Here is a 55,512-nt window from a genome sequence, read left to right as displayed (position 1 = left end):
CGCCTGGCTGCGCCGCGGCGCGCCGGCGCGCACCTCGAAGCCGAAGTTCCGCATCGAGGCGGCGAACCAGCTCATCGAGAACGAGCCGCCCGCGCGCAACGCGATCGAGCTCAACCGGCTCGCGGTGTCGCGCCTCGGCAAGGACGTCGTCGACCTGCTCGACGTGTCCGTCGTCTATCCGGTGGCGGATGCCGCGCCCGAGGCGCCCGACACGAAGACCGTGCTGCACGACGTCGAGTGGCGCATCGCGCCGGGGGAGCGCACCGGCATCCTCGGCGTGAACGGCGCGGGCAAGTCGACGCTGCTCGGACTCGTCACCGGTGCGGTCGAGCCGACGACCGGACGGGTGAAGCGCGGGAAGACCGTGAAGATCGCGACGCTGAGCCAGGAGCTCGCCGAGCTCGCGGAGTGGAGCGAGCAGCGCGTGAGCGCCGTCGTCGCGGAGCAGCGCACCGCCTACAAGATCGGCGAGGGCTCGAAGGCGGTCGAACTCACGCCGGGCCAGCTGCTCGAGCGGCTCGGGTTCACGAACGCGCAGCTCTCGACGCCCGTGAAGAACCTGTCGGGCGGCCAGAAGCGACGACTGCAGCTGCTGCTGATCCTGCTCGCCGAGCCGAACGTGCTCATCCTCGACGAGCCCACGAACGACCTCGACACCGACATGCTCGCGGCGATCGAGGACCTGCTCGACTCCTGGCCGGGCACGCTGCTCGTCGTGAGCCACGACCGGTACCTCATCGAGCGCGTCACCGATCGGCAGTTCGCGATCCTCGACGGCCACCTGCGCGACCTCCCGCGCGGCGTCGACCAGTACCTCGAGCTGCGGCGGCAGGCGCAGCTCGCCCCATCCGGTGGTCCCTCCGCTGGTCGAGTAGCCACCGAAGGCGGCGTATCGAGACCCGTCGGGAACTCCGGCCTCGATACGCGGCCGGCTTCGCCGGGCGCTCCTCGACCACCGGTCACCGCAACACCCGCGCTCGCCGGCGCCGAGCGCCGCGCGGCCGAGAAGGAGCTGTCCTCGATCGACCGCCGGCTCGAGAAGCTGCAGTCGCAGATCGCGGAGCAGCACGAGCGCCTCGCCCGCCACGACCAGAGCGACTACGTGGGACTGGGGACGCTCGGCGACGAGCTCGCGGGGCTCGAGGCATCCGTGGCGGAGCTCGAGACGCGCTGGCTCGAGGTGTCGGAGGCGCTCGAGGGCTGAGCTCGAGCCCGCCAAGAACGTCGCCCGCTAGCACGACGCGGACGAACGGTGTTCGGTTGTGTCGCAGCATCCGTCGTAACACAGCTTCACATCCGCAGGAACTGTGACCGATCGTGACCCCGCTGGCGTGAGGCCGAAGATCCTTCGCCTAACGTGGAGGTGCGCGCGCGTTCGCGGCATCGAAGCCCCCACCGTTCACCGACCGTGGCGGAGCCATGCCTGCTCCACTGCACACCAGCACCCTGGACGCGCGCGCCCATGCGAAAGGGAGTCCACCGGAATGTCACGCACCAGCACCAAGATCCTCGGCGCCCTCGCGGCCCTGCCCCTCATCGCCGGCCTCGCCGCCTGCGCCACGCCCGCGGCCGGGGAGACGGCCGACGACGTCGTGAAGATCGGCGTCGTCGGGAAGGGCGACCCGCAGTGGGCCGCCTTCGAGGAGGCCGCCGCCGACGAGGGCATCCAGATCGAGATCGTCGACTTCGCCGACTACGCGCAGCCGAACCCCGCCCTCACCGAGGGCGAGCTCGACCTGAACCAGTTCCAGCACATCGTGTACCTGGCCGACTACAACGTGTCGGCGGGCGAGGACCTCGCCCCGATCGGCTCGACGGCCATCTACCCCCTGGGGCTGTACTCGCTGAAGTACGACTCCGTGAAGGACATCCCCGCCGGCGAGACGGTCGCCGTGCCGAACGACGCGTCGAACCAGGCCCGCGCGCTGCTCGTGCTGCAGTCGGCCGGCCTCATCGAGCTGAAGAGCGGCGGCACGATCTTCTCCGACCTCGCCGACATCGACGAGGCGAAGTCGAAGGTCGAGGTCACCGCGCTCGAGGCGTCGCTCACCCCGACGTCCCTGCCCGACGTCGCCGCGGCGATCATCAACAACGACTTCGTCGAGGACACCGGTCTCACGTTCGACGACGCGATCGCGAAGGACGACCCGAGCGACCCGAACGCGCTGCCGTACGTCAACATCTTCGCGGCGCGCGCCGAGGACAAGGACAACGAGACCTACCTGAAGCTCGTCGACATCTTCCAGACCGACCCCGACGTGCAGCGCGCGCTCGTCGACGCGTCGGGCGGCACGGGCGTGCCGATCGTCACCCCGGTGAAGGACCTCGAGGACTCGCTCGCCAAGGTCGAGGCCGACACGAAGTCCGCCAAGGGCTGACGCCGCACACGATCCACGATCGATCGCCACGAGCGGGCGGTGGGCGCCGATCCGGCCCACCGCCCGTCGCGGCGTGCGGAAGGAGCATCCATGGCCCTCGTGAGCCTCACCAACGTGACCAAGAGCTACCCCTCGCCCGAGCGCGGCGGCGCCCCGGTGGTCGCCGTCGACGACGTCTCGCTCGACATCGAGCCCGGTGACGTCTACGGCATCATCGGCTACTCGGGCGCAGGCAAGTCCACGCTCGTGCGCCTCGTCAACGCCCTCGAGCCCGCGACGTCGGGCTCGATCACGGTCGACGGGCGCGACCTGACGACGATGCCCGAGCGCGAGCTCCGCGGCATCCGACTCGGCATCGGCATGATCTTCCAGCAGTTCAACCTGTTCGGGTCGAAGACGGTGCAGCAGAACGTCGCCTACCCGCTCAAGGTCGCGGGTGCGTCGAGGTCCGAGGTCGACGCCAGGGTCGCCGAACTGCTCGACTTCGTCGGCCTCGCCGACAAGGCGCGCAACTATCCCGACCAGCTCTCGGGCGGGCAGAAGCAGCGCGTCGGCATCGCGCGTGCCCTCGCCACGTCCCCGCGGCTGCTCCTCGCCGACGAGGCCACGAGCGCGCTCGACCCCGAGACGACGCACGAGGTGCTGCAGCTCCTCAAGCGGGTGAATCGCGAGTTCGGCGTGACGATCATCGTCATCACGCACGAGATGGACGTCATCCAGTCGATCGCGACGAAGGTCGCGGTCATGGACGGCGGCCGGGTGATCGAGCACGGCGACGTGTTCGACGTGTTCTCCGACCCGCAGAACCCGTCGTCGGCGCGGTTCGTGTCGACGGTCGTGAAGGGCATCCCGTCGCCGGCCGAGCTCGCCGTGCTGCGCGAGCGGCACGAGGGTCGCATCGTGACGATCTCGTTCCGCGACGGCGACGCGTCGCAGGCGGCGGTGTTCCTCGAGCTCGGCGCCGCGGGCCTCGAGTTCGAGCTCGTCTACGGCGGCATCAACGACATCCAGGGGCGCGCGTTCGGGCATCTCACGCTCGCGATCCGAGGCGCGGATGCCGCGATCGACGCCGCGCTCGCGAGTATCGGCTCGCGCGTCGACGTGACGGAGGCAGCCTGATGGATCGCCTGATCGAGCTTCAGGGCGAGTTCTGGGTCGCCGCCGTCGAGACCCTCTACATGGTGGGGCTCACGCTGCTGTTCGGCGGCATCGCGGGACTCCTGCTCGGCGTCGCCCTCTACACGACCCGCCCCGGCAGCCTGCTGTCGAACCGCGTCGTCTACAACGTGGTCAACGTCGTCATCAACTTCTTCCGGCCGATCCCGTTCATCATCTTCATCGCCGCGGTGCAGCCGCTCTCGCGGGTCGTGGTGGGCACCGGCATCGGCAACAACGCGCTCATCTTCGCGCTCTCGCTCGCCGCGTCGTTCGCGATCGCGCGCATCGTGGAGCAGAACCTGCTCACGGTGTCGCCGGGCGTGATCGAGGCGGCGCGCTCGATGGGAGCGGGCCCGATCCGCATCCTCGTGACCGTCGTGATCCCCGAGGCGCTCGGGCCGCTCATCCTCGGCTACACGTTCGTGCTCGTCGCGATCGTGGACATGACCGCGGTGGCCGGCCTCATCGGCGGCGGGGGACTCGGCACGTTCGCGCAGGTGTACGGTTACCGCCAGTTCGAGCCGGTGATCACGTGGGCCGCGGTGCTGCTCATCGTGGTGTTCGTGCAGGGCGTGCAGTTCCTCGGCAACTGGTTGGCGCGCAAGGTGCTGCGGCGGTGAGGAGTCGTCCTCCACACCTCGTGACGCGAGTGCTGGCTCCACCGAACCGCGCCTGAGCGCAGCCTCGGCCGGCGACCGTGGAACCTTCGGGGCATGACTCGACTCGACACGACCACCGACCGGACGCACCCGCCCATTCCCACCGACGAGGACATCCGGCAGCGCGTCGGCGACCTGCTGGACCGTGCGGTCCGCCGCCAGTGGTGGACCCTGTACCTCGACGACCAGGACGTGCAGCGGCCGGTGCTCATGCCCATGGCCGGTTACCCCGTGGATCCGCACGAACCGTGCGGCGCCGAGGGCACCATGGCCGAAGCCCTGGCGAATCGGCTCGCGAGCATCGTGGGTGAGATCGGCGCGGCGAAGGTCGTCTTCGTCTGGGAGCGCCCGGGGAGCGACGAGCTCACGTCCGGCGACCGGGAGTGGGCCGGCGCGCTCGGTGCAGCCTGTCGCGCGGCCGGCGTCGAGGTGCGGGCGCAGCTGATCCTGCACGACGGCGGCGTTCGGTGGATCGCTCTGGAGGACGTCTGAGCTCAGGAGCGTGCGGGAGTTCAGAACGGCGGGGTCTTGGGAGGCCTCCCACCCCGAGAACGGGCCGGGTCGACCGGATCGGGGCGCTCCGTTCGGGTCGGATCGGGCGCAGCTCGCGCCGGGATCCGGACCGACGGCCCGGTGACGTACTGACGACCGGCCGGGGAGCGCCACTCGAGTGTTCCGTGTTCGAGATGTCGCACCGACCAGGAGGACTCGTGCTTCAGGTGGTGGTGATACGGGCAGAGGTGCGCGAGGTTGTCGAAGCTCGTGCTGCCGAGGTCGGCCCAGCCTTCGGTGTGGTCGAGCTCGCATCGAGCGGCGCGACGGTTGCAGCCTGGGAACCGACAGGTCTCGTCGCGAACCCGCAGCCAACGGGCGAGGTCGGCGGGCGGGCGGTACGTGGTGCGGTCGACGTCGAGCACCGTGCCCGAAACCGGGTGGGTGAGGATGCGGGTGAAGGAGGGCGCCTGCGCTGCGAGGCGGCGGGCCATCTCAGGGTCGATCGGGCCGTAGCCCTCGAGGTCGGCGGGCGCGTCGTCGAGGCCGAGGAGCGTGAGCACCGGCACGGTCACGTGCACCGTCGGTCGAACCGTCGCCGCGGCGACGTGGAACGCCTCGCCGATCGGCGGGACGCCATGCAGCAGGAGGTCGCGTGCGACATCCGCACGGAGTTGATCGGGGGTGCGAGCATCGGCCACGGCCGACACCTCGCCTGTCTCGCCGGTCACATCGGCGGCCACCCGGTCGAGCCGGTTACGGATCAGCAACGCGTCGCTCGCCGGGAGGTGCAGGTGCAGCCAGGCCATGCCGTCGCGCGCGGGCTCGAGCTCGATGCGGCGTTCGGCGAGCGCATGTGCATGGCGTTCCTCGAGCGACTCCGCCTGCAGCGTCTCGCGCAGGCGTCGGGCGGCGCGACGGAGGCTCGCAGCCGTCATCGTCGCAGCGCGCTCGACGAGCTCGAGGTCGAGGCGAGCTCGCACCGAGCCATCTGCGACATCCCCGGTCTCGTCGATGACCACGCGCGCGTGCGACTCATCGATGTCGCCCAGGCGAAGGGCCGCGAGGGTCACGGGAAGCTGGTTCGCGAGCGTCCACGACTCCGACACGAGTCGCGTCATAGTGCGCTCCGGAATTCGCAGCGCCGTTGCGAGCTCGGCGATCACGGCACGTCGGGCGACCTCGCGCCGACGCTCGGGCGAGAGGGATGGCGCGGTGAAGGCATCGGCGCTGCGCATCGCGTAGTCGACGGCGAGATTGATCACGTCGACGCGCATCGCCGCCTGCATCGCTTCCAGCCGGCGTGCCTGGACCGCGGCGTCGACCAACCCGGCGAGGCCGTCTTGGGCGATCGCGAATGGCGACCGATTGGACGACTCGGAGCCCGTTTGCGGCGGGGCGGCGATCGCGATCGGCATGCTTCGATTCTACTGAAATTCGAACGTACGTTCGAGTGCTTGTGGAGAACTCGTGGTCGCGGCCGCATCGATCGCAGCGCGAACACTGCGCGAAGAACCGCGAAAAGGGTGCGTTTCCGAGGCCGCTCACGTGCGGAGGAGCTCAGTGCGAGCGAGCACGGTCGTCGACCGCCGGTGAGACGAGGAAGGTGGTGAGGGGTGGAAGGTCGGTGAGATGCGGAAGTCGGTGAGCTGCGGAAATCAGTGAGATGCGGACGCATTCTCCACCTCACGGGGGAGGCGGACCGCCGCCCGTCTCCCGCATGCTCTGGCGTATGAGCGAATCCATCTTCACGCCGGGAGCCGATGTGGTCACGGCCCGCGGACGCGGCACGGTCGTCGATGTCCGGGCCACACCCTCGGGCAAGTTCGTCTTCGGCGTCGAGGATGTCGACGGCGAAGTGACCTACTTCACCGAGAAGGCCGTCCGGCTCGCGTGACGCCAGCGCTCAGTCGAACCCGAGGCTGAGCTTGCGCAGCAGGCCCGCGAGCCGCTTCTGCTCCGCGGCCGGCAGGCTCTCGAGCAGCTCGGACTCGGCGTCGACGAGCCGCGTGATCGCGGCGTCGACGCGGGTGAGGCCGGCGGGGCTCATCTCGACGAGGATGCCGCGTCCGTCGTTCGGGTCGGTCTGGCGGGACACCAGCCCACGTTCCACGAGCCGGTCGATGCGGTTCGTCATCGTCCCGCTCGAGACGAGGGTCTGTTGCAGCAGCTGCTTCGGCGAGAGCCGGTAGGGCGTGCCCGCGCGCCGCAGGGCCGAGAGCACGTCGAACTCGGATGCCTCGAGCTCCGACCGCGCGAACGCCTGCCGCCGCGCCCGGTCGAGGTGCTTCGAGAGCCGCGCCACGCGCGAGAGCACCTGCAACGGCGCGAAGTCGAGGTCGGGACGCTCGCGCTCCCAGTCGCCCACGATCCGGTCGACCTCGTCAGCATCGGTCATCCCGCCATCATCCCACCGCCGGCGATGCGGCCGACGCCGAGCGGCGGCGTCCACGGCAGTCCACGGCGAGCGGATGCCGCAGGGCCGCGCCCGCGCGCCATGGCAGACTTGTGGGCGGCGCAGGGCCCGACTCCCGCGCAGTCCGCCATGGTGTAACGGCAGCACGACAGCCTTTGGAGCTGTGAGGACCAGGTTCGAATCCTGGTGGCGGAGCATGGACCAGCAACTCGCCATCATCGTGCTCGCCGCCGGCCAGGGCACCCGCATGAAATCCGCCACCCCGAAGCTCCTGCACCCGCTCGCAGGGTCGCCGATCGTAGCCCACGTGCTGCGTACGGCGCAGGCGCTCGACGCCGCGCACGTCATCGCCGTCGTGCGCCACGAGCGCGACGAGGTCGCCGCCGCCGTCGAGGCGACGCTGCCCGGCACGGTCGTCGTCGACCAGGACGAGATCCCCGGCACCGGACGTGCCGTCGAGCAGGCCGTCGCGGTCCTGCCCGACGACTTCGCGGGGGAGGTGCTCGTGCTCAACGGCGACGTGCCGCTCCTCGACGCCGACACGCTCGCCGCCTTCCTCGAGCGTCACCGCGGCCATGCCGCGCAGGCATCCGTGCTCTCGGCGTTCTACGACGACCCCACGGGGTACGGCCGCGTCGTGCGCGACGACCACGGCGCGTTCGACCGCATCGTGGAGCAGAAGGACGCCAGCGACGACGAGCGGGCGATCGACGAGATCAACGCCGGCATCTACGCGTTCGGCGCGGGCGCGCTGCGCGACCAGCTCGCGAACCTCACGACCGACAACGCGCAGGGCGAGAAGTACCTCACCGACGTGATCCAGCTGCTGCGTTCGGCGGGCTCCGAGGTCGAGGCGGTGCCGGTGTCCGAGCCGTGGCTCGTCGCGGGCATCAACGACCGCGCGCAGCTGTCCGAGACCGCGGCGCGCCTCAACGCGCTCATCGTGCGCGGCTGGCAGCTCGCCGGCGTCACGATCGAGGACCCGGCCACCACGTGGATCGACCTCGACGTGAAGCTCGAGCCCGACGTGACGATCCGCCCCGGCACGCAGCTCAAGGGCGCCACGGTCGTCGCGACCGGGTCCGTGATCGGCCCCGACACGACGCTCGTCGACTGCGAGGTCGGGCGGGGCGCCGAGGTGAAGCGCACGGATGCCACGTTGTCGGTCATCGGCGACGGGGCATCCGTCGGCCCCTTCTCGTTCCTGCGGCCCGGCACCGTGCTCGGCGCCGACGGCAAGATCGGCGCGTTCGTCGAGACGAAGAACGCGACCATCGGCGAGGGCAGCAAGGTGCCGCACCTGTCCTACGTCGGCGACGCCACGATCGGCGTGCACTCGAACATCGGCGCGGGCTCGATCTTCGCCAACTACGACGGCGTGCGGAAGCACCACTCCGAGGTGGGCTCGCACGTGCGCACCGGCTCGCACGGCGTCTTCGTCGCGCCCGTTAGGATTGCCGATGGGGCCTACACGGGCGCCGGCACGGTCGTCCGGAAGGACATCCCGGCCGGGGCGCTGGCCGTGAACGTGGCCCCGCAACGCAACATCGAGGGATGGGTCAGGAAGCATCGGCCCGGCACCGCGGCGGCACAGGCCGCCGAGGCCGCCGACGAGGCATCCGGCCCCGCTTCGGACGACGCAGCCACCGACTGACGCACGGCCCACGCGGGTGGAGAGGACACACACCACATGTCGGGAATCGAGACCACCGGATCGAAGCGCCTCGTGCTCGTCTCCGGACGGGCCCACCCCGAGCTCGCGGAGCAGATCGCGGAGGAGCTCGGCACCGAGCTCATGCCCACCGATGCGCGCACCTTCGCCAACGGGGAGATCTACGCCCGGTTCGACGAGAGCGTGCGCGGCACCGACGCCTTCGTGATCCAGTCGCACACGTCGCCCATCAACGAGTGGCTGATGGAGCAGCTCATCATGATCGACGCACTGAAGCGCGCGTCGGCCAAGCGCATCACGGTCGTCTCGCCGTTCTATCCCTACGCCCGGCAGGACAAGAAGGGCCGCGGCCGCGAGCCCATCTCGGCGCGACTCGTCGCCGACCTCTACAAGGCCGCCGGCGCCGACCGCATCATGTCGATCGACCTGCACGCGGCGCAGATCCAGGGCTTCTTCGACGGTCCCGTCGACCACCTCTTCGCGATGCCCGTGCTGCTGGAGCACTTCAAGGCGCGGCTCGACCCCTCGACCCTCACGGTCGTCTCGCCCGATATGGGCCGCGTGCGCGTCGCCGACATCTGGAGCGACAAGCTCGGCGTGCCCCTCGCGATCATCCACAAGCGCCGCGACCCGCTGGTGCCCAACCAGGTGTCGGTGCACGAGATCGTCGGAACCGTCGAGGGCCGCGTGTGCCTCCTCGTCGACGACCTCATCGACACAGGTCGCACGATCGTGAAGGCCGCGGAGGCGCTGAAGGCGAACGGCGCGATCGGCGTCGTCGTCGCCGCGACGCATGCGGTCTTCTCGAACCCCGCGGTGGAGATCCTGCAAAACGAGTCGATCGATGCCGTCGTCGTCACCGACACGCTCCCCATCCCGCCCGAGAAGCGCTGGGACCGCCTCACGGTGCTCCCCATCGCACCGCTGCTCGCCCGGGCGATCCACGAGGTGTTCGAGGATGGCTCGGTGACGAGCATGTTCGACGGCGCGGCCTAGGACGACGACGATGGCCATCTCGACTCCGCGTCCCTGGCTGGCCAGCTACGCCAACGGCGTGCCCGACGACATCGATCCGTTCGAGGGGTCCCTCTACGACCTCGTGCGCGGCTCGGTGGAGCAGTACGGCGGCAACGTCGCGCTCGAGTTCTTCGGCGCCACGACGACCTACTCCCAGCTCGGCGACCAGATCGAGCGCGCGGCCGAGGGCCTGCGGCTGATGGGCGTGCAGAAGGGCGACCCGGTCGCGATCGTGCTGCCGAACTGCCCGCAGCACGTCGTCGCCTTCTACGCGGTGCTGCGCCTCGGCGGAATCGTCGTGGAGCACAACCCGCTCTACACGCCGCGGGAGCTGCGCCACCAGTTCGAGGACCACGGCGCGCGCGTCGTGATCGCCTGGGACAAGGTGGTCGCCACGATCCAGGACTTCCCGCCCGATGTCGCGGTGCAGTCGATCGTCTCGGTCGACGTGACGCGGGCGATGCCATTCCTCACGCGGGCGATGCTGCGGCTGCCCATCGCGAAGGCGCGGGAGTCGCGGGCGGCGCTCACCACGAAGGTGCGCGGCACTACGCCGTGGCAGGAGCTCGTGGCATCCGCCCCCGTCGACGCCCACATCATCGGGCCCGAGGCCGCGGACATCGCGCTCATCCAGTACACGAGCGGCACGACCGGCTACCCCAAGGGCGCGGTGCTCACGCACGCGAATCTCGGCTCGAACGCCGCGCAGGCGCGCGCGTGGGTGCCGCAGGTCGAGCGCGGCACGTCGGTCGTCTACGCCGTGCTGCCGATGTTCCACGCCTACGGCCTCACGCTGTGCCTGACGTTCGCGATGAGCATGGGCTCGCGGCTCGTCCTGTTCCCGCGGTTCGACGCCGACCTCGTGCTGAAGGTCGTGAAGAAGCATCCGCCCACGTTCCTCCCCGCCGTGCCGCCGATCTATGACCGGCTCACGAAGGCCGCGGCGGCCGAGGCCGTGTCCCTCGAGGGCATCCAGATCGCCATCTCGGGCGCCATGCCGTTGTCGGCCGACGTCGTCGAGCCGTGGGAGGCCGCGACGGGCGGCTACCTCGTCGAGGGCTACGGGCTCTCGGAGACCTCGCCAGTGCTCATGGCCAACCCCGTCGCGCCCAACCGCAAGGCGGGCACGGTGGGGCTGCCGCTGCCGTCGACCGAGGTACGCGTCGTCGACCCCGACGAGCCCACCCGCGACCGCGAGCCGGGCGCCGAGGGCGAGCTCATCGTGCGCGGACCGCAGGTGTTCTCGGGGTACTGGCGCAAGCCCGAGGAGTCCGAGGCCGTCTTCGTGCCCGCCGACGACGGCGGCGCGGACTGGTTCCGCACGGGCGACATCGTGGCGATCGACGACGAGGGCTTCGTGCGCGTGGTCGACCGCATCAAGGAGCTCATCATCACGGGCGGCTTCAACGTCGCGCCGAGCGAGGTCGAGGAGGCGGTGCGCGCCCACCCCGACGTCGAGGACTGCGCCGTGGTCGGCCTGCCCGACGAGCACTCGGGCGAGCAGGTGGTCGCGGTCGTCGTGCTGAAGGACGGCGCGACGTTCGACGCCGCCGCGATCCGGGAGTTCGCGCGCGCCGGGCTGACGCCCTACAAGGTGCCCAAGCGCGTCGTGCAGGCCGACGACCTGCCGCGCTCGCTCATCGGCAAGGTCCTGCGCCGCCAGGTGCGCAACGGGCTGCTCGAGGGCTGAGCGCGGTGGCGTTCCTCTCGGGCGACTCGGCGCGCGCGCTCGCGCGGCTCGTCGAGCTCGAGTCGGCTGCGTCGGGTGAAACGGATGCCGCGTCGCTCGAGCGGCTCCGGGGCATCCGTGTGCTCGCGGCCGCCCTCGAGGCCGACCCGGCGGCGCTCACGGCTGTGCGCGAGGCGCTCGACGGTGGCGCGACGTGGGACGAGGTCGCGGAGGCGGCGGGCCTCAGCGCCTCGGCCGCGAAGTACCGCTGGGCGGGCGACGACGACACCATCGCCGAACGGCAGGAGTCGAGCCGCCGTCGCAAACGCGACCGGCCGTCGAGCGCGCCGACCGACCTGCCGGGGCTCTCGGTGTCGGATGCCGCGAAGCGCCTCGGCCTCACGCCGCAGGCGATCTACCAGCGGGTGAGCCGCGGGCTGCTCGAGGCGACGACCATCGAGCTGCCCGACGGGCGGAAGTACAAGCGCGTGTTCCTCGCCGAGGACCGTGACGGCGACGGCGACCGCCGTGACGGCGACCGCGACGATCGCGACGGCGGCCGCGCGGCCGACTGAGCCTACGTCCGCACGCCGGGGATGGCGGGCTGCGGCCCCGACGGCATGACGCCGAGGTTGGCGACGAGCCGGCTGCCCCCGTCGTCGCGGATCTCGTAGCAGAGCCAGCCCGGGCCGCCCGGGCCGAAGAACTCGAACGAGACGCGCCCGCCCGCGGCATCCGTGTCGTAGGCGGCGACGACGACGGCGCACGTGCGCTCGGCCGACGAGTGCGCCACCGCGACCGACGAGAGCACGAGCGGCAGCACCATCGCGCCCAAGGCCACGATGACGGCGACGCGCAGCACCTTGCGCCGCCGCTCGCCCGGCATCGGGGTCTCGTCGAACGGGTCGGGCTCGAGCTCGGGATGGCGTTCGCTCATGGCCGGCCCTCCACGAGGATGGACGCCACGCCGGCCGCGCTCGCGACCAGCGTGATGAGCGCGACGCCGACGAGGACGCCGCGCGGCGGCGTGATCGTGAGCAGCTCGCCCATGAGCTGCCGCCGGCGCACGACGCCGACGACGACCGCGGCGCCGGCCGCCGCGAACAGGAGCACGCCGACCGCCAGCAGCGCGGGCTCGCCCGCCACGAGGCCCGCGCGCAGCGCGAGCAGCGCGTTCACGGCGATCGCCAGCGACGTGCGCACCCACGAGAGCGACGTGCGCTCGGGCTGCAGGCCGGGATCGCCGGTGGCGGGGATGCGGTAGGCGGTCACGGGAGCACCGTTCAGGACACCAGGAGGAGGAAGGTCAGGACGGCTGCGGTGAGCAGGCACGCCCCGGCGAGCGCCGGCAGGACCCAGCTGTAGGGGAGCGGGCGGCGGCGGCGGATCGCGATCTCGTTCGCGCGCCACCGCGTGTAGGACACGACGCTGAGCACGGACGCGATGAGGCCGAGCGCCACCGACACCGAGACGAGCACGACGCGCGGCTCGAGCGTCGCGGCGAACTGGTGCAGCAGCACGCCGCCCGCGAGGAGCGCGAGAGCCGTGCGGATCCACGCGAGGAACGTGCGCTCGTTCGCGAGCGTGAAGCGGTAGTCGGGGTCGTCGCCCTCGTGCTGCCACGCCGGTCCGCGCATCGACGCCCTCCTCGCCTCGGGCATCAAGCCTAATGCGAGGAGGGCGTCGTGGACCCTCGGCCGGGTGCGACCGGGCTCGGGCGCTAGTGCGACGAGGGCGTCGTCTCGATCTCCGAGCGGTCGCCCGACCAGAGCGTGTGGAACACGCCCGGCTTGTCGATGCGCTGGTAGGTGTGCGCGCCGAAGAAGTCGCGCTGGGCCTGGATGAGCGCTGCGGGGAGGCGCTTCGCGCGCAGGGCGTCGTAGTAGGCGAGCGACGACGAGAACGCGGGCGTCGGGATGCCCGCGTGCGCGGCGGTCGCGACGACGCGACGCCAGCTCTCCTGCGCGCTCGTGACGGCGTCGCGGAAGTACGGCGCCACGACGAGCGCGACGAGCGACGGGTCGTCGGCGTAGGCCTCGGCGATGCGGTTCAGGAAGCGGGCGCGGATGATGCAGCCGGCGCGCCAGATCTTCGCGATGTCGCCCTTGTGGATGTCCCAGCCGAACTGCTCGGCGCCCGCGACGATCTCGTCGAAGCCCTGCGAGTAGGCGATGATCTTCGACGCATAGAGCGCCTTGCGCACGTCCTCGATGAAGGTCTCGGGGTCGTCGACGGTCCACTCGGTCGAGGGGCCCGGCAGGTCGACGGCGGCGTCGCGCTGGGCGCGCTTCGACGAGAGGCTGCGCGCGAACACGGCCTCGGCGATGCCCGACTCGGGCACGCCGAGCTCGAGCGCGTTCTGCACGGTCCACGCGCCGGTGCCCTTGGCGCCGGCCGAGTCGAGGATCACGTCGACGAGCGGCTTGCCCGTCTCGGCGTCGACCTGGCGCAGCACCTCGGCCGTGATCTCGATGAGGTAGCTCTCGAGCTCGCCCGTGTTCCACTCGGCGAAGACGTCGGCGATCTCGGCCGGGGTCTTGCCGGTGCCGGTGCGGATGAGGTCGTAGGCCTCGGCGATGAGCTGCATGTCGGCGTACTCGATGCCGTTGTGCACCATCTTCACGAAGTGGCCGGCGCCGTCGGTGCCGACGTGCGTGACGCAGGGCTCGCCGTCGGGTGCGACCGCGGCGATGCTCCGCAGGATCGGCCCGAGCGTCTGGTAAGCCTGCGCGGTGCCGCCGGGCATGAGCGACGGGCCGTGCAGCGCGCCCTCCTCGCCGCCCGAGACGCCCATGCCGACGAAGTGGATGCCGGTCGGCGCGATCTCGGCCTCGCGGCGGATCGTGTCGTGGAAGTTCGCGTTGCCGCCGTCGACGATGATGTCGCCCGGCTCGAAGCGCTTCACGAGCTCGGAGATGACCGCGTCGGTGCCCGCGCCGGCCTGGACCATGATGATCGCCGTGCGCGGCGTGGCGAGGGAGGCGACGAACTCGTCGTAGCCCTCGGAGGCGACGAAGTCGGCCTCGGGGTGCTCGGAGGTGAGCGTGCGGGTGCGCTCGGGGGAGCGGTTGAACACCGCCACGGTGTTGCCCGCACGGCTGGCCAGGTTGCGGGCGAGGTTCGACCCCATCACCGCGAGTCCGACGACGCCGATATTTGCTGATCCGTTTGCAGGCACGAAAGCTCTCCTCGTGAGTTCGGGGGGTCGCCCTCCAGCGTACTGTGAGCGGGGCTCACCGTTGCGCGCTGTTGCGGTGAGGGCGGTGCGGCGGATGCCCCGTCGCCGCCGTTGGGCTACCCTGCCACGCATGACCGCCCCGCCCTCGCCGCCCCGCCTCGTCGTCATGGGCCCGAGCGGCGTCGGCAAGTCCCTGGTGGGCGCCGCGCTCGCGGAGCGCCTCGCGGCGCGGTTCCCGGGCCTCGCGTTCGTCGACGCCGACGACCTGCATCCGGCCGCCAACGTCGAGAAGATGCGCGCGGGCGTGCCGCTCGACGACGCCGACCGGTCGCCGTGGCTCCAGGTCGTGGGGGAGGCGCTCGCCGCCGGGGACGCGGGCCGGGTCATCGCGTGCTCGGCCCTGCGACGGCGCTACCGCGACGTCATCCGCGAGGCCTGCCCCGATGCGACGTTCGTCGAGCTCGTCGTGCCGACGGGCGAGCTCGCCGGGCGGCTCGGATCGCGCCCCGGTCACTTCATGCCGGCGTCGCTGCTCGCCTCCCAGCTCGAGGCCCTCGAGCCGATCGAGGCCGACGAGGCCGGCGCCCGCGTCGAGAACGTCGGAACGGTCGACGAGGTGGTTTCACGGGCGATCGCGGCCATCGGGCAGGGCTGGTAGACTCACCCCTTGGTCTCCCGCGTCAGCGGCGCGGGCGATCGACATACTTCGGCGAGGGAGGCCCGGTCGTCCGCGAGAGCGGCAGGCGGGGCATCCGTGATCGACGCGGTGGAACCAGGCTTCACGGCTGTTTCCTCACGCATCAGCGCATGTCACATGCCGCGCGTTCGAGTCGAGACGACAGACACCCCCATCTGGGCCCGCGAGCCCGCAAGGAGAACCACCATGGATGAAGACAACAAGGTCGAAGCCGGCACCCGCGACACCTTCGGCAAGGGTGCGGCGCGCAAGCTCCGCGCCACCGGCCAGATCCCGGCCGTGCTCTACGGGCACGGCACCGCGCCGCAGCACCTCACCCTCCCCGGCCACCAGGTCGGCCTGCTGATCCGCAAGGCGAACGCCGTGCTCGACCTGCAGATCGCCGGCAAGAGCCAGCTCGCCCTCGTCAAGGACGTGCAGAAGGACCCGGTGCACCAGGTCATCGAGCACCTCGACCTCATCGTCGTGAAGCGCGGCGAGAAGGTCCAGGTCGAGGTGCCCGTGCACCTCGAGGGCGAGCCGTTCGCCGGCACCATCGCCGACCTCGACGCCAAGACCCTGCTGCTCGAGGTCGAGGCGACCCACATCCCCGAGCGGATCATCGTCGAGATCGAGGGCCTCGAGGAGGGCACCCAGATCCTGGCCGGCGCCGTCGAGCTCCCGAAGGGCGCGACCCTCGTGAGCGACGCCGAGACGCTCGTCGTCAACGTCCACGTCCCGCAGAAGGTCGACCTGGGCGAAGAGGCTGAGGCCGCCGAGGCCGCCGAGGGCGAGGAGGCCGAGGGCGAGGAGGCCGCCGAGGAGGCTGCCGCCGAGTCCGCCGAGTAGTCGCTCGGCGCCCATCGCGCACGGGGCCTGCGGCGCCGCATCCGGGTACGCTCGGACTGCGGGCCGCAGGCCCCGCCCCGTTTCCCCCGAACCCCGCGCCGTCGAGAGGAGCCGCCCATGGGCCTCCTCGATCGGCTGCGCTCCCGCCGGAAGGACGACCCCGTGGCCGACAACACCTGGCTCGTGGTCGGGCTCGGCAACCCCGGCGCGCAGTACGCCGCGACCCGGCACAACGTCGGCCAGATGGTCGCCGACGAGCTCGCCTCGCGCATCGGCGCGACGTTCAAGTCGCACAAGACGCCGTCGCGCGTCGCCGAGGGGTTCCTCAGCCCCGGCGGCCCCAAGCTCGTCATCGCGAAGCCCAACGGCTACATGAACACCTCGGGCGGCCCCGTCTCGGCCCTCGTCAAGTACTACTCGCTGCCCGTCGACCGCGTCGTCATCGTGCACGACGAGCTCGACATCCCGTTCGACACCGTGCGCCTCAAGCAGGGCGGCGGGCACGGCGGCCACAACGGCGTGCGCGACGTGACGAAGGCGCTCGACGGCGGCGGCTTCACCCGCGTGCGGGTCGGCATCGGCCGCCCGCCGGGGCGGCAGGACTCCGCTGACTTCGTGCTGAAGGAGTTCTCGGGCGCCGAGCGGCAGGCCGTGCCGAACCTGGTGTCGGATGCCGCGGACGCCGTCGAGGCGATCGTCGAGCACGGCCTCGTGGCCGCGCAGCAGCGGTTCCACTCGCCCGCGTAGCGGCGGGCGGGCGCGGCGGCCTCCGCGGGCTCGACGGCTCAGATCAGGCCGCGGAGGAACTCCTCGGGCGTCTGCCCTGCGGCGCGTGCGCGCTCGACGAGCCGCGTATGCTCCTCGCTCGTGAGCTCGAGCGACAGCGTGAGCCAGTCGGCGGCCGGGTCGTCGAAGTCGAAGAGCGTCGCGTCCTCGGCGGCGCGGTCCTCGAGCGCGGTCGCGGCGGGGGCGGCGGGTGGTGCTGCCGGTGCTGCCGGTGGTGCCGGCGTCGCGGATGCCGCGGGCGCCGCGGCATCCGTCACCGGCTCGCATTCGCCCGTCCACCCCGGACCGCTCGGCACCTCGCGCCCCTGCTGGTAGGCGAGCGCGACGGCGCGGGCGCGCTCGTCGGCCGCCTCGTTGGCCGGATGCCCCGCGTGCCCGCGCACCCATTCGAACCGGAAGCGCCGGCCCTGGGTCGCGGCGTCGAGCTCCTGCAGGAGCTCGAGGTTCAGCACGGGCTTGCCGTCCGCCTTGCGCCAGCCCTTGCGCTTCCAGCCGGCCATCCACTTCGTGACCGCGTTGATCACGTACTGGCTGTCGCACTGCACGAGCAGCTCGTCGTCGAGGTGCGCCGTCGCGCGGAACAGCTCGAGCACGGCGGTGAGCTCGCCCTGGTTGTTGGTGCCTCGCGGCCAGCCGCCGGCGGCCCAGCACTCGTCGTCGACGTACCAGGCCCATCCGGCGGGGCCGGGGTTTCCGAGGGCGGAGCCGTCGGCTGCGGCGATGATCATGCAGGGTTTCCTTCCGTCCGGCGCTCATGCTAGCGGGAAGCTCGCTCCCTGAGCCCGTCGAAGGGAGTGACCCGTGTCACGGACCGGGCTCCCTTCGACGGGCTCAGGGAGCGGGGCCAGCCCCAGCGTCGGAGGCCGGGCGTAGACTCCTACGGTGATCCTGCAGGGCTTGAACACGGCGCTTTCGCGCGCCTCCTCGATCGACGGCGCACTCGCCGAAGCCCTGCGGAACGCGGACTTCTCGGCGCCGTCCGGACTCGACGCGCCGCTGCTCGCGGGCCTGCTCGCCCGGCGCGCAGAGGCGGGGCTGCCGCCCGCCCTCCTCGTCGTCACGGCGACCAGTCGCGAGGGCGAGTCGGTGCGCTCGTCGATCGCGCCGTACCTCGACGACGCCGAGATCCTCGAGTTCCCCGCGTGGGAGACGCTGCCGCACGAGCGGCTGAGCCCGTCGGCCGAGACGGTCGGGCGCCGGCTGCACGCCCTGCGCCGCATGCACGACTGGGCCGAGGAGGGCGCGCGGCATCCGCTCGTCATCGTCGCCTCGGTGCGCGCCGCGCTGCAGCCGCTCGCCGACAACCTCGCCGGGCTGGCGCCGATCGAGCTCGTCGCGGGCGGCCGCGGCTACGACCTCGCCGACCTCGCGGCGCGGCTCGTCGACCTCGCCTACGCGCGCGTCGACATGGTCGCCCGGCGCGGCGAGTTCGCGGTGCGCGGCGGCATCCTCGACGTGTTCCCGCCCACCGCCGACCACCCCGTGCGCGTCGAGTTCTTCGGCGACGAGGTCGAGGAGCTGCGGGCGTTCTCGGTGGCCGACCAGCGGTCGCTGCCCGAGCCGGTCGAGCGCGTGGCGCTCGCGCCGAGCCGCGAGCTGCTGCTCACGCCGTCCGTGCGCCAGCGCGCCCGCGAGATGGTGCACGAGTTCCCGAGCCTCGCCGGCCTGCTCGAGAAGATCGCCGAGGGCATCCCGGTCGAGGGCATGGAGTCGCTCGCGCCCGCCTTGCTCGAGCGGCTCGTGCCGCTCGCCCACTACCTGCCCGCGGGCGCGGCGGTCGCCGTGCTGCAGCCCGAACGGGTGACCGGGCGTGCGGTGAGCCTCGCCGAGACGAACCGCGAGTTCCTCGGCGCGGCGTGGAGCGCGGCCACGGTGGGCGCCGAGGCGCCGATCGACCTCGCCGCGGGCGACTTCCTCACGGTGCGCGAGTTCCGCGAGGCGACGCTGCGGCCCCTGAGCCCGTCGAAGGGCGCGCCCGGCGAGCCCGATCCGCGCCGGGCGTGGTGGACGTTCTCGGGCTTCGACCTCGGCGACGCCGCGGCGGTCGTCGCGGCATCCGGCGACGAGGAGGCCGCCGCGGCCGCGGCACAGGCCGCCTCCGACTACGTGCGCGTGGCCGCGAACGCGATGCCGAGCTTCGCCGGCAACGTCGCGGGCGCCATCGACCACGCCGCCGAGCGCCTGCGCGACGGGTGGAGCCTCGTCGTGGCATCCGCCGGCCATGGCCTCGTGGAGCGCGCACGCGACGTGCTCGCCGAGGCGGGGCTCGCCGCTCGCATCGTCGAGTCGGTGCCCGCCGACCTCGAGCCCGGGGTCGCCTACCTCGTGCAGGCCGACGCCGCACGCGGATTCGAGGTGCCCGAGGCCAAGCTCGCGCTCATCGCCGAGACCGAGTTCTACGGCCGCTCGGCCGGCTACGACGCGCGCCAGAACAAGAAGCTCGCCACCCGGCGCCGCAACGTCGTCGACCCGCTGCAGCTCAAGGCCGGCGACTACGTCGTGCACCAGACCCACGGCATCGGCCGGTTCGTCGAGATGGTGCAGCGCGAGGTCGCGACCGGCAGCCGGCCCACCGGGCCGAGCCGCACCGCCGGCATCCAGCAGGCGCCCACGGCCGTGCGCGAGTACCTGGTGCTCGTGTACGCGCCGTCGAAGCGCGGACAGCCGGGCGACCGCCTGTTCGTGCCCACCGACCAGCTCGACCTGCTCAGCCGCTACGTCGGCGGCGAGGCGCCGTCACTGTCGAAGATGGGCGGCAGCGACTGGGCGCAGGCGAAGGGCCGCGCACGCAAGGCCGTGCGCGAGATCGCGGTCGAGCTCGTGAAGCTCTACTCGGCGCGCATGGCGGCGAAGGGCCACGCGTTCGGGCCCGACACCCCGTGGCAGCACGAGCTCGAGGAGGCGTTCCCGTTCGCGGAGACGCCCGACCAGCTGCAGACCATCGACGAGGTGAAGGCCGACATGCAGCGGCCCATCCCCATGGACCGGCTGCTCGCCGGCGACGTCGGCTTCGGCAAGACCGAGGTCGCCGTGCGCGCCGCGTTCAAGGCCATTCAAGACGGCAAGCAGGTCGCAATGCTCGTGCCGACGACGCTGCTCGTGCGCCAGCACCTCGAGACCTTCTCCGAGCGGTTCGCCGGTTTCCCCGTGCACGTGCGCGCGCTCAGCCGGTTCCAGACCGACAAGGAGGTGCGCGAGGTCGTCGCCGGGCTCGCCGACGGCACCGTCGACATGGTCATCGGCACGCACCGCATCCTGACCGAGAAGGTGAGCTTCAAAGACCTGGGGCTGCTCATCATCGACGAGGAGCAGCGCTTCGGCGTCGAGCACAAGGACCAGCTGAAGAAGCTCAAGACCAACGTCGACATCCTCGCGATGAGTGCAACGCCCATCCCGCGAACGCTCGAGATGGCGGTCACCGGCATCCGCGAGATGTCGACGCTCGCGACGCCGCCCGAGGATCGCCACCCGATCCTCACGTTCGTCGGCCCGTACTCCGAGCAGCAGGTCGCCGCCGCCATCCGCCGCGAGATGCTCCGCGAGGGCCAGGTGTTCTTCGTGCACAACCGGGTCGCGTCGATCAACCGGGTCGCCGCGCAGCTTGCCGAGCTCGTGCCCGAGGCGCGCATCGCGGTCGCCCACGGCCAGCTCAACGAGCACGTGCTCGAGCAGATCGTCGTCGACTTCTGGGAGCGCAAGTTCGACGTGCTCGTCTCGACGACCATCATCGAGACGGGCCTCGACATCTCGAACGCGAACACGATCATCATCGACCGCGCCGACAAGTACGGCCTCTCGCAACTGCACCAGCTGCGCGGCCGCGTCGGCCGCGGCCGCGAGCGCGCCTACGCGTACTTCCTCTACGACCCGGCCAAGCCGCTGTCCGAGACGGCGCACGACCGGCTGTCGACCATCGCCGCGAACAACGAGCTCGGCGGCGGCATGCAGATCGCCCTGAAGGACCTCGAGATCCGCGGCGCGGGCAACCTGCTCGGCGCCGAGCAGGCCGGCCACATCGCCGGCGTCGGCTTCGACCTCTACCTGCGCATGATCGGAGAGGCGGTGTCGGCGTTCCGCGGCGACGTCGCCGAGGGCCAGACCGAGCTGCGCCTCGAGCTGCCCGTCGACGCGCACATCCCCGAGGAGTACGTCGACTCCGAACGGCTGCGCCTCGAGGCCTACCAGAAGCTGTCGGCCGCGAGCGGCCCGGCCGCGAAGGAGGGGCAGATCGACGCGGTGCTCGACGAGCTCGTCGACCGCTACGGCGCGCCGCCCGAGGCGGTCAAGCACCTCATCGCGATCTCGCGGCTGCGTCGCACGGCCCAGCTCGCGGGGCTCTCCGACGTCATCGCCACGGGCTCGAAGCTGCGCATCGCGCCGGCGAGGATCCCCGATTCCCGGCGCGTGCGCCTCGAGCGCCTGTACCCGGGCGCCAAGCACTTCGCGCAGAACGACGTGATCCTCGTGCCGTTCCCGATGCCCGGCGGCGAACTCCCCGAGGATGCCGAGCTCATCGAGTGGGTGTCGAAGCTCGTGACGGCGATCTTCCCCGCGCCCGAGCCCGCAGCGGGCCAGGCGGATGCCGCGGGCGCGACGGCTGCGGCCGCGGGCTGAGTCGCGGCATCCGCTCGCTTCGTTCGCCGCCGCGCCGCCGCACCGCGGTGCGCGCCGGACGCTAGTGCGAGAACGCGCCGCCCTGCCCGGCGTGCTCGCCGCGGCGCCGGTAGTGCCGTGACCGGGCGGTCACGACGACGGCCGACAGCACGATCGCGACGCCCGATCCGAGCAGCACGGCCAGGGTGCCCTCGTCGCGGACGCCTGGCAGGCGTGCGAAGGCGAGCTCGTTCATCAACAGCGAGACGGTGAAGCCGATGCCGCCCAGCGCCCCGACCACGGCGAGGTCGGCGAACGTGAGCGGCGTCCCCGAGCGGCTCCGCGCGAAGAGGGCGCCCAGCAGCCCGGCCGCGACGATGCCCACCACCTTGCCGACAGGCAGTCCGACGAGGATGCCCCAGAACGCCGGGTCGAGCTCGGCCGGTGACACCTGCGGCACCACGACCATCGCCGCGGTGAAGGCGAACAGGGGCAGGATCACGCCGTTCGACCACGGCTCGAGCGCGTGCGCGGCACGACCGGCCGGGCGTCGCGACATCACGAGTCCGAGCGCGACGCCCGCGATCGTGGCGTGCACGCCCGACCGGTACGTGAAGTACCAGGCGAGCACGGCGAGCACCACGAGCACGGCGATGATCGGCCACTGCGGCCGTCGCGCGAGGATCCACGCCGACCGCGGCTTCATGACCCGGCTCACGGCGCCGAAGACCGCGATGGCGATGCCCGCGTACCCGAGGTAGGCCAGGTCGGCGTCGGCGGTGAAGAAGAACGCGATGATGAGGATCGCGATGAGGTCGTCGAGCACCGCGAGTGCGAGCAGGAACACCCGCGCGCGCGTCGGGATGAACCGGCCGAACACCGCGAGCACGCCGAGGGCGAAGGCGATGTCGGTGGCCGTCGGGATCGGCCATCCGTCGACCGTCTCGGAGCCGGCCGTGAAGGCGAGGTAGATCGCCGCCGGCACGACGACGCCGCCCACCGCGGCGATGGCCGGCAGCAGCGCCTTCGAGAGGGAGTTGAGCTCCCCGATGACGAGCTCGCGCTTGAGCTCGACCGCGACGATGAAGAAGAAGATCGCGAGCAGGCCGTCGGTGACCCAGTGTCCGGTCGAGAGGTCGACCCGCAGGAACGGGATCTCGAGGTGCGCGTCCTTCACCGCGATGACGGATGCCCCGAACGGCAGGTTCGCAATGAGGAGGCCGAGCACCGCGGCGGCGAGCAGCAGCGCAGCGGCGACGCGCTCGGAGCGGAGGAACGACATGGGAGCCCCTGTCTCGGCGAGGTGAATCGCCGGTCGGTGAACGGTGTCGACGCCGTCGCGTCGGCCGACCAGGCTTCCCGGCTCTCCGTGGGCGAGTCTAGCGACGCCGCTCGGGCTACGCTGTGCCGGTGTCGTTCTCGCTCTGGATCACGCTGCTCGCCGCGTGCTTCGTCATCAGCTTCACGCCCGGAGCGGGCGCGATCAACACCATGGGGAACGCCCTGAGCCACGGGTTCCGCCGCTCCATCTGGGGCATCCTCGGCCAGCAGGCCGCGCTCATCGTGCACATCGCGATCGTCGCGCTCGGCGTGGGCGTGCTCGTGGCGAGCTCGCCGATCGCGTTCAACGTCATCCGGTACGCGGGCGCCGCGTACCTCGTGTACCTCGGCGTGCGGCAGCTGCTGCGGAGGCCGGCGGCGGCGGCCCAGCCGATCGGGGCGGCCGAGGCAGCGGCGTCCGGGGCGTCCGGGGCGGCCGAGTCGGCCTCGACTGACGCATCCGGGGCATCCGGGTCCTCGAGGTCGTCGGATGCGTCTCGCGGCTCCGATCGGCCCACGGCATCCGCCGCCGTCGAGGTCGCACCGGATGCCACGACGGCGCCGTCACCGCCCGAATCGCGCTGGTCCATGTTCCGCCGCGGCCTGTGGGTGAACCTGCTGAACCCGAAGGCGATCGTGTTCTTCCTCGCGTTCCTGCCGCAGTTCATCCGCCCGAGCCTGCCGCTCCTCCCGCAGTACCTCGTCGTCGCTGCGACCGTCGTCGTCGTCGACGTGATCGTGATGTGGGGGTTCTTCGCCTTCGCCGCGCACGGCATGCGCCGGTTCACCCGCTCGGCGCGCGGGCAGCGGACCGTCGACGCGGTCTTCGGCCTGCTCTTCATCGCGGTCGGCATCCTGCTCGTCTTCCTGCACTGACGCCTATGCTGGCCGGATGACCGAACACCCGCGCCTCGAGGAACTCGTCGCGATCGTCGCGCAGCTGCGCGCGCCGGGCGGGTGTCCGTGGGACGCCGACCAGACCCACGAGAGCCTCGTGCAGTACCTCGTCGAGGAGAGCTGGGAGCTCATCGACGCGATCGAGTCCGGCGACCGCGACGAGATGATCGAGGAGCTCGGCGACGTGCTCTACCAGGTGCTCTTCCACGCCGACATCGCCGCGCACACGCCCGGCGAGGATTTCGACATCGAGGACGTCGCGGCGCACATGACCGCGAAGATGGTGTCGCGGCATCCGCACGTGTTCGGCGGCGACCGCACCGCCGAGACGGCCGACGACGTCGTGGGCTTCTGGGACGAGCTGAAGGCCGGCGAGAAGCCGCACCGCACGAGCGTGCTCGACGGCATCCCGCGCGGCATGCCGGCTCTTGCGCTCGCGCAGAAGGTGCTCGGCAAGGCCGCGAAGGTGGGCGTCGAGGTCGAGGTCGGGGTCGCGGTCGCCTCGGTTCCGGATGCCGCGGGGCGGCCGGGGCCCGCCACGGAGGAGGAGCTCGGGGCGACGCTGCTCTCGCTCGTGGCATCCGCTCGGGCGCAGGGGCTCGACGCCGAGCGCGCGCTGCGGCACGCCGTGCGCGGACTCGAGGACGACGTGCGCGCGGCCGAGGCCGTCGCCGCCCGGGCGACCTCGGGCGCCTAGGTTCCCGAGCGGCGTTCGGCTCGCGCCCGCGCGGCGTCGTGCGCGCTGCGGAGGAGCGCCAGCACCGTCGGCATCGTGCGCTCGCCCGGGACCACGACGCTCACCCAGCCGAGCACGGCGTAGACCGGGTGCGGGTTGACGACGTCGGTCGCGGTGAAGTCGCGCGGGCGTTCGAGGTGCCGCGACTCCTCGCCCGTGAGCTCGACGAACGCGGCCCGGTCGACGTGCACGTTCACGCGCCACCTCCCGTCGGCGTCGAGGTCGGACGCGGCGTCGTCGGGGTAGTCCTTGGTCACGATCGTGCCGTAGGGCTGGGTGTGCTGCGGCATGCGCCCGTCGGGCGCGTAGTAGAAGAACGCGTCGCCCCAGGCGAGCTCGGGTGTGCCGTCGCCCGGGCCGGGAAGGACGACGAGTGCGCCGTCGAGGCCTTGCACCTCGTCGATGACCTGCTGCATGCTCATGGTTCAAGCATGTGGTTGAAGTGCTTCTGTGGGGTTTCGGGGAGGCGATGTGGAGGGGCGTCCGCTGCGCACGGCCGACGTCGCCCGTGCGTCGGGGTACTCGCTGCAGCAGGTGCGCGACCTCGAGCGGCTCGGCGTCATCCCGCCCGCCGAACGCACCGGCAACGGCTATCGCGCCTACGCGCCGGTCCACGTCGTCGCACTCCGCGCCTACCGGTCGCTCGCGTTCGCGGCCGGTCCGGTGGCGTCCCGGCACCTGCTCGCCGATGCGTGGGGGCAGAGCCCGGCGGATGCCGCGGCGGCGATCGGCGACGTGCATGTGCGCCTCGCCCGGGAGCGCGAGGAGGTGCTGCACGCACGGCGGGCGCTCGCCGCGATCCGGTCGGAGGCGGGCGCGGTGGACCCGAACCCGCGGTCGGTGGAAGGTACGGACGGAGGCGCGGGCTCGGGCGCGGGCGATGCGATGTCGATCACCGAGCTCGCCGGAGCCCTCGACGTGCGCACCTCGACGCTGCGCTTCTGGGAGCAGGAGGGGCTCGTGCACCCCGATCGGATCACGTCCGTGCGCGCACGGCACTACGCGCCGGAGGCCGTGCGCGAGGCGCGGATCGTCGCCGCGCTGCGACGCGCGGGCTACGGCGTCCGGGCCGTGCGCGAGCTCATGGGCGCACTCGGCCACGCCGACGGGCTCGAGGCGGCCGACCGCGTCCTGCAGTCACGGCTCGACGGGATCGCCGGCCGGACGGTCGCGCTGCTGCGGGCCGGGTCGGACCTCGCCGACGTGCTCGACGCGCTCGCACCCGGCACGTCGGTTGCGCGCTAGGCCACTCGGCTCCCCGACGGAAGCCGCCGCGCCGGCACCTCCGTGCGCCGCCACGCCCAGAACAGCGCCGCGCCGCCGAGCAGTGCGTTGATCGTGAGGCCCACGAACCACGACGGCACCGAGCGGTCGTACACGTCCTGCGGCGTCTCGACGTCGGGCTGGACGTACTCGCCCGACGGCCGCCAGGTCGCGCAGTCGTCGATGAGCACGTCGGTCTCGGGCGCATGCTGCGCCGAGCGCACGCCCACGGCGATCCAGCCGAAGAGGTCGCGCGGACTGCCGTACTCGTCGAACGTGCCCGGCGCGGCATCCGCCAGCACCACGTAGGGGTTGGCCGCGAGGAAGCCCCAGACGAGGTCGAACCGCGGCGTCGGGTACTCGCGGATGTCGGGCGGCAGGCACGGAGCCAGTTCCCCGGCCGGCGGTGGCCCGTCCTGCTCGAGGGCCTGCCAGTCGACGCCGACGTAGGTCTGCCGCACGGTCGTCTGGATCGCCGTGCCGCCGAGCCCGAACGCGATGAGCGTGCCGATGCTGAGCGCCGCGACGACGAGGTAGGTCACGGCCACGGAGAACAGCGGCTTCGTGAGCACGCCCGAGAGCCCCACGCCGATCGCGGCGATCACGCCGAGCTCGATCGCGAGCACCAGCACCGAGACCATGATGGTCGGTGCGGAGACCTGCCCGAGGGCGACCGCGAAGACGAGGAACGGCAGGGATGCCGCGAGGAACGCGAGCGCCGTGAGCCACGCCGCGATCCACTTGCCGACCACCAGCTGCGCCGTCGTGATGAGCGTGACCTGCGTGGTCGCGAGGGTGCCGGCGTCGCGCTCGCCGTTGATCGCGTTGCCGCTGAGGGCGGGGGAGACGAGCGTGCCGAGCAGCAGCACGAAGAACACGATGGTCGAGAACACGCCGCCGCCGCCGTCGTCCCACGCGTTGGTCGCGAGCACGAGCAGCCCCGTGACGATCGTCACGAGCAGCACGAACACGCCGAGCAGCACGTACCACGCGACGCCGCGCACGCGCTGCTTGAGGTCGAGCGTCACGATGAGCCACATGCCGGCGAGGAAGCCCTCGTCGGGACGCACCGCAGTCGTGGGCGCCTGCACCGGGGTCGTCCCGGGTGCGGCGCTCATGCGCCGGCCTCGCCGTCGATGGGGGCCGCCGGGTCGGGCGCGGATGCCGCGGGCGGAGGCCCGGCGCGGTTGAGGTCGAGGAACACGTGCTCGAGGTCGCCGACGGCGGGCGCGAAGGACGAGACCGGCACGCCCACGCTCACGAGGTGCGCGAGGAGCTGCGCGGCATCCGCTTCGCTCGCCAGCGGCACGATCGCCCCGAGGTGGTCGATGTGCGCGACCGTGCCGAAGCCCGCGGCGATGAGCGCTTCGCGCAGGCGCTCGGCATGGAGGGCCCGCACCCGCCACTGTCGTGCGCTGCGCCCCGCGGCGGCGACGGCGTCGGCCGCGGCCGTGACGCCGTCGGCGACGTACACGGCGGTGTCGGCCATCTCCTCGAGCTCCGCGAGCACGTGACTCGACACGAGCACCGTCTTGCCCTCGCCGGCCAGGCGCCGGACGAGGTCGCGCAGCGCGACGCGCGCGCCCGGGTCGAGCCCCGACGCCGGCTCGTCGAGCAGCAGCACCTCGGGGTCGTGCACGAGAGCTCTGGCCAGGCTTAGCCGCTGCTTCTGCCCGCGCGAGAGCACGCGCGTGGGCCGGTCGGCGAGCGGTCGAAGGTCGACCATGTCGATGAGCCGCGCCGAGCGAGCGGATGCCGCATCCTTCGCCATGCCGTACATGCGGGCGCTCGTGGTGAGCGCGTCGCGCACCGTGAGGGCGGGCCACGAGCCGAGCGTGTCGGGCATCCAGCCGATGCGCGCACGCACCTCGCGCGGCTGCGTGACCGGGTCGAACCCCGCGATGCGGATGGAGCCCGCGTCTGGGGCGAGGAGGGTCGCGAGCATCAGGAGAAGGGTCGTCTTGCCGGCGCCGTTCGGGCCGATGAGCCCCGCGACGTGACCCGGCGGCACCGAGAAGCTCGCGTGCCGGACCGCCTCGACTTCGCCGAAGGAGCGGGCGACCCGCTCCACCGTGATGCCCCCCACCGTGCCACCGTCCTGTCCGCCGCGTCGCAATCGGTCGGAGTCTAGCGGCGGGGTGCGGCGCCGCGCGGGAATCGCGGCGGGTCCTGTGGACAGGCGGCGAGGTCGAGTCCCGGGGCGCGTCGGGGTCGCGTGCGCACGGCCGTCGGCGTACGGTCGGGGCAGGCGCATCACCATCACCGCACGCATCGCCGCACGCCGACGAGGGGATCGAGGGCGACATGGGCATCGAGGAGGAGCGGCTCGCCGAGTTCTTCGACGAGTACGCCGCGGCGCTGCGGGAGTTCGACGCCGACGCCACGGCCCGCCTGTGGGGCCTGCCCGGCATGATCGTCACCGACGACTTCGCGGGCGCGCTCGAGAGCCGCGCCGACATGGCCGCCGGGCTCGCGTCGTCGTACCCGCTCTACCGGCGCCTCGGCCTCGAGTCCGCGCTGCCCGAGATCCTCGCGGTCAGCGCGCTCACGGACCTGATCTCGCTCGTGCGGGTGCGCTGGAGCTACCTCGACGCTGCGGACGAGGTCATCGTGACCACCGACTACGAGTACCTCGTGCGCGACGACGCCGACGCGCTGCACGTCTACCTCGCCGTGGGCATCGACGAGGCCGACGCGCTGCAGCGGGCGGCGCGCACGCGCGGCGTCGACCTCGACCTTTTCGGGTGAGCCGCGGCATCCGCCCGTGATCGAGGAGCGCCGCCGCAGGCGATGCGTATCGAGATCCCCACTGCTTCGACGACAGAGCTGCACCGCCCGTGCTGGAAGAATGGTCGGCATGGCCGCAACCGTCACCCCTCCGCGCGGCATGCGCGACTTCCTGCCCGCCGAGAAGGCCCGGCGCGAGCACGCGCTCGGCGTGATCCGCGACGTCTACGCGGCGCACGGCTTCGACGAGATCGAGACGCCCGTGATGGAGGACTCCTCGCGCCTGCACGCCGGCCTCGGCGGCGACAACGAGAAGCTGGCGTTCGCGGTGATGAAGCGCGGCCTCACGTCCGAGGACCTGGCGGCCGCCGCGGCATCCGGTGAGGCCCTCGCCCTCGCCGACCTCGGCCTGCGCTACGACCTCACGGTGCCCCTCGCGCGGTTCTACGCGACGCACCGCGCCGCGCTGCCGCCGGTGTTCCGGGCGATCCAGATCGCTCCAGTGTGGCGCGCCGAGCGCCCGCAGAAGGGCCGCTACCGCCAGTTCGTGCAGTGCGACATCGACATCATCGGCGAGCCCGGGCCGCTCGCCGAGCTCGAGCTGCTCACCGCGACGATCGCCACGCTCGACGCGCTCGGCCTCGGCGGCTGCACGATCCGGCTCAACGACCGGCGGATCCTCGGCGGCATCCTCACGTCGTGGAACGTGCCCGACGACCTGCGCGAGCGCGCGCTCATCACGATCGACAAGCTCGACAAGATCGGCACGGCGGGCGTCGCGGCCGAGCTCGTCGAGCTCAGGGCGGTCGACGCGTCGACGGATGTCGCGGCCCAGCTCGAGGCGCTCACCTCGGCCGACTGGCACCTGCGCGACGGCGTCGTTCCGCCGCCTGCGTGGCTCGACCTCGACGCCTACCGCGACCTGCTCGCGCTGCGCGAGGCGCTGCCCGACGCCGCGATCGAGTTCGACCCCACGCTCGTGCGCGGCATGGGCTACTACACGGGCACGATCTTCGAGATCGCGCACCCCGACTTCGGCTACTCGCTCGGCGGCGGCGGCCGCTACGACCACATGATCGGACGCTTCCTCGGCCAGGAGGTGCCGGCCTGCGGCTTCTCGATCGGGTTCGAGCGCATCGTGGACCTCCTCGCGATCCGCGACCACTCGCGTCCGCGCGCCGTCGTGCTGGTGTACGACCCCGAGGTGTCGCCCGCGGAGCTCCTGCGCCTCAAGGACGAGCTCGTCTCGGGCGGCACGCGCGTGCGCCTCGAACGCCGCGTCAAGAACCTGCGCGCCCTGCTCGACCGCGTCGCCGCCGACGGCTTCGACGCCTTCGCGCAGGTCGGCCCCGACACGACGGATGCCGCGTCGCTCGCGTTCCGCGACCTCTCCGCGTAGCGCGGGCCTGGGTCTCCTCGCCCCGCGCGCACCGCGCGTCTTTCCGCGAATGGGCGATCTTGGCGCGCTGCGAGAGCGGACGATCGCCAAGATCGCCCACTCACGGAGCTGAGCGCGCCAGTCGGACTCGCCGGATCCGCTCGATGAGCCGCTCCGGTTCGTCGAACAGCGCATGCCGGGTCACGCGGATGACGCGCCAGCCCGCGTCCTCGAAGAGTTCGCGTCGCTCGATGTCGTGCTCCCATCGCCTCGCCTCGCGATGGTCGCCGCCCTCGCACTCGATCGCGATGCGAAGGTCCGGATACGCGAGATCGGGATGCAGCATCAGGCCGCGTCCGACCGCCACCGGATGACCGATGACCGGTTCGGGGAGTCCGGCCGCGACGATGACGAGGCGCAGGAGCGTCTCCATCCGCGATGCGGGCCCCACGCGAATCTGCTCGAGCGCCCACCGCGCCGCGCGCGCACCACGGCATCGGGGAGACCGATGCAGCGTCGCTGCGAGCTGCGGGAGTGTGGTGAACGCCGGCTCGCGTGAACGGCCGAACGGTGATCCCGTCACCAGGAAGTCGCCCACCGCGGTGAGGTCCTCGCGGCGCAGCGCACCTGCGAGGTGCAGCCACGTCGCCTCGGGTGAGACCACCGGCAGGCCGAATCGCAGCACGACCGGGAAGCTGCCCGACGATCGATGTCCCACGGTCCCCGTCGTACGCGCACGCGTCACGCCGGGACTCATGACGTGCAGTGGCTGCGCGGCGCTCATCCTCGACGGGAGCGGCGCCCCGAGCAGCAGCGCTGCGGTCTGGTGGCTGAACGCCTCGCCGGCACGGAGCAACGGTTCGTACGCCTGGCAGGCCTCGACGATCGCCTCGACGTCGAGTCCGAGCGAACTGACGCCGGTGAACGGATGCTGCACGCGACGTGCACGCAGTCGGGCCCGCGTCGTCTCGAACTGGGCATGGTCGCTCGTGCGGATCGCCGCGCCGCGCGGGATCGGGTCCTTCGTTCCTCCGGGCATGCGCCCCAGCGTGCCGATTTCCGCAGTTCGCTGCTCCAGCTCTCCACACGACGATGCGAGTGGGCGATCTTGGCGACCGCGCGCCGGGGTGACGCGCCAAGATCGCCCACTCGCGGAAACGACGGGGAGGAGGGGGCGAGCGGAGCGCGGGCGGGCGGATGCCGCGGCCCCGCGGCATCCGTGGCGCGTCATGGGTGAGCGCGCCTCACTAGACTGTCTGGCGGATCACGACGGAGTCGTCCGACGCACACCCCCATCACAGAGGAGTTCACTGTGGCATTCATCGAAGCTGTAGGCGCCCGCGAGATTCTGGATTCTCGCGGCAACCCGACCGTCGAGGTGGAGGTGCTGCTCGACGACGGCTCGCTGGCGCGCGCGGCCGTCCCCTCGGGCGCGTCGACCGGCGCCTTCGAGGCGTACGAGCTGCGCGACGGCGACAGCGACCGCTACCTCGGCAAGGGCGTGCAGAAGGCCGTCGACGCCGTGCTCGACGAGCTCGGCCCGGCCATCGAGGACCTCGACGCCGCCGACCAGCGCCTCGTCGACGCCGCGCTCATCGAGGCCGACGGCACCGAGAACAAGAGCCGCCTCGGCGCGAACGCCATCCTCGGCGTGAGCCTCGCGGTCGCGAAGGCCGCAGCCGACTCGGCCGACCTGCCGCTGTTCCGCTACCTCGGCGGCCCGAACGCGCACGTGCTGCCCGTGCCGATGATGAACATCATCAACGGCGGCGCGCACGCCGACACCGGCGTCGACATCCAGGAGTTCATGATCCTGCCGATCGGCGCGCCCACGTACTCCGAGGGCCTCCGCTGGGGCGTCGAGACCTACCACGCGCTGAAGAGCCTGCTGAAGTCGAAGGGTCTCTCGACCGGCCTCGGCGACGAGGGCGGCTTCGCCCCCGACTTCGAGCACAACCGCGCGGCGCTCGACTTCATCGCCGAGGCGATCGGCACGGCCGGCTTCACGCTCGGCACCGACATCGCGCTCGGCCTCGACGTCGCCGCCAGCGAGTTCTACGAGAACGGCGTCTACCGCTTCGAGGGCAAGGACCGCACGTCCGACGAGATGAACGCGTACTACGCCGAGCTCGCCGCCGCGTACCCGCTCATCTCGATCGAGGACCCGCTGAACGAGGACGACTGGGAGGGCTGGGCCGCGCTCACCTCCGAGCTCGGCACGAAGCTCCAGCTCGTCGGAGACGACCTGTTCGTCACCAACCCGGCGCGCCTGGCGGACGGCATCGCCCGCCACGCCGGCAACTCGATCCTCGTGAAGGTCAACCAGATCGGCACGCTCACCGAGACGCTCGATGCCGTGAAGCTCGCGCAGCGCGCCGGTTACACCGCGGTGCTCTCGCACCGCTCGGGCGAGACCGAGGACACGACCATCGCCGACCTCGCCGTCGCGACCGACTGCGGTCAGATCAAGACGGGCGCGCCCGCCCGGTCGGAGCGCGTCGCCAAGTACAATCAGCTCCTGAGGATCGAAGAAGAACTCGGTGAGGCCGCGGTGTACGCGGGCCGCACGGCGTTCCCGCGATTCACGGCCTGAGCAGACTGAGGTCATGACGGGGGCGGCCGTGAGGCCGCCCCCGTTCTCCTTTCCCGGGTCGGTGAGGAGGGGCGATGCATCCGGACGCTCCGCGCCCTCCGCGCTCGTCGGGCGTGCCCCGTCGTCCCGCCGTCCCGGGTCGTCCCGGCGCGGTCCCCGGCACGTCGAAGTCGGATGCCGCGGCGGCGTCGGCCGCGAAGCGCTCGGCGGCGTCGGCGGCCCCGGCGAAGGCGAAGCCCACGCCGTCGAAGGCGCCGAAGGCGTCGAAGTCGGATGCCGCGACGGGCGCCACTCCGAAGGGCGCGCCGACCACGAGCTCGAAGCCGACGGCGTCGAAGCCGGCCACGGCCGCAACGTCCGCCGCCGGAAGCAAGCCGGCCACTCCCGCCAAGGGCGCCCGCGGAACGAAGGCCGCGAAGGGCGCGGCCTCCGCATCCGCGTCGAAGACGTCACGCCCGGGTCGCGGCGGCAACGGCCGGACCCGCCCGCCGAAGGCCCGCTCGAACACGGGGTCGGGCGGGGCGGCTTCGACCGATCGCGCGGGGTGGCTCAGCGGCATCCGATTCTCAGGGTTCTCGCTCATCATGATGGGTGTGCTCGTGCTCGCGGTGGTGGTGCTCGCGCCGACGATCGCGGCGTTCGCGCAGCAGCGCCAGCAGATCGCGGAGCTGCGCGCCGCCGTCTCCGCGCAGGAGGCGGAGGTGCAGCGCCTGCGCGGCGAGCGCGAACGCTGGAACGACGAGACGTTCATCATGACCCAGGCCCGCGAGCGGCTGTACTACGTGATGCCGGGTGAGGTGAGCTACCTCGTCATCGACGACCGTACCGAGGCGGCGAAGGCGGATGCCACCGCCGCCGTCTCGGCCGAAGTGACCGAATCGAAGGGCGACTGGATGCGCACCCTGCTGGACTCCGTGATGACCGCGGGGCTCGCTCCCGCGCCGACGGATCCGGCGGACGCACCCGCCGACACTCCTGCGGACGCGCCCGTCGGCGCGCCGGCCGAGGGGAGCGGACGATGAGGCCGCCGTTCGCGCCCGTGAGCGAGCGCGACATCCGCATCGTCTCGGCGCAGCTGGGTCGCCAGGCGCGCGACGTCGTGGGCATCCCCGCGCGTTGCGTGTGCGGCGCGCCGACCGTGGTCGCCACGCGGCCGCGCCTGTCGGACGGCACGCCCTTCCCGACGTTCTACTACCTGACGCATCCGGTCGCGACCGCGGCGATGTCGTTCCTCGAGGCCGCGCAGGTCATGGTCGAGTGCAACGACCTGCTCGCGGCCGACGCCGAGGTGCGCGCCGGGTACGAGCAGGCGCACGCGGACTACCTCGCCGACCGCGAGTCGATCGCGGTCGTCGCCGAGCTCGCCGGCATCTCGGCCGGCGGCATGCCGACGCGCGTGAAATGCCTGCACGCCCTCGCGGCGCACGCCCTCTCGGCCGGACCGGGCGCGAACCCGATCGGCGATATCGCGCTCGAGCGCTCGACGTGGACGCCCGAGGTGTGCCAGTGCCCCGACTACGGCGTCGACGTGCCCGACCCCGAGGACCCGGCCGACGACGACACCGGAGGGCGCGCGTGACGCGTCGCGCCCGACGCGTCCGACCCCTCGCCGTCGCGGTGCGGGCGGCCGCCGTCGCCGCCGTCGCGACGTCGATCGCGCTCCTGGGCGCGACGCCGGCACACGCCGACACCGTGCGCGACCTCGAGTACTGGCTCAACGACTACGGCTTCACCACGGCGTGGAACACCTCGCGCGGGGACGGCGTCACCGTCGCGATCATCGACACGGGCGTGAACGGCAACGTCGCCGAGTTGAAGGGCGCCGTCGTCGGCGGCACGGATGTCTCGGGCATCGGCACTCCCGACGGGCAGACGCCCGTGGGCGACGATCCCAACCACGGCACGATGGTGGCCTCGCTCCTCGCCGGACGCGGCACCGGCGAGGGCAACGGCGTGATCGGCATCGCCCCGCAGGCCGACCTGCTCACCGTCTCCGTCGCCTTCGGGCAGGACACCGGCGCCGAGAAGTCGAACGACGACCAGATCGCCGAGGCCGTGAAGTGGGCGGTCGACAGCGGCGCGGACATCATCAACATGTCGCTCACCCGGAACACGCGGGACTGGCCCGAGAGCTGGGACAACGCGTTCCTTTACGCGTTCGAGCATGACGTGGTGGTCGTCGCCGCCGCCGGCAACCGAGGGAGCGGCACGAGCGAGGTGGGTGCGCCGGCCACGATCCCCGGCGTGCTGACGGTGGCGGGGGTCGACAAGGAGAAGAACGCGAGCTTCGACGCCAGCTCGCAGGGCATCACGATCGCGGTCGCCGCCCCGAGCGAGGACCTCGTCGGGGTGCTGCCCGACGGCAGCTACGTGCAGTGGAGCGGCACGAGCGCCGCAGCCCCGATCGTGTCGGGGCTAGCGGCCCTCGTTCGCAGCGAGTTCCCCGACCTGAGCGCCGCGAACGTCATCGAACGACTCATTCGGACGGCCGATCCGCACGGCCAGTCGGTGCCGAGCCCGCTGTATGGATGGGGCATCATCGACCCCGTTCCGGCGCTCACCGCCGACGTTCCCGAGATCGAGGACAACCCGCTCGGCAGCCTCACGGAGTGGATCACCCTGCACCGGCGCGCGGATGCCCCGACCTCGGAGGGCGGCGACGATTCCGAGGAGGTCGTGCCGGTCGCCGACCCTCCGCTGCCACGATCCGACGAGGCGAAGACCCTCCTGCCCACGGCGTGGACGCTCGCCTATATCACGGTGCCGCTCTCGTTGGTCGCCGGATTTGGTACGCTAGCAGCGCTGTTGGGCATCGGCGCCACTCGGCATACCAGGCGGACTGTCCGCACTCGCGAGCAGTGATCGCAAGCAACAGATACTGAGGAGTCCATTCACCGTGCCCAAGATTCTCATCGTCGGTGGCGGCTATGCGGGTTTCTACACAGCGTGGAAGCTCGAGAAGTGGCTGCGCGCGGGCGAGGCCGAGGTCACGATCGTCGACCCGCTCCCGTACATGACGTACCAGCCGTTCCTTCCCGAGGTCGCCGCGGGTTCGATCGAGCCCCGTCACGCGGTCGTCTCGCAGCGCCGGCACCTGAAGAAGACCAACGTCGTCACGGCCAAGGTCACCCGCATCGACCACGCGTCGAAGACCGCCACGATCACGCCCGAGCTGGGTGAGCCGTGGGAGTTCGAGTACGACGTCGTCGTGGTGACGGGCGGCGCGGTGTCGCGCACCTTCCCGATCCCCGGCATCGCCGAGAACGCGATCGGCCTGAAGGCCATCGAGGAGGCCGTTGCGATCCGCGACGGCGTGCTCAGCAACTTCGACAAGGCGTCGAACCTCCCGCCCGGTCCCGAGCGCGAGCGCCTGCTCACGTTCGTCGTCGTCGGCGGCGGCTTCGCGGGCATCGAGATCTTCGCCGAGCTCCGCTCGTTCGCCAGCGCGCTGCTCGAGTACTACCCGCAGCTCACGTTCGACGAGACGCACTTCCACCTCATCGAGGCCATGGGCCGCATCATGCCCGAGGTGTCGCTCGAGACCAGCCACTGGGTCATCAAGCACCTTGCGCAGCGCGGCGCGGAGATCCACCTCGACACGCAGCTCACGAGCGCGGTCGACGGCAAGATCGAGCTCTCGACAGGCGAGACCTTCGAGTCCGACCTCATCGTCTGGACCGCGGGTGTCATGGCCAACCCGGCCATCGTGCGCTCGAGCGACCTCCCCGTCGAGGAGCGCGGCCGAATCATGACCCGTGCCGACCTGCGCGTCGGCGACGAGGACGACTTCGTGCCCGACGCCTGGGCGGCCGGCGACATCGCCGCCGTGCCCGACCTGTCGGGCGGCGGTGTCGGCGGCTACTGCGTGCCGAATGCGCAGCACGCCGTGCGCCAGGGCAAGCTCCTCGCGAAGAACATCGTGGCCGTGCTCCGCGGCGAGGAGCCCAAGGAGTACTTCCACAAGAACCTCGGCGCGGTCGCCGGCCTCGGCATCGGCTCGGGCGTGTTCCAGTCGGGCAAGCTCGCGATCAAGGGCCTGCTCGCGTGGTTCGCTCACCGCGGCTACCACGGTCTCGCCATGCCCAGCTGGGAGCGCAAGTTCCGCGTGTTCTGGGGCTGGTGGAACAACTTCTGGCTCGGCCGCGACATCGTGTCGCTCTCGGCGCTCCAGCAGCCGCGCGCCCAGTTCGAGCAGTTCGCCGCGCGCCCGAAGCCGCCGGCCGCCGCTGCGCCGGCACCGGCTCCCGCCGTGGCATCCGGCACGGCAGCGCCCAAGGCCGTGAAGGCCGCAGCCGACGCCAAGCCGGCGAAGGCCGAGGCGGAGAAGGCCGACGCGAAGGCCGAGCCGGTCGCCGCCAAGTGATCGCGGCCTCCGCGAAGTAGTGTTGACGCGGCGTCGCCCCTCGGGGCGGCGCCGCGCTCCCGTAGCCCAACTGGCAGAGGCAGGCGACTTAAACTCGCCGAAGTCTGGGTTCGAATCCCAGCGGGAGCACCTGTCTGTAGGTGACGGACGCTCGTGGGCAGGACGTCGCGGCACTGGTCGCGCAGGCTGAGCGACTTCATCGACCTGTGTGCGCAGTCCGGAGGGAGCGGTCGCGCCTTCACCGGATCCGTCCGATGCCAGCAGGAGTGCGCTGCATTGAGGGGTCGTACGTTTGCCTGTTCATCGGCCGCAATAGGCAAGCGAACGGATCACCCGCTTCGTTCGCTGTCCTGCCGCCCCTGCCGCGCTTCGCGCGCTTCCCAACCTCCCCCGATCATCCTTCGTTCTTCGTGGGGGAGGTTGGGAAGTAGAGCAGGGACAGCAGGACAGGGAATGACAACAAGAGAACACAAGATCCACGGCATCGCGCGAGAGGAATGACGCGAACACGGAGCGTCGAAAGGAGGGGGTACGCATACGGATTGGTGCCCTAGTGATGGGGGTGAATGCGCGTTCTTCCACTCTTCTCTCGGACAGCTCAAAGTTGCATCGCCAAGGCAGGTGTTGGGGGATAGTGGCGTGACTGAGGCGGGGGTACGTTGTGAGTGTCCCTCCGCCGAACGGCGTCCGACTCCGGCCGAGGGCAGTCCTCGTCGATCGACGTACATCAGCGACCGGTCCGCGAATTGCTACATGCGCTTCGGCCGCTGCGGTTGGCGTGCGATTCGTGCGCGTCCGACCTGCCCGAGAGATTGTCGATATCGGCACGGAAGGAAGCGGATCATGGCGCTCTCCGATCAGCTGAGCAAGCTCAGCGACCAAGCAAAGCACCTCGAAGAATCGGCAGAGGAGTTGCACACCGAGAACCAAGCGAAAGTCCAAGCCCGACTCACCGAGCTCCGAACGTCACTCGATCAAGCGCAACGCGACATCGACGCACAAGCTCAGGCCGATGCGGAGTCCGTCGCAGCCGGTTGGGCAGATCTGCAGAAATCGGTGTCCGACGGCTTCGCGGAGATGAAAGCGGACATGGAGGCCCGACAGGCCGGCAGGAAGGCGAAGCGGGCTGACAGGGCGGCCGATCAGGCCGAGTATGACGCCGCCGCCGCCATCGACTGGGCGGTCTACGCACTTGAAGAGGCGGAGTACTACGTGCTCGCAGCCGCTCAAGCCCGGGCCGACGCGGACGCCGCCGCGGCAGCCGCCAGCACGTAGTTATTCGCTGCATTCGCAGCGCATTCGCGGCGCTCTGGGAATACGCCACGTTCCGCCGCGCCCGACGCGCGATCTCAACTCGTCTTGTTCGGGCTTGGCGGAGCGAGCGCTTGGGATGTCATGAAGCACGGTGGCTGCCGATTCGGCTCGCGATCACTGCTGCATGTTCCCGACGTCGATGATCGCCTGCGCGAACGCGGCGGGCGCTTCCTGCGGCAGGTTGTGGCCGACGCCTCTTGTGATCACCCGATGCGCATACGGCCCGGTGAACTTCGCCGCGAAGGCGGAGGCATCCGGATGGGGCGCACCGTTGGCATCGCCCTCGAGGGTGATCGTAGGTACGGAAATCCGGGGGGCCTGGGCCAGGCGGTCCTCCACTTCGGCGTAGCGCGGATCGCCGTCCGCGAGACCGAGGCGCCAGCGGTAGTTGTGGATCACGATGTCGACGTGGTCGGCGTTGTCGAGTGCGACGGCGCTGGCCTCGAAGGTCGCGTCGTCGAATGCCCATTGCGGCGACGCGAGTCGCCAGACCAGCTTCGCGAAGTCGCGGCGGTACCGGTCGTAACCGGCCCGTCCGCGCTCGGTGGCGAAGTAGTACTGGTACCACCACTGCAGCTCCGCTTCCGGCGGCAACGGTACTGCTCCGGCCGCCTGGCTGCCGATGAGGTAGCCGCTCACGGAGACGAGCCCGATCGTGCGCTCGGGGTGCAGCACCGCAAGGATGTCGGCGGTGCGGGCGCCCCAGTCGAACCCGCCGACGATCGCATGTTCGATGCCGAGCGCATCGAGGAACGCGATGGCATCCGCCGCGAGTATGGATTGCTGCGCGTTGCGAGGGGTGCCCGCATCGCGGAAGACGGTTCCGCCGTGTCCACGCAGGTATGGAGCGAGCACCCGGTATCCGGCTTCGGTGAGACGCGGTATGACCTCGGCGAAGCTCCGAATGTCGTACGGCCAGCCGTGGAGCAGCAGCACGGTCGTGCCATCGCTGGGGCCGGCATCGACGTAGGCGATGTTCAGCTCGCCCGCGTCGACGTGGCGCAGCTCGCCGAACCCGTTGGCGGTGTCCGGCGACGCGCCGCTCGACAGCGGTGAGGAGATGTCGGACATTCTGGTTTCCTTTCGTGTCGGATGCGCTTCAGAGCGAGGCGAGAGCCTCGCGGAGCGCGATCAGCCAGGCACCGGCGGTCGTGGGAACGGTGTAGGAGCCGTGGTGGCCAGGGAAGGTCGTGAACGGAACGCGAAGCTCGTCGGCGATTCGGCGCGACGTGCGACCGAACGGAAGGTCGAGGCTCAGCTCGCCGGCGCCGAGCACGACCTTGACGCCGTTCTCCGCGATGGCGGCGAGGTCGGGCGCGTAGTTCGTGAGCGGCAGCATCTGGTACTTCACGTAGAAGTCGGCGAAGTCGAATCCGGGTAGGGCGTCGGCGTTCGGGCGGATGGCGTCGATCTCGGCCTGCGTGAACGGCTCGCCCGCGTTGAACGGCAGCTGCGTGAGCAGGAGGAAGTCCAGGAACGCTTGCTTCGGTCCTTCGGTCCATGCGGTTCGGTAGATCTCGGCGACCTTTCGCTGGAACACGTCGGCGTCGGGTAGGACGCGGATCACGGGAGGCTCGTGCAGGACGAGGCCCTCAACACTGTCCGGGTGATTCTTCGCGAGCTCGAGTCCGACTTCGGCTCCCGCACTGTTTCCGAACATGAGTGCGCGCTCGAATCCCGCGGCGTGCAGGACTTCGACGACGTCGCCGGCCTGCTGGCCGATTTCGTACCGCCGCGGCTCACGTCCTGTGCTCCGTCCGAATCCGCGGGGGTCATATGTGATCACAGTGCGATCGATGGACAGCGGGTCGGCGATCAGGCCGTAGGCGGTCGCGTCACCCGGTGTTCCGGGCAGCAGCACGATCGGGTCTCCGCTTCCGCGGACGTCGAATACGAGGTCGTCGCCTTGGACGGCGACCCGGTCGGTCCGAGTCGTGCTGGTGATGGTGTTCTGGGTAGGCATGGTCGTTCTCCTTCTGAGTTGGGATGAGCGGTGACCTCACGGCCGACCGATCCTTCGCCCGGACCAGATCGTTCCGAGCTCGCAACTACGATCTCTCCCGTGTGCGCGCATGGCGCCCGGGTCACTCCCGGGCCGATGCCCGGGTCCCGGTCAGCTGCTTTCCCGACGCATCCGCGACCATCCGATCAATCTCGGATACCCTCGCAAGTCTCGGACGCGGACGCCCGCAACTCCCAGCATTGACGCCGCGCGTGAAGGGGAGGAATCTGATCACCGCCACTGGGAGGCGACATGACTGCAACGACATCGCGTACCGATGCGAGGGTTGGGCTCGGCAGGTTGGCCTTGGGCGTGGGCGCGCTCGGAGTCGTGTTCGGTGACATCGGCACGAGCCCGATCTACACGATGCAGACCGTGTTCAACCCCGAGGACCCGCATCCCGTGCCGGTGTCGACCGACAACGTCTACGGCATCGTCTCGCTCATCTTCTGGTCGGTCACGATCATCGTGACGATCGCCTACGTCGGGTTCATCCTCCGCGCCGACAACGAGGGCGAGGGCGGCATCATGGCGCTGCTCACGCTGGTCGGCCAGAAGACCGCGGCGGGCAGCCGGCGGGTGAAGTCGATGCTCGTCGCGCTCGGGATCTTCGGCGCGGCGCTGTTCTTCGGCGACAGCATGATCACCCCGGCGATCTCGGTGCTCTCGGCGGTCGAGGGAGTGAAGGTGGCCGCGCCGACCCTGGCCGACTGGGTGATCCCGATCACCGTCGTCATCATCATCGCGCTGTTCCTGGTGCAACGCTTCGGCACCGGTGCGGTCGGCCGCGCGTTCGGTCCGATCATGATCGTGTGGTTCGTCGCGATCGGTGCCCTCGGGATCCTGGGGATCACTCGTGAGCCGGAGATCCTGCTCGCCCTGTCGCCGACGTATGCGATCGGGTTCGGCGTTGCGAATCCGGGGATCGCATTCTTCGCCCTTGCGGCGGTGGTGCTCGCGATCACCGGCGCCGAGGCGTTGTACGCCGACCTCGGTCACTTCGGTCGGAGTCCCATCGCTCGAGCATGGCTGGTCCTCGTGTTCCCGGCCTGCGTGCTCAGCTACTTCGGACAGGGTGCGCTCGTGCTCGACGATCCGGCGACGCTCGCGAGTCCGTTCTTCATGCTCATCCCCGAGCCCCTGCAGCTTCCCATGGTCGTGCTCGCGACGGCGGCGACGGTCATCGCGTCGCAGGCCGTGATCACCGGCGCGTTCTCGGTCGCGCGTCAGGCCGTGCAGCTCGGGTACCTGCCGCGCCTGCGCATCGAGCACACGTCATCGCATCGGATCGGGCAGATCTACGTGCCGATCATCAACTGGATCCTGCTGGTGGCGGTCATCGTCCTGGTGCTCACGTTCCAGGAGTCGGCGGCGCTCGCGTACGCGTTCGGCATGGCCGTGACGGGCACGATCATCATCAGCACCACGCTCTTCCTGTACTACGCGCGGAAGGCGTGGCGATCGCCACTCTGGCTCGTCATCGTCGCCGGCGGGCTGCTGCTCGCGTTCGAGGGGCTCTTCTTCGCCGCGAACCTCACCAAGCTCACCCACGGCGCGTGGCTGCCGCTGGCGATCGGCATCGTCGCCTTCACCATCCTCATGACCTGGTACCGCGGACGCCAGCAGGTCACGACGCAGCGGGAACTCGAGGAGGGACCGCTCTCCACATTCCTCGAGGAACTGCACGACCGTCGGATCCCGGTCGTACGCGTTCCCGGCACAGCCGTGTTCCTCAACCGCAGCGCCGACACGACCCCGCTCGCCATGCGCGCCTGCGTGGAACACCTCCACTCCCTGCATGAGCACGTCGTGATCCTCTCGATCGAGACCGCGCAGACGCCCACGGTCGCAGCCGACGAACGCCTCACCACCGATGGCCTGCGCTTCACCGACGACGGCATCGTGCTCGTCCGCGCCCGGTTCGGCTACATGGAGGCGCCCGACGTGCCCGCCACGCTCCGGACGCTGCAGAGCGACGACCCCGAGATCCCGCACGATCTCGAGGACGCCTCCTACTTCCTGTCCACCATCGATCTGCACCGCAGCAACGTTCCCGGTCTCGCACAATGGCGCGCGACCCTCTTCCTCGCAACTGCACGCGGCGCCGCGGATGCCGCGCAATACTTCAACCTTCCCCGCGAGCGCACCATCCTGATGGGATCACGCGTCGAAGTCTGACGACCGAGAGGGGAGCCCGACCGCGTCATGACGCCCGAGGCCGGTGACCCCGATCTCGGGCTCACCGGCCTCTCCCTGGATGATGGGGCCTCGATCTTGACTCACCGAAGGGTCCGGAAGGAGTCTCGGATCTCCTGCGAGAACAGCTCGGGCTGTTCCCACGCCGCGAAGTGCGTGCCGCGGTCGAGCCTGTTGAAGTGGATGAGGTTCGGGTAAGCGGCAGTCGCCCAGCTCCGCGGAGCCGCGTAGATCTCGTCGGGGAAGACACTGACCGCGGTCGGCAGCGTCACGCCCTTCGGCGCGAAGAACGCGAGCTTGCTCTCCCAGTACAGCCGTGCCGAGGAAACCGCCGTGTTCGTGAGCCAATACAGGGTCACGTTGTCCAGGACGTCGTCGGGAGTGAGGCCTTCGGGTTCTCCGGCGAACGCCCGTGCGATCATCGCGTAGCTGCTGGCGTCATGGTCGAGCATCCAGGCCGCGAGCCCGACCGGCGAGTCCCCGATCGAGTAGAGCGTTTGCGGCCGGTTGGCCATCTCCTGCGCGTACCCGAGCCCGTGCGCGTAGAAGAACGCGAGCTGGTCCCACGCTCCACGCTCCTCGGGGGAGAGGTCGGCGGGCGCCGGGTCGCCGTTGTCCAACGCCGCCTGGATCGCGGTCGGAACGGTCGCGGGCATGTTGGTGTGGATGCCGACGAGCCCGTCGGGCTCGAGCAGCGCCATCTGCTCGGTCACGGCGTTGCCCCAGTCACCGCCCTGGCCGACATAGCGCTCGTACCCGAGCCGTCGCATCAGCTCGATCCACGCTTTCGCGATGCGGATCGGGTCCCAGCCGGGTTCGGTGGGCGTGCCCGAGAAGCCGTGCCCGGGCAGCGACGGGATGACGAGGTCGAACGCATCCACGGCGCTCCCGCCGTGCGCGGTGGGATCCGTGAGCGGACCCACGATCTTCAGCTGCTCGATGATCGAACCCGGCCAGCCGTGCGTGACGATCATCGGCAGGGCACCCTCATGCGCTGAGCGCACGTGGATGAAGTGGATGTCCACGCCGTCGATGCGGGTGATGAACTGCGGCAGCCGGTTCAGGCGGGCCTCCACGGCTCGCCAATCGTGACCGTTCAGCCAGCGTTCGGCCAGCGCCTTCACGACGTCGAGCTGCACGCCCTGCGAGGCGTCGCCGACGATCTCCCGTTCCGGCCAGCGCGTCTCCCGCACGCGGCGGTGCAGGTCGTCGAGGTCCGACTGCGGGAATCCGATCGTGAATGGACGGATCGACGCGTCGTCGTGGTTGTTCGCCTCTGACCGAGGCTCAGTCGTGCTCATGATGTACTCCTCATGGATTGCAGGCGAGTGGGACGGTCCGCCTCGCCGTTGATGAAGGTGTCTTCTCGCGGGGCCCGCGCCCCGATCCGGGTGGCCGCCGCCAGGTGTTGCCGGCGGCGGCCCACACGGTGTTCGGGGTCGTGCTGCCTTGGATGAGCCGCCCTTTCGGGCGACTGGTTCATCGGCTGGTCTGGCGCCCGAGGGCGGGGGAGAGGAAGTCGATGAGCAGGTGGTTCACGCGCTCAGCCTCGTCGTGGTGCACCCAGTGCGACGCGTCCGGCAAGCGCTCGACTCCGTAGAGGTTGGGGACGTCCTCGATGTGCGGCTCAGCGAGCGTCGGGCCGAGGTACCGATCGCCCTGTCCCCAGATGACCAGGGTGGGCGCCGAGATGGGAAGCACCTTCTGCTTCGAGCCCAGGCGGACGGCGGCGCGGTAGTAGTCGATCATCGCCTTCGCGGCCCCGGGCTGGGACCACGCCTCGACGTACCGCTCGTTCTCCTGCTCCGTGTACGACGGGCGAGCGTCCCGCTGGAAGCCCTTGAAGAACTTCCACCCGTTGCGGGCGGCACGACGCTCGGGCGACCCGGGCAGCTGGAAGTAGAAGAAGTACCAGCTGCGGAGGAGCTGACGCGGGCTCTTCAGCCCCTCGTTCAGCTTGCGCGGGTGAGCCGCGTTCAGGATGACGAGGCGATCGACGACCTCTGGGTGGTTCATCGCGAGGGTCCACGCGACCGATCCGCCCCAGTCGTGGCCGACGACCATCGCCGACTCGGTACCGATCTCACGGATGAGGCCTCGGATGTCGGCTGCCGGCTTGTCCGCCGTGTAGTCGGTGAACTCGGCGGGCTTCGACGACAGGTTGTAGCCGCGCATGTCCGGCGCGACGACTCGGTAGCCGGCCTTGACGAGCGCTGCGATCTGCAGCCGCCAGCTGTACCAGAACTCCGGGAAGCCGTGGAGCAGGACCACGAGCGGTCCGGCACCCGCCTCGACATAGTGCAGGTTGACGTCGCCGATCTGGGCGTAGCCATCGCGAAGGGTGGTCTCCGTGTCGATCGCCCAGCTGGTGACGGTGTTGGTTGTGGTGTTCATCATGATCCCCTTCCAAGAGATCTCGTTGTGATGCCACCAACATTCGTCCGGACGCGACGGCGTCGCGCCCGGGCGATGCCCGGGTCCAGGTCCCCGGCCGCGCCCGGGTCTGAAACATCCAGACCTCTTGCCTGCGCAGACCCCGATCTCTACTGTCGGAACCGGCGGTGGGATGCACATGAGTATCGAGGCGAGCCGCGCACTGCGAGGCAGGCGCGACGAGTGTGCTGAGCTGGACCGACTCCTGGCGAGCGCGGCCTCCGGGAACAGTGAGGTCCTCGTGCTCCGCGGCGAGGCCGGCGTCGGGAAGTCCGCCCTGCTCGGATACCTCGCGCAGCGCGCGAACGGGTTCGTGATCTCGCGAGCCACAGGCGTGGAGTCCGAGGTCGACCTCTCCTTCGCGATCCTGCAGCAAGTGTGCACACCCTTCCTCGATGCCGCACCTCACCTTCCCGAGCCTCAGCGACACGCCCTCGACACAGCCTTCGGATCACGCGGGGGAGAGCGTCCTGATCGATTCCTGGTCGGGCTCGCTGTACTGGGTCTCTTCGCGGAGGTGGCTGAGACGACCCCCGTGCTCTGCATCCTCGACGATGCGCAATGGATCGATACCGTGTCCGCCCAGGTGCTGACCTTCGTGTCCCGACGCTTGGCCGCGGAGCGAATCGCGATCGTCTTCGCCGTCCGCGATTCCGGCATCCCGAGCGCGCAGGGCGATGCGTTCGATGCCATCCCGGCCCTCGGCGTCCACGGCCTCGCCGAGGAAGATGCCGCAGACCTGCTCGATTCGGTTGTGGCGGGGCCATTCGATCAGCGAGTACGAAGCCGCATCCTCGCGGAAGCGCGTGGCAACCCACTCGCCCTCGTCGAGCTGCCGCTCGAGCTCGATCGTCCGGAGTTCGGCTTCGGAATCGTGGCCGTCGAGCGCGGCTCGCTCTCCAGTCGGATCGAATCGGGCTTCGCCCGCCGCATGGAAGAGCTTCCTGCAGCCACGCGCGAGTTGCTGCTGATCGCAGCCGCGGAACCGATGGGGGATGTGACCCTGCTGTGGCGAGCCGCGACGCTCGCGGCCATCCCGGTTGCTGCCGCCGAACCTGCACAGGATGCGGGCCTTCTGGAACTGGGCGGTCAGGTTCGATTCCGCCACCCACTGATGCGGTCGGCGGTCTATCGCGCAGCCACCGAGCGGGATCGGAGGAAGGCGCACCAGGTCCTCGCCGAAGCGATGATCGGCGATGCGAATGCGGATTGCAGGGTATGGCACCAGGGCGTGGCCGCGAGCGGTCTGGACGAAGACGTCGCAGCGGACCTCGAACTCGCCGCAGAACGAGCGCAATCGCACGCTGGCTGGGCGTCGGCCGCTGCGTTCCTCGAACGATCGATGGAACTGACCCCCGACCCCGGACGGCGTGCTCGCCGGGCCCTCGCCGCCGCGTCTGCGCGACTTCAGGCCGGATCCACCGACAGGGCGCACGCGATGCTCGCGCTCGCCCGCACCGGACCGCTCAGCGACCTGGATGACGCCCGAGCGCAACTGCTCGGAGCACAGATCTCGTTTGCTTCGACGCGCGGTCGCGAAGCTCCATCGCTCCTGCTTCTCGCGGCGAAAAGGCTCGAGCCCCTGAACGCGCCCCTTGCGCGAGCGACCTATCTCGATGCGTTCACGGCCGCGCTGTTCGCCGGGCGCCTGGCAGACGTCGGTGCAGCACTCGATGACGTGGCTCGGGCGATCATCGATGCACGCTGGAACGATTCCGGGAGACGACGGCCCTCGGCTTCAGAACTGCTCCTCGATGGGCTCGCGACCCTTGTCGAACAGGGGTACGCCGCCGGCGTCCCGATCCTTCGCCGCGCACTCGACGCAATGCGGAGCGAGCCGTTCAGCGACGAAGACGCTCTGCGATGGCTGTGGCCGGCCGCCCGCGCGGCGCGCGCGCTGGGCGATGACCTCAGCTGGTTGGAGCTCACCGATCGACAGGTCGAACTCGCGCGACGCACCGGCGCGCTCGCGATGCTGCCCATCGCCCTCATGGAGCGAGTCAGCGTCGAGCTGTTCACCGGGGATCTCGCAGCGGCGCTCGCGCTGGCCGTCGAGGCGGAGGCGGTGACGACGGCCACGGGCAACGAACTGAGCCCGCACATCGCGTTCCTGCTCGCCGCGTGGCGTGGAAACGAGAGGGAGGCGCGCGCGCTCATCGACGCCAGCCGCTCCGACGTCACGGCACGCGGTGAGGGCATCTGGCTCATGGGCACGGAACTGACGAGCTCGGTCTTCCTGAACAGCTACGGGCGCTACGAAGAAGCCCTGGCTGCGGCGGAGCGTGCGGCCGAGCATCCGTTCGAACTCGGTTTGTCGACCTGGGTCTATCCGGAACTGATCGAGGCGGCGGTACGCGTAGACCAGGCTGACCGAGCAATTCCCGCGGTCGACCACCTGGCCGAGATCGCCGACGTCAGCGCCAGCGATTGGTCGCTCGGCGTCTTGGCGCGTTGCCGCGCACTGCTCGCCGGCGATGACGCCGCCGAGGCCTGGTACCGCGAGTCGACGGATCGGCTCGGTCGCACGCGCATCCGCATGGCGCTCGCCCGGACGCAGCTGCTCTACGGCGAATGGCTCCGCCGCACCGGCCGGCGCGTCGACGCGCGCGAACAATTGCGCCCGGCCCTCGAGTTCTTCACCGAGGCGGGCATGGAAGGATTCGCCGACCGCACGCGACGCGAATTGGCCGCGACCGGCGAGACCGTTCGCGCACGCAGGTTCGACACCGCGAACGAACTCACTGCACAGGAGGCGCTCATCGCCCGGCTGGCCGTGGAGGGCCGAAGCAATCCCGAGATCGGGGCTCAACTCTTCATCAGCCCGCGCACCGTCGAGTGGCATCTCGGGAAGGTCTTCACCAAGCTCGGTGTCGAATCCCGGAAGGGCCTGCGGGCGATGCTGGGACAAGGTGGGCCGGGGCTGGGGTTCGCTGCACTCTCCGGCTGAGGTGGTTCCGTACGGACCGCGAACGGACGGGCAGAACGGCTAGTTGAGCCGCATCCCGGCTTCCCGTGCTTCTTCCTCGGCCTTCAGGGCCCAATCGAGTGCGAAGTCCGCGAGGGCCTCCCATTCGGGGATCGCGGGCAGGAGATGTGGTCCGTCGCGCTCCACGATCTCGGTGACCGTCCCTTCCGCCTTGTAGTGCTTGGCGTTCGAATGGCCCACCTTCGGCGGGAACAGCGGGTCCTGCTTCCCTGAGATGAACAGCAGCGGCGGCCGCGCGTCATTGTGGTAGTTCACGTACGTGTCGTCCTTGCCCGGATGGATGTTCGCGAGCGCGCTTCCCCAGAAGATCTTGCCGGAGGCCGGGATGTGGTACCGGTCGTAGAGCTCCCGGGATCGCTCCTCGCCGAACGTGTTCGCGAAGATCTCGTACCACTGCTCGGGGGTGAGGCCGACCGCCTTGTGTCGGTTCGCGGGGTTCTTCAGGACCGGGAACGACGACTTGATCTCGGACAACGGGATCACCTTGACGCCTTCGGTCGGCGCCGAGTTGATCACCACTCCGGCCGCACCGAGCCCGTGATCGAGGAGGATCTGGGTGAACGCTCCGCCTGCTGAATGGCCCATGATGATCGGCGGGCGGTCGAGTCCCCTGATCAGGTCCTCGAGCTTGCCGATGATGTCCGACACCTCGAGCTGCTCGATCGGGGTGGGATCAGCACGGAGCGCCTCGACTTCGACCTCGAACCCGGGGTACGGCGGCGTGAGTACCGTGTATCCCTTGGCTTCATAGTGCCGTTTCCAGTCCTCCCAGCTGCGTGGTGTGACCCAGAATCCGTGGATCAGCACGATCGTGTTCGGAGCCGTGTCTTCCGGCGGTGTGACCATGGCCGCCCCCCTTCATTCTTCGCCCTGTCTACCCCTCGACCGGCATGACGAGGGGAAAAGACGACGACTGTCCCGGAACCACCTTCGAGTGACCGTGCGCCTACTCGTCGAGGGAGACGTCTGAACCCAGGTACGTCACGATTCCCGGCGGGTATTCATGCCACCGATCCGTAATGTGGGCAACCGGGGGAGGCGCAGAACCCTCCCATCCGGCACCCATGGCCAACGATGGTTCGGGCAATCTCGATGTGCCGAAGATGCCGAACCGCGACGCATCTGCGGTTGTGGCAGCCGTCGGAACGATCGGCGCGGCTGAGGTCGGCGGAGGCGCAGCCGCTGGACCCGGAGGCTGGTGGGTCGTTTGCTTCTCGTGGAGGACGTGGCCGGAGTCGTCCGCCTCCTGAATCGTCACTGCCCACGTGCCGTCGGGATATCGCCGTGTGTGGATGTTGTGATGACGACCTTGCGCGTGCTGAACGAGGTCCTCCCACATGTCGAACGTTCCGAGCAGTGAGCCATCAGGGCGCACGTTCCAGGTCTTCATCACGCCGCCGTGGGACTCGAGATCGTGGCAGGGCCGCACTTCCTTGACGAGCGCGGAGCCGTCCGCGTTGTAGCGCCACGTCGTGATGTCATCCGAGCCCAGTTGCCGGTGATCGATCTCCCAAGTTCCGTCGTCGCGAAATCGGATCGAGGCTTGCGTGTCGTCGGGATACTCCAGCTCGCCCTCGGTTGCGCTGCCGCCGTCGGAGTGGAAGGTCGTGACCTGGGTCGAGCGCGTTCCGTCGTTCCACACCACGTCGAGCTGAAGCTCGACTCGCGCGCCATTCGCGTCGAAGTACACCCTGCGCTCTTCGATGTACCCGTCCCCCGGGACCTGGACCGCCCACGCGTGAAGTTGCTCGTGTCCCATCGCGGCCCCCAAGCCCACGCCTCGACGACTGTTCTCGAAGCCGAGAATACCTCAGACGGATCCTGCGGCACTATTGCTCCCCGCCCATCGGCGGGGTACGACCGACACCGGACGGATGGCCCCCGGGCGTAGCCGCCATCGGCACGCCGCAGGAGACTCTCCCGAGGACGCGGTTGTCTTCGGCCGTTCGCCGCCGCAAGCCGCGCAGGTCGCGCGCCGAGATGGTTGGGGACTGGAACCTGATGACGTCATTGCTCGAACACGTTCTGGACGCGAATGGCGCGGCCCGGTTCGCCTCCGTTTCCACCATCACGGCCACCGTCGAGTACGGCGGCACGTTCTGGGACCTCAAGGGTCACCCGAGCTTCGCCGGATCCGCGGTCGTGGAAGCCAGGGCGCACGAGCAGTGGATCCGGCAGACCGATGTCGTCGGCGGGCGACAGATGATCTTCGACAGGTCCCTGAATCGGATCATGGTGATGGATCGCAACGGCGAGGTCATCGAGGAGCTGCACGATCCTCGCCGGACCTTCGGCGGGTACACGCAGCGGTCGCCCTGGACCGAGGGGCAGATGGCGTACTTCCGTTGCTATACGACCTGGCATTACCTCGTCGAGCCGTTCGTGTTCGCCTTTCCGGGCACCACGAGCGGCGAGATCGACGAGCACGCCGAGCACGGCGAGCATTGGCGAGGGCTCTGTGTGACGTTCCCCGAGGACTTGGACAGCCACAATCAGACGCAGCTGTACTACTTCGATGACGCGTACCATCTGAGGCGAACGGACCTGCAGCCCGAGGTCAACGATTACTCCCCGACGACGCAGTACGTCGAAGACCAGGTCGAGGTCGACGGCATCACCGTCCCCACCAAGCGCCGGGTGCACACCCGCAGACTCGACAGGTCACCAGATACCCGGCGCACGCCCCTCACCGTGGATCTGAGGGACATACAGTTCAGCTAGGCGAGGCAGCGCCTGAAGCAGCGAAGGGACGGGCGGAGCAAGGTGGAACGGGAATCTTCGGACGACGCGCGCGAACGCACGATCCGTTGGAGCGAAACCGGCTCAGGACTCGCGGCGCTGCCGCGGATGTCAGGCCTCGACTTCCTGCGGGCGATTCGCGACGGTGAACTCCCGCCCGCACCGATCTCGTCGCCCATGCTGATGCAGTTGGAAGAGGTGGACGACGGACGCGTCGCATTCTCGTGTGAACCCGACGAGTCCCTCTACAACCCCATCGGCTCGGTGCACGGCGGCGTGATGTGCACGATCCTCGATTCGGCGCTCGGTTGCGCTGCGCACTCGACCCTTGCTGCAGGGAGCGGCTACACGTCGATCGAGATCAAGGTGAACTACCTCCGTCCCGTCCAGATCGCCGCCGGGAGGCTCACGGCGATCGGCCGGGTCACCAAACGGGGCAGGCGGGTCATCTTCGCAGAAGGCGAAGTCACTGACGTTCAGGGAAGCATCGTCGCCACCGCGAGCAGTTCGCTCCTCGTGTTCCCTCTCGCCTGACCCGCACGCAGTTCAGCAGCCGGCTGGGCTGGGCAACGCCCCGGGCTCGGAGTCTCTGCCCAACGCCGGGTGGCAGGATACGACCCATGGGCACGCAGCGGCGCTTCCGATCCACGGTCGCGGTCGACCGACGCGGGCGCACCGTGGTGCCGGTCCCGTTCGACCCCGACGAGGCGTGGGGTGTGAAGCCGCGCCACCCGGTGCGCGGGTCCGTCGCCGGCTGTTCGATGCGGGGCATCGTCGAGAAGCGGGAGCACGGACCTGTCATCACGCTCGGACCGTCGTGGACGAGGATCCCACTCTACGACGGGGCCGAGGTCGAGGTCGTGCTGGAACCTGAAGGACCGCAGCGTGCCGACCTAGCGCACGACATCGCCGCGGCGCTCGACGCAGCACCGGACGCCGCGGCGTTCTTCGACTCCCTGGCGCAGTTCTACCGCAATGGCTGGCTGCGGTGGATCGACTCGACGAAGCGGAACCCCGAGCAGCGTCCCGTTCGCATCGCGGAGATGATCCGGAGTCTGCAGGACGGGCGAAAGGAGCGACCGTGAGACGGGGTCGCACTGGGGGAGCTCGGCGCCGTTTCAGCTGCGGACCGTGGGTGGCTCGGGGAGCGTCCAGATCATGGCGAACGTGCCAGGGGACCCCGGGCGACTGACTGACGGAATGCCGCCCTGCCACGCGAAGGCGAGACGCTGAGTCGTCTGGTGTGCCGGCCCGTCCTTCAACGCGTTCGCCCCCGGCGACTGCGGCGGACGGGCCGACAGCCGGACGTCAGCTGGTCGCTTCGGGCATGATCGGGACGTCCTCGGCCATGATGATGAGGCCGCCGCCCTTCGACGCGGAATCCGCGAGCTTCTCAGCCCACGCGAAGTTCAACTTCGGTTCGCGGCCACCGGAGTACTCGAAGAAAATCGGGACACCATTGTCGATCCAGACCGCACGCCGCCCCTCGCCGGACGAAGCGGGAGCCTTCCAGGCCATGAAGAAGTTCTCACCACGGCGGAGCTTCACGCCGATGATCAGCTGCAGATGGGCGAGCTGTCGATCGTCCATCTCGAATTCGTGGTTTCCGTAATGCAGTTTTCCCATCATGGCCCTCCCGCGAAAAACGGTAGCGCGAGGCGCTGCCCGCAGGTGAGAACCGTCCGGGGGCTTGATCGCGTACGATGCTTCCGCTATCTGCTCACAACACGTCGATCGAGCTGAACCATGCCTCCCGTCGCCATGGCATCTCCACCGCCACGTCGCGCTCCGATGGCTCGTCCTCCACGTCGGTGACCTCGATGGAGAGGCTCACACCGGGTGAGACGAGAACACGCACCGAACGATCCGGTGTCCGAATGATCTCCACGAACCCGCCGCCGGCTCGCACCTGCTCGGTGATCCTGCCCATGATCGCATCACCGCTGTCGCCCGGAGGGAGAAAGTGATCTCGCCCCTCGATCCTGATACTCGCCTGCATCATGCGTGCTTCCCGTCTGCGCTTACGTCTGATCGATCCAGGTTCGCTGCCGCTCGATTGAGTCGCCCCCGACCGACACGTCCGTCGATTCTCAATTGCGAGACTCAAGGAGTCGGCCATCTGAGTGGCCCGGGTCAGCCCCGCAGTGCGCGATGCCCCGACCATACGGTTGTACCTCCCAGCGCACCTCGGCGCGCACCCCTTGACACGCACCACGCTCACGATCCGGTGCGACTCACCTCAGCCCCTCCATCGACGAGCGCTGGTTGGCCGTAATAGTGAAGCCCTCCAACGCTCGGTGCCTCATCACGCCATGGTGCGATTCGGGGTCACGGAGGGTCGTGCTCCTTTGACGAATGCCGAGCCGTCAAGGTTGCATCGCCAATTCGGACCCGGCTGGGAATTGCATCCTCCGACGCATGCGGCGCCGCTGCGCGATCGCATCGAGCGTCACGATCTGCCGCTCAATCGGAGGCCGCCTTCGCGCACGCTTCGTGCCCGACCCATCGCCCGCGACGTCCTTCATCTGGCGTTAACCCGGGCGTACGCTGTGCTCGTGGGCACCTTCTACTACGGAGACTCCGGCACGCCGATCGGCATCGATGATCGGGCACTCGCTCACGTCAAGATCGCCATCACCACGAAACTGCGCCGTGGTGAGAGCTTCACCCTTTCCTGGCGTCACGCCGATGATCAGCCCCGCGGACGCACCACCATCTGGCTCCACCCCTCGATCCCGGTCCGGTTCGTCTTCGACGAGCCCGAAGCGCCGGAGCTCAATCGGGACTGGCTCGAAGAGCTCATGCGGTCGGCGAACAGCACCGGCGGCATCCAACTCGTTCCGGAGCACCTGGACACCGGACCCATTCCGGTACCGGCCGATCAACCGGTACAGATCGGCGTCGACGTGCAGGAGATCACCGGTGATGGTCGGCCCGGGAATGGCTGAGCGAGCCGGTTGTGCGGTTCCGCAGATACCGCAGCCCTGAGTAGCCGCATGCCCCGCGATTCAGTAGTCGAGTCCAAGCCTTCGTACGAGGCGGAGAGATCCCGCATCTCCCACGGCGTCAAGCTCCTGACGGTGTGTCGAAGCGCAGTCGTCCGTCGCTTCAGTTCCGCGAGGAGCCCGGCCCGGGGAGGCTGAGGCCCGGTCATCGGTTCCCAGTCCTCTGCTTTGGTCGCCTTCGTGGAGGCGACCTCGACAATGGAGGGCGGCGGCGTCAAGGGGGTGGGAGTCGTGGTCATCATCCTCGTGGCAGTCGTCGGCCTCATGTTGCTGGTACGCGCCTAGGTCCCTCTCGCAGCACAGCTCCCGGGCTCGATGCCCGGCTACGTGCTCCTACGACTTCCTCTGCGGGATGGAGGACGGCAAACGGCGAAGCGCCTCTTCACGGTGAAGACCTTCCGGCTTGCAGCGATCTGCGACAACTGGCCCGACGTCCTAATCGCCCTTGCCTTTTCCCTTGCCTTCGCCGCCACCCTTCTGGTCTCCGCCCTTGTCCTTCTTCCCGGCCTTTTCCCCGTGGTTTCCGGGGTCGTCTTCCGGTCCCGAATTGCTGTCCGTCTCTGCTTGCAGTTGATCGATCTGGCCCTGCAGTTGCGCTTGCTGCTCCTGGAGTCGGATCCGTTCGGCCTCTTGTTCCGCGGCGGCGATTGCTGAATCGAGATCCTGACGAACGAGCTCCATGGCGAGGGTGATGTTCTCGAGGCGATCATCATCGATCTTCCCCGCCTTGTAAGCAGCGGCCGCCTCGGATGCCAGCGCATCGAGCTCGGCGATCGCAGTCGGCCAATCGCCGGCGGCGCTCGCTTCACTCACCGTGACGACATGCTGACGGAGACCGTCCTTCGTTTCCTGGTCGTACGACGTGGAGCAGGATGACAAGGCGAGCGCGGCGACCGCAGCCAAGGCGATCAGCTTCAAGCTCATGCGTGCACCTCTCAGGTTGAGTGGCAAGGTTACGCATCCGCCGGCACCCGGCTAACCGGGTTGACAGGCCTGTCAAGGGTCTACCAAGCGCTGAGGGGGTGACATTCGATGTGGGTGTCGGGCTCGCGGGGGAGCAGGCCCGACTGGCTGGCCCGGACTGCAGTTTCCATCCTTTACGAGTCCGGGTCAGCACGACGAGTCCGGGTCAGCACGCTCACTGCTACGCGGGTCACTCCAGCGCGACGATTGACCGTGCAGGCTGGGGCAGCGCCGGATGCCGGCGAAGGCTGATGCGCAAGTCCTGCCGCGGCACCGAAAGGGCGCCGGGTCGGCGCTGGCCCAGTCCGACAGCCCATCAGTCGATGCTCCGGCAGGCAGTGGGCTGAGTCCTCGAGTCGGAGAGCGCCGGTCGGCTCGGCGTTCCGTCGTTACTCCACGCCGAGGCATGGCACAGTGCGCGTTCCGAACTCGCGCCGCAGCGCACTCAGCGCCGCGTACCGTCCGTTGAGCCCGGTCACGCCGGGGCCTGGAGGCGTCGACGACGACGCCAAGTAGACGCGCCCCTCGAGCCGCCGTTGCGCGCGTATCCACCCGCGCGCGGGTTATACGCGCCGAGGTCGGCCATCGCAAGGGACTTCATCGGCTTCCTCGGGGCTACGTACCGTGTTCGAACCCGAACCGACGGGCTGTCGCTGCTCGATGGCGGCATCGAGCCCGTCGGCCCAGATACAGGAAGAGGGCAGACGATGACCAGCAGTTCCCTGTCGAACACGCCCGGCGGCGTCACCGCCGCCGACGACACGACCTCGGACCGGTCCGGTGATCTCCGCGACGACGTCTCCACGCTCGCTTCGGATGCCGGGGACGCCGGCCGGCACGTCGTGGACGTGGCCAAGGACGAGACCCGCTCGGTCGCGTCGGAGACCAAGGACCAGGCTCGCCGGTTCCTCGGCCAGGTGGGCGACGAGCTCAGCAGCCAGGCCGCCACGCAGCAGACGCGGTTGGCTGGCGGGCTGCGCTCGGCGGGCTCCGAGTTCTCGGAGATGGCGAGCGCCTCGACCGACTCGGGTTACGCCTCCGAGCTGGTGCGCGG

General features: G+C 70.1%; 53 protein-coding genes and 2 tRNA genes (1 of these 55 only partly in view). 34 read left to right on the top strand and 21 right to left on the bottom strand.

Annotated elements, in window-relative coordinates:
* The 5 genes from ACFVN5_RS19050 to ACFVN5_RS19030 all read left to right on the top strand — a co-directional run.
* Positions 1 to 1,204: the 3' portion of an ABC-F family ATP-binding cassette domain-containing protein gene (locus ACFVN5_RS19050; RefSeq protein WP_376957375.1), read on the top strand. 710 nt of this gene lie to the left of the window's left edge; only the last 1,204 of its 1,914 coding nucleotides appear in the window; the start codon falls outside the window, past its left edge; it ends in the stop codon at positions 1,202 to 1,204.
* A gap of 280 nt (positions 1,205 to 1,484) precedes the next feature.
* Positions 1,485 to 2,378 (top strand): MetQ/NlpA family ABC transporter substrate-binding protein, encoded by an 894-nt coding sequence (locus ACFVN5_RS19045; RefSeq protein ID WP_376957373.1) that lies wholly within the window; start codon positions 1,485 to 1,487, stop codon positions 2,376 to 2,378.
* A gap of 90 nt (positions 2,379 to 2,468) precedes the next feature.
* Positions 2,469 to 3,497 (top strand): methionine ABC transporter ATP-binding protein, encoded by a 1,029-nt coding sequence (locus tag ACFVN5_RS19040; RefSeq protein WP_376957371.1) that lies wholly within the window; start codon positions 2,469 to 2,471, stop codon positions 3,495 to 3,497.
* Complete coding sequence (locus ACFVN5_RS19035) at positions 3,497 to 4,156, top strand: methionine ABC transporter permease (protein WP_376957370.1); 660 nt, start codon at positions 3,497 to 3,499, stop codon at positions 4,154 to 4,156. The genes ACFVN5_RS19040 and ACFVN5_RS19035 overlap by 1 nt, the downstream gene beginning before the upstream one ends.
* A gap of 93 nt (positions 4,157 to 4,249) precedes the next feature.
* Entirely contained in the window at positions 4,250 to 4,687 is a 438-nt protein-coding gene (locus tag ACFVN5_RS19030) for a hypothetical protein (protein ID WP_376957368.1), read from the top strand.
* Positions 4,688 to 4,707: 20 nt separating this feature from the next.
* Here the strand turns inward: ACFVN5_RS19030 and ACFVN5_RS19025 are convergent, their stop codons facing one another.
* Entirely contained in the window at positions 4,708 to 6,105 is a 1,398-nt protein-coding gene (locus tag ACFVN5_RS19025; protein WP_376957366.1) for a DUF222 domain-containing protein, read from the bottom strand.
* 314 nt (positions 6,106 to 6,419) lie between these two features.
* Between ACFVN5_RS19025 and ACFVN5_RS19020 the strand changes: the two genes are divergently transcribed.
* A complete protein-coding gene (locus tag ACFVN5_RS19020; RefSeq protein ID WP_376957364.1) occupies positions 6,420 to 6,584 on the top strand; it encodes a hypothetical protein in 165 nt (54 codons plus the stop codon).
* Positions 6,585 to 6,593: 9 nt separating this feature from the next.
* Here ACFVN5_RS19020 and ACFVN5_RS19015 read toward each other — a convergent pair whose 3' ends face one another.
* The gene (locus ACFVN5_RS19015; RefSeq protein ID WP_376957362.1) at positions 6,594 to 7,085 is read right to left on the bottom strand and encodes a MarR family winged helix-turn-helix transcriptional regulator; all 492 of its coding nucleotides are present in this window, start codon (positions 7,083 to 7,085) and stop codon (positions 6,594 to 6,596) included.
* Between the two features lie 141 nt (positions 7,086 to 7,226).
* Between ACFVN5_RS19015 and ACFVN5_RS19010 the strand changes: the two genes are divergently transcribed.
* From ACFVN5_RS19010 to ACFVN5_RS18990, 5 genes are all read left to right on the top strand, one after another.
* A tRNA-Gln gene (locus tag ACFVN5_RS19010) sits at positions 7,227 to 7,298 on the top strand.
* Position 7,299: 1 nt separating this feature from the next.
* Positions 7,300 to 8,757, top strand: a complete 1,458-nt coding sequence (glmU, locus tag ACFVN5_RS19005; RefSeq protein WP_376957360.1) for a bifunctional UDP-N-acetylglucosamine diphosphorylase/glucosamine-1-phosphate N-acetyltransferase GlmU — start codon at positions 7,300 to 7,302, stop codon at positions 8,755 to 8,757.
* 36 nt (positions 8,758 to 8,793) lie between these two features.
* Positions 8,794 to 9,771, top strand: a complete 978-nt coding sequence (locus tag ACFVN5_RS19000) for a ribose-phosphate diphosphokinase (RefSeq protein ID WP_376957358.1) — start codon at positions 8,794 to 8,796, stop codon at positions 9,769 to 9,771.
* Between the two features lie 10 nt (positions 9,772 to 9,781).
* The gene (locus ACFVN5_RS18995) at positions 9,782 to 11,482 is read left to right on the top strand and encodes a long-chain-fatty-acid--CoA ligase (RefSeq protein WP_376957356.1); all 1,701 of its coding nucleotides are present in this window, start codon (positions 9,782 to 9,784) and stop codon (positions 11,480 to 11,482) included.
* Between the two features lie 5 nt (positions 11,483 to 11,487).
* Positions 11,488 to 12,036 (top strand): hypothetical protein, encoded by a 549-nt coding sequence (locus ACFVN5_RS18990; protein ID WP_376957354.1) that lies wholly within the window; start codon positions 11,488 to 11,490, stop codon positions 12,034 to 12,036.
* Positions 12,037 to 12,038: 2 nt separating this feature from the next.
* Here ACFVN5_RS18990 and ACFVN5_RS18985 read toward each other — a convergent pair whose 3' ends face one another.
* The 4 genes from ACFVN5_RS18985 to gndA all read right to left on the bottom strand — a co-directional run bounded on the left by ACFVN5_RS18985 (position 12,039) and on the right by gndA (position 14,639).
* A complete protein-coding gene (locus ACFVN5_RS18985) occupies positions 12,039 to 12,398 on the bottom strand; it encodes a hypothetical protein (RefSeq protein ID WP_376957352.1) in 360 nt (119 codons plus the stop codon).
* Positions 12,395 to 12,733 (bottom strand): DUF202 domain-containing protein, encoded by a 339-nt coding sequence (locus ACFVN5_RS18980; protein WP_376957350.1) that lies wholly within the window; start codon positions 12,731 to 12,733, stop codon positions 12,395 to 12,397. The genes ACFVN5_RS18985 and ACFVN5_RS18980 overlap by 4 nt, the downstream gene beginning before the upstream one ends.
* Positions 12,734 to 12,744: 11 nt before the next feature.
* A complete protein-coding gene (locus ACFVN5_RS18975) occupies positions 12,745 to 13,098 on the bottom strand; it encodes a YidH family protein (protein WP_376957348.1) in 354 nt (117 codons plus the stop codon).
* Between the two features lie 83 nt (positions 13,099 to 13,181).
* Positions 13,182 to 14,639 carry an NADP-dependent phosphogluconate dehydrogenase gene (gene gndA / locus ACFVN5_RS18970; RefSeq protein ID WP_376957346.1) on the bottom strand — a complete coding sequence of 486 codons (1,458 nt, stop codon included), beginning with the start codon at positions 14,637 to 14,639 and terminating at the stop codon, positions 13,182 to 13,184.
* Between the two features lie 130 nt (positions 14,640 to 14,769).
* Here gndA and ACFVN5_RS18965 point away from each other — a divergent pair, with 130 nt between their 5' ends.
* From ACFVN5_RS18965 to pth, 3 genes are all read left to right on the top strand, one after another.
* Positions 14,770 to 15,297, top strand: coding sequence for a gluconokinase (locus ACFVN5_RS18965; protein WP_376957344.1), 528 nt, complete (start codon positions 14,770 to 14,772; stop codon positions 15,295 to 15,297).
* A 225-nt stretch (positions 15,298 to 15,522) separates the two neighbouring features.
* A complete protein-coding gene (locus tag ACFVN5_RS18960; protein WP_376957342.1) occupies positions 15,523 to 16,164 on the top strand; it encodes a 50S ribosomal protein L25/general stress protein Ctc in 642 nt (213 codons plus the stop codon).
* Positions 16,165 to 16,281: 117 nt separating this feature from the next.
* Complete coding sequence (pth, locus tag ACFVN5_RS18955; RefSeq protein ID WP_376957340.1) at positions 16,282 to 16,911, top strand: aminoacyl-tRNA hydrolase; 630 nt, start codon at positions 16,282 to 16,284, stop codon at positions 16,909 to 16,911.
* A gap of 38 nt (positions 16,912 to 16,949) precedes the next feature.
* On the opposite strand, the gene ACFVN5_RS18950 is transcribed toward pth, so the two are convergent.
* Complete coding sequence (locus ACFVN5_RS18950; protein WP_376957338.1) at positions 16,950 to 17,678, bottom strand: RNase H family protein; 729 nt, start codon at positions 17,676 to 17,678, stop codon at positions 16,950 to 16,952.
* A gap of 154 nt (positions 17,679 to 17,832) precedes the next feature.
* Between ACFVN5_RS18950 and mfd the strand changes: the two genes are divergently transcribed.
* Positions 17,833 to 21,564, top strand: coding sequence for a transcription-repair coupling factor (gene mfd, locus ACFVN5_RS18945; RefSeq protein ID WP_376957336.1), 3,732 nt, complete (start codon positions 17,833 to 17,835; stop codon positions 21,562 to 21,564).
* Positions 21,565 to 21,625: 61 nt separating this feature from the next.
* Here the strand turns inward: mfd and ACFVN5_RS18940 are convergent, their stop codons facing one another.
* Positions 21,626 to 22,825: a Na+/H+ antiporter NhaA gene (locus tag ACFVN5_RS18940; RefSeq protein WP_376957334.1), complete on the bottom strand. Its 1,200-nt coding sequence runs from the start codon at positions 22,823 to 22,825 to the stop codon at positions 21,626 to 21,628.
* A gap of 128 nt (positions 22,826 to 22,953) precedes the next feature.
* Between ACFVN5_RS18940 and ACFVN5_RS18935 the strand changes: the two genes are divergently transcribed.
* Together ACFVN5_RS18935 and ACFVN5_RS18930 are read left to right on the top strand one after the other, a co-directional pair.
* On the top strand, positions 22,954 to 23,739 hold the full coding sequence (locus ACFVN5_RS18935; RefSeq protein WP_376957332.1) for a LysE family transporter: 786 nt from the start codon (positions 22,954 to 22,956) through the stop codon (positions 23,737 to 23,739).
* Between the two features lie 16 nt (positions 23,740 to 23,755).
* On the top strand, positions 23,756 to 24,457 hold the full coding sequence (locus ACFVN5_RS18930; protein ID WP_376957330.1) for a MazG family protein: 702 nt from the start codon (positions 23,756 to 23,758) through the stop codon (positions 24,455 to 24,457).
* Here the strand turns inward: ACFVN5_RS18930 and ACFVN5_RS18925 are convergent.
* Entirely contained in the window at positions 24,454 to 24,918 is a 465-nt protein-coding gene (locus ACFVN5_RS18925) for a DUF6194 family protein (protein WP_376957328.1), read from the bottom strand. The two genes, ACFVN5_RS18930 and ACFVN5_RS18925, sit on opposite strands and share 4 nt — an antisense overlap.
* Before the next feature lie 49 nt (positions 24,919 to 24,967).
* On the opposite strand from ACFVN5_RS18925, the gene ACFVN5_RS18920 reads away from it, so the two are divergent.
* Positions 24,968 to 25,741: a MerR family transcriptional regulator gene (locus tag ACFVN5_RS18920; RefSeq protein ID WP_376957327.1), complete on the top strand. Its 774-nt coding sequence runs from the start codon at positions 24,968 to 24,970 to the stop codon at positions 25,739 to 25,741.
* On the opposite strand, the gene ACFVN5_RS18915 is transcribed toward ACFVN5_RS18920, so the two are convergent.
* Together ACFVN5_RS18915 and ACFVN5_RS18910 are read right to left on the bottom strand one after the other, a co-directional pair.
* Positions 25,738 to 26,877: an ABC transporter permease gene (locus tag ACFVN5_RS18915; RefSeq protein ID WP_376957325.1), complete on the bottom strand. Its 1,140-nt coding sequence runs from the start codon at positions 26,875 to 26,877 to the stop codon at positions 25,738 to 25,740. The two genes, ACFVN5_RS18920 and ACFVN5_RS18915, sit on opposite strands and share 4 nt — an antisense overlap.
* Positions 26,874 to 27,845 carry an ABC transporter ATP-binding protein gene (locus tag ACFVN5_RS18910; RefSeq protein WP_376957323.1) on the bottom strand — a complete coding sequence of 324 codons (972 nt, stop codon included), beginning with the start codon at positions 27,843 to 27,845 and terminating at the stop codon, positions 26,874 to 26,876. Before ACFVN5_RS18910 ends, ACFVN5_RS18915 begins: the two co-directional genes overlap by 4 nt.
* A 218-nt stretch (positions 27,846 to 28,063) precedes the next feature.
* Between ACFVN5_RS18910 and ACFVN5_RS18905 the strand changes: the two genes are divergently transcribed.
* Positions 28,064 to 28,507 (top strand): hypothetical protein, encoded by a 444-nt coding sequence (locus tag ACFVN5_RS18905; RefSeq protein ID WP_376957321.1) that lies wholly within the window; start codon positions 28,064 to 28,066, stop codon positions 28,505 to 28,507.
* 109 nt (positions 28,508 to 28,616) lie between these two features.
* Positions 28,617 to 29,885: a histidine--tRNA ligase gene (gene hisS, locus ACFVN5_RS18900; protein WP_376957319.1), complete on the top strand. Its 1,269-nt coding sequence runs from the start codon at positions 28,617 to 28,619 to the stop codon at positions 29,883 to 29,885.
* A gap of 100 nt (positions 29,886 to 29,985) precedes the next feature.
* Here hisS and ACFVN5_RS18895 read toward each other — a convergent pair whose 3' ends face one another.
* Complete coding sequence (locus ACFVN5_RS18895; protein WP_376957317.1) at positions 29,986 to 30,903, bottom strand: endonuclease domain-containing protein; 918 nt, start codon at positions 30,901 to 30,903, stop codon at positions 29,986 to 29,988.
* A 273-nt stretch (positions 30,904 to 31,176) separates the two neighbouring features.
* Here ACFVN5_RS18895 and eno point away from each other — a divergent pair, with 273 nt between their 5' ends.
* From eno to ACFVN5_RS18860, 7 genes are all read left to right on the top strand, one after another.
* Positions 31,177 to 32,457 carry a phosphopyruvate hydratase gene (gene eno / locus ACFVN5_RS18890; RefSeq protein WP_376957315.1) on the top strand — a complete coding sequence of 427 codons (1,281 nt, stop codon included), beginning with the start codon at positions 31,177 to 31,179 and terminating at the stop codon, positions 32,455 to 32,457.
* A 74-nt stretch (positions 32,458 to 32,531) separates the two neighbouring features.
* Positions 32,532 to 33,479, top strand: a complete 948-nt coding sequence (locus ACFVN5_RS18885) for a septum formation initiator family protein (RefSeq protein ID WP_376957313.1) — start codon at positions 32,532 to 32,534, stop codon at positions 33,477 to 33,479.
* On the top strand, positions 33,476 to 34,036 hold the full coding sequence (locus ACFVN5_RS18880) for a DUF501 domain-containing protein (RefSeq protein WP_376957311.1): 561 nt from the start codon (positions 33,476 to 33,478) through the stop codon (positions 34,034 to 34,036). The genes ACFVN5_RS18885 and ACFVN5_RS18880 overlap by 4 nt, the downstream gene beginning before the upstream one ends.
* Positions 34,033 to 35,319, top strand: a complete 1,287-nt coding sequence (locus ACFVN5_RS18875; RefSeq protein ID WP_376957309.1) for a S8 family serine peptidase — start codon at positions 34,033 to 34,035, stop codon at positions 35,317 to 35,319. The genes ACFVN5_RS18880 and ACFVN5_RS18875 overlap by 4 nt, the downstream gene beginning before the upstream one ends.
* A 34-nt stretch (positions 35,320 to 35,353) precedes the next feature.
* A complete protein-coding gene (locus ACFVN5_RS18870; protein ID WP_376957307.1) occupies positions 35,354 to 36,820 on the top strand; it encodes an NAD(P)/FAD-dependent oxidoreductase in 1,467 nt (488 codons plus the stop codon).
* Positions 36,821 to 36,875: 55 nt separating this feature from the next.
* Positions 36,876 to 36,949 (top strand) — tRNA-Leu (locus ACFVN5_RS18865).
* Between the two features lie 714 nt (positions 36,950 to 37,663).
* A complete protein-coding gene (locus tag ACFVN5_RS18860; protein WP_376957305.1) occupies positions 37,664 to 38,095 on the top strand; it encodes a hypothetical protein in 432 nt (143 codons plus the stop codon).
* A gap of 153 nt (positions 38,096 to 38,248) precedes the next feature.
* Here the strand turns inward: ACFVN5_RS18860 and ACFVN5_RS18855 are convergent, their stop codons facing one another.
* The gene (locus ACFVN5_RS18855; protein WP_376957303.1) at positions 38,249 to 39,205 is read right to left on the bottom strand and encodes an alpha/beta fold hydrolase; all 957 of its coding nucleotides are present in this window, start codon (positions 39,203 to 39,205) and stop codon (positions 38,249 to 38,251) included.
* A gap of 28 nt (positions 39,206 to 39,233) precedes the next feature.
* On the bottom strand, positions 39,234 to 40,097 hold the full coding sequence (locus tag ACFVN5_RS18850) for an alpha/beta fold hydrolase (protein ID WP_376957301.1): 864 nt from the start codon (positions 40,095 to 40,097) through the stop codon (positions 39,234 to 39,236).
* Between the two features lie 351 nt (positions 40,098 to 40,448).
* Here ACFVN5_RS18850 and ACFVN5_RS18845 point away from each other — a divergent pair, with 351 nt between their 5' ends.
* A complete protein-coding gene (locus ACFVN5_RS18845; protein ID WP_376957299.1) occupies positions 40,449 to 42,314 on the top strand; it encodes a potassium transporter Kup in 1,866 nt (621 codons plus the stop codon).
* Between the two features lie 101 nt (positions 42,315 to 42,415).
* On the opposite strand, the gene ACFVN5_RS18840 is transcribed toward ACFVN5_RS18845, so the two are convergent.
* Together ACFVN5_RS18840 and ACFVN5_RS18835 are read right to left on the bottom strand one after the other, a co-directional pair.
* Positions 42,416 to 43,633, bottom strand: a complete 1,218-nt coding sequence (locus ACFVN5_RS18840; protein WP_376957298.1) for an epoxide hydrolase family protein — start codon at positions 43,631 to 43,633, stop codon at positions 42,416 to 42,418.
* 178 nt (positions 43,634 to 43,811) lie between these two features.
* On the bottom strand, positions 43,812 to 44,726 hold the full coding sequence (locus ACFVN5_RS18835; protein WP_376957296.1) for an alpha/beta fold hydrolase: 915 nt from the start codon (positions 44,724 to 44,726) through the stop codon (positions 43,812 to 43,814).
* 178 nt (positions 44,727 to 44,904) lie between these two features.
* On the opposite strand from ACFVN5_RS18835, the gene ACFVN5_RS18830 reads away from it, so the two are divergent.
* Entirely contained in the window at positions 44,905 to 47,712 is a 2,808-nt protein-coding gene (locus tag ACFVN5_RS18830; protein ID WP_376957294.1) for an AAA family ATPase, read from the top strand.
* A gap of 39 nt (positions 47,713 to 47,751) precedes the next feature.
* On the opposite strand, the gene ACFVN5_RS18825 is transcribed toward ACFVN5_RS18830, so the two are convergent.
* Together ACFVN5_RS18825 and ACFVN5_RS18820 are read right to left on the bottom strand one after the other, a co-directional pair.
* Positions 47,752 to 48,597 carry an alpha/beta hydrolase gene (locus ACFVN5_RS18825; protein ID WP_376957292.1) on the bottom strand — a complete coding sequence of 282 codons (846 nt, stop codon included), beginning with the start codon at positions 48,595 to 48,597 and terminating at the stop codon, positions 47,752 to 47,754.
* A gap of 100 nt (positions 48,598 to 48,697) precedes the next feature.
* Positions 48,698 to 49,441, bottom strand: coding sequence for a hypothetical protein (locus tag ACFVN5_RS18820; protein WP_376957290.1), 744 nt, complete (start codon positions 49,439 to 49,441; stop codon positions 48,698 to 48,700).
* Between the two features lie 311 nt (positions 49,442 to 49,752).
* Here ACFVN5_RS18820 and ACFVN5_RS18815 point away from each other — a divergent pair, with 311 nt between their 5' ends.
* From ACFVN5_RS18815 to ACFVN5_RS18805, 3 genes are all read left to right on the top strand, one after another.
* Positions 49,753 to 50,472, top strand: coding sequence for a hypothetical protein (locus ACFVN5_RS18815; RefSeq protein WP_376957288.1), 720 nt, complete (start codon positions 49,753 to 49,755; stop codon positions 50,470 to 50,472).
* A 42-nt stretch (positions 50,473 to 50,514) separates the two neighbouring features.
* Positions 50,515 to 51,024: a PaaI family thioesterase gene (locus ACFVN5_RS18810; RefSeq protein WP_376957286.1), complete on the top strand. Its 510-nt coding sequence runs from the start codon at positions 50,515 to 50,517 to the stop codon at positions 51,022 to 51,024.
* A gap of 86 nt (positions 51,025 to 51,110) precedes the next feature.
* Positions 51,111 to 51,575 (top strand): YdeI/OmpD-associated family protein, encoded by a 465-nt coding sequence (locus ACFVN5_RS18805; RefSeq protein WP_376957284.1) that lies wholly within the window; start codon positions 51,111 to 51,113, stop codon positions 51,573 to 51,575.
* 223 nt (positions 51,576 to 51,798) lie between these two features.
* Here ACFVN5_RS18805 and ACFVN5_RS18800 read toward each other — a convergent pair whose 3' ends face one another.
* Together ACFVN5_RS18800 and ACFVN5_RS18795 are read right to left on the bottom strand one after the other, a co-directional pair.
* Positions 51,799 to 52,080 (bottom strand): hypothetical protein, encoded by a 282-nt coding sequence (locus tag ACFVN5_RS18800; protein WP_376957282.1) that lies wholly within the window; start codon positions 52,078 to 52,080, stop codon positions 51,799 to 51,801.
* A gap of 130 nt (positions 52,081 to 52,210) precedes the next feature.
* Complete coding sequence (locus ACFVN5_RS18795) at positions 52,211 to 52,492, bottom strand: hypothetical protein (protein WP_376957280.1); 282 nt, start codon at positions 52,490 to 52,492, stop codon at positions 52,211 to 52,213.
* A 553-nt stretch (positions 52,493 to 53,045) separates the two neighbouring features.
* Between ACFVN5_RS18795 and ACFVN5_RS18790 the strand changes: the two genes are divergently transcribed.
* A complete protein-coding gene (locus ACFVN5_RS18790; RefSeq protein WP_376957278.1) occupies positions 53,046 to 53,438 on the top strand; it encodes a hypothetical protein in 393 nt (130 codons plus the stop codon).
* Between the two features lie 492 nt (positions 53,439 to 53,930).
* Here ACFVN5_RS18790 and ACFVN5_RS18785 read toward each other — a convergent pair whose 3' ends face one another.
* The gene (locus ACFVN5_RS18785) at positions 53,931 to 54,419 is read right to left on the bottom strand and encodes a hypothetical protein (protein WP_376957276.1); all 489 of its coding nucleotides are present in this window, start codon (positions 54,417 to 54,419) and stop codon (positions 53,931 to 53,933) included.
* 746 nt (positions 54,420 to 55,165) lie between these two features.
* On the opposite strand from ACFVN5_RS18785, the gene ACFVN5_RS18780 reads away from it, so the two are divergent.
* The coding region (locus tag ACFVN5_RS18780; RefSeq protein ID WP_376957274.1) for a hypothetical protein at positions 55,166 to 55,512 on the top strand (347 nt) is incomplete at its 3' end.

It is taken from the genome of Agromyces sp. NPDC057865, from assembly GCF_042796995.1.
Taxonomy (GTDB): domain Bacteria; phylum Actinomycetota; class Actinomycetes; order Actinomycetales; family Microbacteriaceae; genus Agromyces.
Note: the sequence above shows the minus strand (reverse complement) of the source record. Positions and strands in the feature narration are given on the sequence as shown.

Excerpts from the sequence above, each read along its gene's own strand:
- ACFVN5_RS19045 (WP_376957373.1), top strand. The coding sequence starts at position 1,485 with ATGTCACGCACCAGCACCAAGATCCTCGGCGCCCTCGCGGCCCTGCCC.
- ACFVN5_RS18795 (WP_376957280.1), bottom strand. The coding sequence starts at position 52,492 with ATGATGCAGGCGAGTATCAGGATCGAGGGGCGAGATCACTTTCTCCCT.
- ACFVN5_RS18840 (WP_376957298.1), bottom strand. The coding sequence starts at position 43,633 with ATGAGCACGACTGAGCCTCGGTCAGAGGCGAACAACCACGACGACGCG.
- ACFVN5_RS18940 (WP_376957334.1), bottom strand. The coding sequence starts at position 22,825 with ATGTCGTTCCTCCGCTCCGAGCGCGTCGCCGCTGCGCTGCTGCTCGCC.
- ACFVN5_RS18860 (WP_376957305.1), top strand. The coding sequence starts at position 37,664 with ATGGCGCTCTCCGATCAGCTGAGCAAGCTCAGCGACCAAGCAAAGCAC.
- ACFVN5_RS19040 (WP_376957371.1), top strand. The coding sequence starts at position 2,469 with ATGGCCCTCGTGAGCCTCACCAACGTGACCAAGAGCTACCCCTCGCCC.
- ACFVN5_RS18925 (WP_376957328.1), bottom strand. The coding sequence starts at position 24,918 with ATGAGCATGCAGCAGGTCATCGACGAGGTGCAAGGCCTCGACGGCGCA.
- pth (WP_376957340.1), top strand. The coding sequence starts at position 16,282 with ATGGGCCTCCTCGATCGGCTGCGCTCCCGCCGGAAGGACGACCCCGTG.
- ACFVN5_RS19035 (WP_376957370.1), top strand. The coding sequence starts at position 3,497 with ATGGATCGCCTGATCGAGCTTCAGGGCGAGTTCTGGGTCGCCGCCGTC.
- ACFVN5_RS18965 (WP_376957344.1), top strand. The coding sequence starts at position 14,770 with ATGACCGCCCCGCCCTCGCCGCCCCGCCTCGTCGTCATGGGCCCGAGC.
- hisS (WP_376957319.1), top strand. The coding sequence starts at position 28,617 with ATGGCCGCAACCGTCACCCCTCCGCGCGGCATGCGCGACTTCCTGCCC.
- ACFVN5_RS18835 (WP_376957296.1), bottom strand. The coding sequence starts at position 44,726 with ATGAACACCACAACCAACACCGTCACCAGCTGGGCGATCGACACGGAG.
- ACFVN5_RS18850 (WP_376957301.1), bottom strand. The coding sequence starts at position 40,097 with ATGCCTACCCAGAACACCATCACCAGCACGACTCGGACCGACCGGGTC.
- ACFVN5_RS18805 (WP_376957284.1), top strand. The coding sequence starts at position 51,111 with ATGGGCACGCAGCGGCGCTTCCGATCCACGGTCGCGGTCGACCGACGC.
- ACFVN5_RS18915 (WP_376957325.1), bottom strand. The coding sequence starts at position 26,877 with ATGAGCGCCGCACCCGGGACGACCCCGGTGCAGGCGCCCACGACTGCG.
- ACFVN5_RS19020 (WP_376957364.1), top strand. The coding sequence starts at position 6,420 with ATGAGCGAATCCATCTTCACGCCGGGAGCCGATGTGGTCACGGCCCGC.
- ACFVN5_RS18815 (WP_376957288.1), top strand. The coding sequence starts at position 49,753 with ATGACGTCATTGCTCGAACACGTTCTGGACGCGAATGGCGCGGCCCGG.
- ACFVN5_RS18985 (WP_376957352.1), bottom strand. The coding sequence starts at position 12,398 with ATGAGCGAACGCCATCCCGAGCTCGAGCCCGACCCGTTCGACGAGACC.
- ACFVN5_RS18825 (WP_376957292.1), bottom strand. The coding sequence starts at position 48,597 with ATGGTCACACCGCCGGAAGACACGGCTCCGAACACGATCGTGCTGATC.
- ACFVN5_RS18800 (WP_376957282.1), bottom strand. The coding sequence starts at position 52,080 with ATGGACGATCGACAGCTCGCCCATCTGCAGCTGATCATCGGCGTGAAG.
- ACFVN5_RS18995 (WP_376957356.1), top strand. The coding sequence starts at position 9,782 with ATGGCCATCTCGACTCCGCGTCCCTGGCTGGCCAGCTACGCCAACGGC.
- ACFVN5_RS18885 (WP_376957313.1), top strand. The coding sequence starts at position 32,532 with ATGCATCCGGACGCTCCGCGCCCTCCGCGCTCGTCGGGCGTGCCCCGT.
- ACFVN5_RS19015 (WP_376957362.1), bottom strand. The coding sequence starts at position 7,085 with ATGACCGATGCTGACGAGGTCGACCGGATCGTGGGCGACTGGGAGCGC.
- ACFVN5_RS18855 (WP_376957303.1), bottom strand. The coding sequence starts at position 39,205 with ATGTCCGACATCTCCTCACCGCTGTCGAGCGGCGCGTCGCCGGACACC.
- ACFVN5_RS18785 (WP_376957276.1), bottom strand. The coding sequence starts at position 54,419 with ATGAGCTTGAAGCTGATCGCCTTGGCTGCGGTCGCCGCGCTCGCCTTG.
- ACFVN5_RS18830 (WP_376957294.1), top strand. The coding sequence starts at position 44,905 with ATGAGTATCGAGGCGAGCCGCGCACTGCGAGGCAGGCGCGACGAGTGT.
- ACFVN5_RS18905 (WP_376957321.1), top strand. The coding sequence starts at position 28,064 with ATGGGCATCGAGGAGGAGCGGCTCGCCGAGTTCTTCGACGAGTACGCC.
- ACFVN5_RS19000 (WP_376957358.1), top strand. The coding sequence starts at position 8,794 with ATGTCGGGAATCGAGACCACCGGATCGAAGCGCCTCGTGCTCGTCTCC.
- ACFVN5_RS18950 (WP_376957338.1), bottom strand. The coding sequence starts at position 17,678 with ATGATCATCGCCGCAGCCGACGGCTCCGCCCTCGGAAACCCCGGCCCC.
- ACFVN5_RS18975 (WP_376957348.1), bottom strand. The coding sequence starts at position 13,098 with ATGCGCGGACCGGCGTGGCAGCACGAGGGCGACGACCCCGACTACCGC.
- ACFVN5_RS19030 (WP_376957368.1), top strand. The coding sequence starts at position 4,250 with ATGACTCGACTCGACACGACCACCGACCGGACGCACCCGCCCATTCCC.
- glmU (WP_376957360.1), top strand. The coding sequence starts at position 7,300 with ATGGACCAGCAACTCGCCATCATCGTGCTCGCCGCCGGCCAGGGCACC.
- ACFVN5_RS18895 (WP_376957317.1), bottom strand. The coding sequence starts at position 30,903 with ATGCCCGGAGGAACGAAGGACCCGATCCCGCGCGGCGCGGCGATCCGC.
- ACFVN5_RS18880 (WP_376957311.1), top strand. The coding sequence starts at position 33,476 with ATGAGGCCGCCGTTCGCGCCCGTGAGCGAGCGCGACATCCGCATCGTC.
- ACFVN5_RS19025 (WP_376957366.1), bottom strand. The coding sequence starts at position 6,105 with ATGCCGATCGCGATCGCCGCCCCGCCGCAAACGGGCTCCGAGTCGTCC.
- ACFVN5_RS18930 (WP_376957330.1), top strand. The coding sequence starts at position 23,756 with ATGACCGAACACCCGCGCCTCGAGGAACTCGTCGCGATCGTCGCGCAG.
- ACFVN5_RS18960 (WP_376957342.1), top strand. The coding sequence starts at position 15,523 with ATGGATGAAGACAACAAGGTCGAAGCCGGCACCCGCGACACCTTCGGC.